General features: G+C 72.2%; 53 protein-coding genes and 1 pseudogene (2 of these 54 running past the window's edge). 23 read left to right on the top strand and 31 right to left on the bottom strand.

Annotated features, from left to right (window positions below; all coding sequences use genetic code 11):
• The 3 genes from ACFZP7_RS04570 to ACFZP7_RS04560 all read right to left on the bottom strand — a co-directional run.
• Positions 1-407: the 5' portion of a D-alanyl-D-alanine carboxypeptidase family protein gene (locus ACFZP7_RS04570; protein ID WP_385633909.1), read on the bottom strand. 568 nt of this gene lie to the left of the window's left edge; only the first 407 of its 975 coding nucleotides appear in the window; the start codon lies at positions 405-407; the stop codon falls past the left edge of the window.
• Between the two features lie 338 nt (positions 408-745).
• Positions 746-1,903, bottom strand: coding sequence for a transcription termination factor Rho (gene rho / locus ACFZP7_RS04565; RefSeq protein ID WP_385633908.1), 1,158 nt, complete (start codon positions 1,901-1,903; stop codon positions 746-748).
• Positions 1,904-2,290: 387 nt separating this feature from the next.
• Positions 2,291-2,701 (bottom strand): nuclear transport factor 2 family protein, encoded by a 411-nt coding sequence (locus tag ACFZP7_RS04560; protein WP_385633907.1) that lies wholly within the window; start codon positions 2,699-2,701, stop codon positions 2,291-2,293.
• Positions 2,702-2,793: 92 nt separating this feature from the next.
• Here ACFZP7_RS04560 and ACFZP7_RS04555 point away from each other — a divergent pair, with 92 nt between their 5' ends.
• Positions 2,794-3,381 (top strand): PadR family transcriptional regulator, encoded by a 588-nt coding sequence (locus tag ACFZP7_RS04555; RefSeq protein WP_109203469.1) that lies wholly within the window; start codon positions 2,794-2,796, stop codon positions 3,379-3,381.
• 4 nt (positions 3,382-3,385) lie between these two features.
• Positions 3,386-4,111 carry a class I SAM-dependent methyltransferase gene (locus tag ACFZP7_RS04550; RefSeq protein ID WP_164285564.1) on the top strand — a complete coding sequence of 242 codons (726 nt, stop codon included), beginning with the start codon at positions 3,386-3,388 and terminating at the stop codon, positions 4,109-4,111.
• A gap of 18 nt (positions 4,112-4,129) precedes the next feature.
• Here ACFZP7_RS04550 and ACFZP7_RS04545 read toward each other — a convergent pair whose 3' ends face one another.
• From ACFZP7_RS04545 to ACFZP7_RS04520, 6 genes are all read right to left on the bottom strand, one after another.
• Positions 4,130-4,873, bottom strand: a complete 744-nt coding sequence (locus tag ACFZP7_RS04545) for a GntR family transcriptional regulator (protein WP_385633906.1) — start codon at positions 4,871-4,873, stop codon at positions 4,130-4,132.
• A gap of 178 nt (positions 4,874-5,051) precedes the next feature.
• Entirely contained in the window at positions 5,052-6,020 is a 969-nt protein-coding gene (locus ACFZP7_RS04540; protein ID WP_385633905.1) for an acetylxylan esterase, read from the bottom strand.
• Positions 6,021-6,217: 197 nt separating this feature from the next.
• Positions 6,218-6,802, bottom strand: coding sequence for a hypothetical protein (locus ACFZP7_RS04535; protein WP_046248245.1), 585 nt, complete (start codon positions 6,800-6,802; stop codon positions 6,218-6,220).
• Positions 6,803-6,916: 114 nt separating this feature from the next.
• Positions 6,917-7,693, bottom strand: coding sequence for a ferredoxin reductase (locus ACFZP7_RS04530; protein ID WP_031020705.1), 777 nt, complete (start codon positions 7,691-7,693; stop codon positions 6,917-6,919).
• Positions 7,686-8,291: a sulfite oxidase-like oxidoreductase gene (locus ACFZP7_RS04525; protein WP_220672213.1), complete on the bottom strand. Its 606-nt coding sequence runs from the start codon at positions 8,289-8,291 to the stop codon at positions 7,686-7,688. The genes ACFZP7_RS04530 and ACFZP7_RS04525 overlap by 8 nt, the downstream gene beginning before the upstream one ends.
• Before the next feature lie 49 nt (positions 8,292-8,340).
• Positions 8,341-8,790, bottom strand: a complete 450-nt coding sequence (locus tag ACFZP7_RS04520) for a MarR family winged helix-turn-helix transcriptional regulator (protein WP_175438170.1) — start codon at positions 8,788-8,790, stop codon at positions 8,341-8,343.
• Positions 8,791-8,996: 206 nt separating this feature from the next.
• On the opposite strand from ACFZP7_RS04520, the gene ACFZP7_RS04515 reads away from it, so the two are divergent.
• Entirely contained in the window at positions 8,997-10,085 is a 1,089-nt protein-coding gene (locus ACFZP7_RS04515; RefSeq protein WP_385633904.1) for a hypothetical protein, read from the top strand.
• A gap of 172 nt (positions 10,086-10,257) precedes the next feature.
• Positions 10,258-11,085, top strand: a complete 828-nt coding sequence (locus tag ACFZP7_RS04510; protein ID WP_385633903.1) for a putative protein N(5)-glutamine methyltransferase — start codon at positions 10,258-10,260, stop codon at positions 11,083-11,085.
• On the opposite strand, the gene ACFZP7_RS04505 is transcribed toward ACFZP7_RS04510, so the two are convergent.
• Positions 11,075-13,177 carry a SpoIIE family protein phosphatase gene (locus ACFZP7_RS04505; RefSeq protein ID WP_385633902.1) on the bottom strand — a complete coding sequence of 701 codons (2,103 nt, stop codon included), beginning with the start codon at positions 13,175-13,177 and terminating at the stop codon, positions 11,075-11,077. The two genes, ACFZP7_RS04510 and ACFZP7_RS04505, sit on opposite strands and share 11 nt — an antisense overlap.
• 287 nt (positions 13,178-13,464) lie before the next feature.
• Between ACFZP7_RS04505 and ACFZP7_RS04500 the strand changes: the two genes are divergently transcribed.
• From ACFZP7_RS04500 to ACFZP7_RS04485, 4 genes are all read left to right on the top strand, one after another.
• Entirely contained in the window at positions 13,465-14,352 is an 888-nt protein-coding gene (locus ACFZP7_RS04500; RefSeq protein WP_385633901.1) for a hypothetical protein, read from the top strand.
• 70 nt (positions 14,353-14,422) lie between these two features.
• Positions 14,423-14,791, top strand: coding sequence for a hypothetical protein (locus ACFZP7_RS04495; RefSeq protein WP_019327181.1), 369 nt, complete (start codon positions 14,423-14,425; stop codon positions 14,789-14,791).
• Between the two features lie 113 nt (positions 14,792-14,904).
• Positions 14,905-16,920, top strand: a complete 2,016-nt coding sequence (locus ACFZP7_RS04490) for an FAD-dependent oxidoreductase (protein WP_385633900.1) — start codon at positions 14,905-14,907, stop codon at positions 16,918-16,920.
• A gap of 31 nt (positions 16,921-16,951) precedes the next feature.
• A complete protein-coding gene (locus ACFZP7_RS04485) occupies positions 16,952-17,506 on the top strand; it encodes a PadR family transcriptional regulator (protein WP_385633899.1) in 555 nt (184 codons plus the stop codon).
• Between the two features lie 46 nt (positions 17,507-17,552).
• Here the strand turns inward: ACFZP7_RS04485 and ACFZP7_RS04480 are convergent, their stop codons facing one another.
• Together ACFZP7_RS04480 and ACFZP7_RS04475 are read right to left on the bottom strand one after the other, a co-directional pair.
• On the bottom strand, positions 17,553-18,110 hold the full coding sequence (locus tag ACFZP7_RS04480; protein ID WP_019327184.1) for a hypothetical protein: 558 nt from the start codon (positions 18,108-18,110) through the stop codon (positions 17,553-17,555).
• A 196-nt stretch (positions 18,111-18,306) separates the two neighbouring features.
• Positions 18,307-19,320, bottom strand: coding sequence for a fibronectin type III domain-containing protein (locus ACFZP7_RS04475; RefSeq protein WP_385633898.1), 1,014 nt, complete (start codon positions 19,318-19,320; stop codon positions 18,307-18,309).
• 433 nt (positions 19,321-19,753) lie between these two features.
• On the opposite strand from ACFZP7_RS04475, the gene ACFZP7_RS04470 reads away from it, so the two are divergent.
• Positions 19,754-20,605 (top strand): glycoside hydrolase family 75 protein, encoded by an 852-nt coding sequence (locus ACFZP7_RS04470; protein WP_385633897.1) that lies wholly within the window; start codon positions 19,754-19,756, stop codon positions 20,603-20,605.
• Positions 20,606-20,629: 24 nt separating this feature from the next.
• Here the strand turns inward: ACFZP7_RS04470 and ACFZP7_RS04465 are convergent, their stop codons facing one another.
• Positions 20,630-21,391 (bottom strand): SDR family NAD(P)-dependent oxidoreductase, encoded by a 762-nt coding sequence (locus ACFZP7_RS04465; protein WP_031020727.1) that lies wholly within the window; start codon positions 21,389-21,391, stop codon positions 20,630-20,632.
• Between the two features lie 145 nt (positions 21,392-21,536).
• On the opposite strand from ACFZP7_RS04465, the gene ACFZP7_RS04460 reads away from it, so the two are divergent.
• A complete protein-coding gene (locus ACFZP7_RS04460) occupies positions 21,537-22,184 on the top strand; it encodes a TetR/AcrR family transcriptional regulator (protein ID WP_385633896.1) in 648 nt (215 codons plus the stop codon).
• Positions 22,185-22,323: 139 nt separating this feature from the next.
• Here the strand turns inward: ACFZP7_RS04460 and ACFZP7_RS04455 are convergent, their stop codons facing one another.
• The 5 genes from ACFZP7_RS04455 to ACFZP7_RS04435 all read right to left on the bottom strand — a co-directional run bounded on the left by ACFZP7_RS04455 (position 22,324) and on the right by ACFZP7_RS04435 (position 26,553).
• The gene (locus ACFZP7_RS04455) at positions 22,324-22,734 is read right to left on the bottom strand and encodes a PTS-dependent dihydroxyacetone kinase phosphotransferase subunit DhaM (protein WP_031020731.1); all 411 of its coding nucleotides are present in this window, start codon (positions 22,732-22,734) and stop codon (positions 22,324-22,326) included.
• Positions 22,727-23,326, bottom strand: coding sequence for a dihydroxyacetone kinase subunit DhaL (dhaL, locus tag ACFZP7_RS04450; RefSeq protein WP_019327190.1), 600 nt, complete (start codon positions 23,324-23,326; stop codon positions 22,727-22,729). Before dhaL ends, ACFZP7_RS04455 begins: the two co-directional genes overlap by 8 nt.
• Before the next feature lie 49 nt (positions 23,327-23,375).
• Entirely contained in the window at positions 23,376-24,368 is a 993-nt protein-coding gene (gene dhaK, locus ACFZP7_RS04445) for a dihydroxyacetone kinase subunit DhaK (protein ID WP_030976401.1), read from the bottom strand.
• Between the two features lie 429 nt (positions 24,369-24,797).
• Complete coding sequence (locus tag ACFZP7_RS04440; protein WP_385633895.1) at positions 24,798-25,136, bottom strand: hypothetical protein; 339 nt, start codon at positions 25,134-25,136, stop codon at positions 24,798-24,800.
• Positions 25,137-25,656: 520 nt separating this feature from the next.
• Positions 25,657-26,553, bottom strand: coding sequence for a helix-turn-helix domain-containing protein (locus tag ACFZP7_RS04435; protein ID WP_385627461.1), 897 nt, complete (start codon positions 26,551-26,553; stop codon positions 25,657-25,659).
• A 97-nt stretch (positions 26,554-26,650) separates the two neighbouring features.
• On the opposite strand from ACFZP7_RS04435, the gene ACFZP7_RS04430 reads away from it, so the two are divergent.
• The 4 genes from ACFZP7_RS04430 to ACFZP7_RS04415 all read left to right on the top strand — a co-directional run bounded on the left by ACFZP7_RS04430 (position 26,651) and on the right by ACFZP7_RS04415 (position 29,424).
• The gene (locus tag ACFZP7_RS04430; protein WP_062135628.1) at positions 26,651-27,241 is read left to right on the top strand and encodes a non-oxidative hydroxyarylic acid decarboxylases subunit B; all 591 of its coding nucleotides are present in this window, start codon (positions 26,651-26,653) and stop codon (positions 27,239-27,241) included.
• Positions 27,242-27,312: 71 nt separating this feature from the next.
• Positions 27,313-28,743, top strand: coding sequence for a non-oxidative hydroxyarylic acid decarboxylases subunit C (locus ACFZP7_RS04425; RefSeq protein ID WP_046249754.1), 1,431 nt, complete (start codon positions 27,313-27,315; stop codon positions 28,741-28,743).
• A 56-nt stretch (positions 28,744-28,799) separates the two neighbouring features.
• Complete coding sequence (locus tag ACFZP7_RS04420; protein WP_385633894.1) at positions 28,800-29,066, top strand: non-oxidative hydroxyarylic acid decarboxylases subunit D; 267 nt, start codon at positions 28,800-28,802, stop codon at positions 29,064-29,066.
• A 136-nt stretch (positions 29,067-29,202) separates the two neighbouring features.
• Complete coding sequence (locus ACFZP7_RS04415) at positions 29,203-29,424, top strand: hypothetical protein (RefSeq protein WP_225619582.1); 222 nt, start codon at positions 29,203-29,205, stop codon at positions 29,422-29,424.
• 90 nt (positions 29,425-29,514) lie between these two features.
• Here the strand turns inward: ACFZP7_RS04415 and ACFZP7_RS04410 are convergent, their stop codons facing one another.
• The 4 genes from ACFZP7_RS04410 to manD form a co-directional block, all read right to left on the bottom strand.
• Positions 29,515-30,549, bottom strand: coding sequence for an L-idonate 5-dehydrogenase (locus tag ACFZP7_RS04410; protein ID WP_385633893.1), 1,035 nt, complete (start codon positions 30,547-30,549; stop codon positions 29,515-29,517).
• Positions 30,550-30,596: 47 nt separating this feature from the next.
• Positions 30,597-31,991, bottom strand: a complete 1,395-nt coding sequence (locus ACFZP7_RS04405; protein ID WP_385633892.1) for an MFS transporter — start codon at positions 31,989-31,991, stop codon at positions 30,597-30,599.
• A 76-nt stretch (positions 31,992-32,067) separates the two neighbouring features.
• Positions 32,068-33,519: a mannitol dehydrogenase family protein gene (locus tag ACFZP7_RS04400; RefSeq protein WP_385633891.1), complete on the bottom strand. Its 1,452-nt coding sequence runs from the start codon at positions 33,517-33,519 to the stop codon at positions 32,068-32,070.
• The gene (gene manD, locus ACFZP7_RS04395) at positions 33,516-34,724 is read right to left on the bottom strand and encodes a D-mannonate dehydratase ManD (RefSeq protein WP_046249749.1); all 1,209 of its coding nucleotides are present in this window, start codon (positions 34,722-34,724) and stop codon (positions 33,516-33,518) included. Before manD ends, ACFZP7_RS04400 begins: the two co-directional genes overlap by 4 nt.
• Before the next feature lie 90 nt (positions 34,725-34,814).
• Between manD and ACFZP7_RS04390 the strand changes: the two genes are divergently transcribed.
• A complete protein-coding gene (locus ACFZP7_RS04390; RefSeq protein WP_127432861.1) occupies positions 34,815-35,525 on the top strand; it encodes a GntR family transcriptional regulator in 711 nt (236 codons plus the stop codon).
• Between the two features lie 2 nt (positions 35,526-35,527).
• On the opposite strand, the gene ACFZP7_RS04385 is transcribed toward ACFZP7_RS04390, so the two are convergent.
• Positions 35,528-35,791: a hypothetical protein gene (locus tag ACFZP7_RS04385; RefSeq protein ID WP_385633890.1), complete on the bottom strand. Its 264-nt coding sequence runs from the start codon at positions 35,789-35,791 to the stop codon at positions 35,528-35,530.
• A 331-nt stretch (positions 35,792-36,122) separates the two neighbouring features.
• Here ACFZP7_RS04385 and ACFZP7_RS04380 point away from each other — a divergent pair.
• Together ACFZP7_RS04380 and ACFZP7_RS04375 are read left to right on the top strand one after the other, a co-directional pair.
• Positions 36,123-36,672: pseudogene (locus ACFZP7_RS04380) on the top strand (YciI family protein).
• A 25-nt stretch (positions 36,673-36,697) separates the two neighbouring features.
• A complete protein-coding gene (locus ACFZP7_RS04375; protein WP_385633889.1) occupies positions 36,698-37,882 on the top strand; it encodes a GDSL-type esterase/lipase family protein in 1,185 nt (394 codons plus the stop codon).
• Between the two features lie 224 nt (positions 37,883-38,106).
• On the opposite strand, the gene ACFZP7_RS04370 is transcribed toward ACFZP7_RS04375, so the two are convergent.
• Positions 38,107-38,958: an enoyl-CoA hydratase/isomerase family protein gene (locus ACFZP7_RS04370; protein WP_220670365.1), complete on the bottom strand. Its 852-nt coding sequence runs from the start codon at positions 38,956-38,958 to the stop codon at positions 38,107-38,109.
• 42 nt (positions 38,959-39,000) lie between these two features.
• Between ACFZP7_RS04370 and ACFZP7_RS04365 the strand changes: the two genes are divergently transcribed.
• Entirely contained in the window at positions 39,001-39,405 is a 405-nt protein-coding gene (locus ACFZP7_RS04365; protein WP_078855328.1) for a helix-turn-helix domain-containing protein, read from the top strand.
• Between the two features lie 139 nt (positions 39,406-39,544).
• Here ACFZP7_RS04365 and ppk2 read toward each other — a convergent pair whose 3' ends face one another.
• The gene (ppk2, locus tag ACFZP7_RS04360; RefSeq protein WP_030976403.1) at positions 39,545-40,537 is read right to left on the bottom strand and encodes a polyphosphate kinase 2; all 993 of its coding nucleotides are present in this window, start codon (positions 40,535-40,537) and stop codon (positions 39,545-39,547) included.
• 341 nt (positions 40,538-40,878) lie between these two features.
• Here ppk2 and ACFZP7_RS04355 point away from each other — a divergent pair, with 341 nt between their 5' ends.
• Positions 40,879-41,322: an Rrf2 family transcriptional regulator gene (locus ACFZP7_RS04355; protein ID WP_019327240.1), complete on the top strand. Its 444-nt coding sequence runs from the start codon at positions 40,879-40,881 to the stop codon at positions 41,320-41,322.
• Between the two features lie 89 nt (positions 41,323-41,411).
• The gene (locus ACFZP7_RS04350; protein WP_385633888.1) at positions 41,412-42,680 is read left to right on the top strand and encodes an amidohydrolase family protein; all 1,269 of its coding nucleotides are present in this window, start codon (positions 41,412-41,414) and stop codon (positions 42,678-42,680) included.
• Between the two features lie 116 nt (positions 42,681-42,796).
• Here ACFZP7_RS04350 and ACFZP7_RS04345 read toward each other — a convergent pair whose 3' ends face one another.
• The 5 genes from ACFZP7_RS04345 to ACFZP7_RS04325 form a co-directional block, all read right to left on the bottom strand.
• Positions 42,797-44,680, bottom strand: coding sequence for a hypothetical protein (locus ACFZP7_RS04345; protein WP_385633887.1), 1,884 nt, complete (start codon positions 44,678-44,680; stop codon positions 42,797-42,799).
• A gap of 181 nt (positions 44,681-44,861) precedes the next feature.
• Entirely contained in the window at positions 44,862-46,325 is a 1,464-nt protein-coding gene (locus ACFZP7_RS04340; protein ID WP_385633886.1) for a protein kinase domain-containing protein, read from the bottom strand.
• Between the two features lie 210 nt (positions 46,326-46,535).
• On the bottom strand, positions 46,536-49,436 hold the full coding sequence (locus ACFZP7_RS04335) for an NUDIX domain-containing protein (protein ID WP_385633885.1): 2,901 nt from the start codon (positions 49,434-49,436) through the stop codon (positions 46,536-46,538).
• A 370-nt stretch (positions 49,437-49,806) separates the two neighbouring features.
• Positions 49,807-51,411 (bottom strand): amidase, encoded by a 1,605-nt coding sequence (locus tag ACFZP7_RS04330; RefSeq protein ID WP_385633884.1) that lies wholly within the window; start codon positions 51,409-51,411, stop codon positions 49,807-49,809.
• Between the two features lie 67 nt (positions 51,412-51,478).
• The gene (locus ACFZP7_RS04325; protein WP_385633883.1) at positions 51,479-51,925 is read right to left on the bottom strand and encodes a DoxX family protein; all 447 of its coding nucleotides are present in this window, start codon (positions 51,923-51,925) and stop codon (positions 51,479-51,481) included.
• A 174-nt stretch (positions 51,926-52,099) separates the two neighbouring features.
• Here ACFZP7_RS04325 and ACFZP7_RS04320 point away from each other — a divergent pair, with 174 nt between their 5' ends.
• The 3 genes from ACFZP7_RS04320 (at position 52,100) to ACFZP7_RS04310 (ending at position 54,324) form a co-directional block, all read left to right on the top strand.
• The gene (locus ACFZP7_RS04320; protein WP_385633882.1) at positions 52,100-52,813 is read left to right on the top strand and encodes a lytic polysaccharide monooxygenase; all 714 of its coding nucleotides are present in this window, start codon (positions 52,100-52,102) and stop codon (positions 52,811-52,813) included.
• A 238-nt stretch (positions 52,814-53,051) separates the two neighbouring features.
• Complete coding sequence (locus ACFZP7_RS04315) at positions 53,052-53,993, top strand: TerC family protein (RefSeq protein WP_019327251.1); 942 nt, start codon at positions 53,052-53,054, stop codon at positions 53,991-53,993.
• A 91-nt stretch (positions 53,994-54,084) separates the two neighbouring features.
• On the top strand, positions 54,085-54,324 hold the full coding sequence (locus ACFZP7_RS04310; RefSeq protein WP_037823131.1) for a hypothetical protein: 240 nt from the start codon (positions 54,085-54,087) through the stop codon (positions 54,322-54,324).
• Positions 54,325-54,337: 13 nt separating this feature from the next.
• Here the strand turns inward: ACFZP7_RS04310 and ACFZP7_RS04305 are convergent, their stop codons facing one another.
• Positions 54,338-54,891, bottom strand: the 3' portion of a protein-coding gene (locus ACFZP7_RS04305) for a DUF3152 domain-containing protein (RefSeq protein ID WP_385633881.1). The gene runs 373 nt beyond the window's last position; the window shows 554 of its 927 coding nt (coding positions 374-927); its start codon lies off the right edge, out of view — the gene reads right to left on this strand; it ends in the stop codon at positions 54,338-54,340.

Below are 54,891 nucleotides of genomic sequence, written 5' to 3'. Positions count from 1 at the left end.
GGCGCGTCGTAGCCGTCGGGCGAGCGCACATGGGTGTCGAAGGCGCCCAGCGCGCGGGCCTCGGCCTGCATCCGGGCGGCCGTCGCGCGCCAGCCTCCGGTGAGCGAGGCCAGGACGTGCACGGCGTCGTTGCCGGAGTTGAGGAAGACACCGTTCCACAGGTCGGAGACCCGGTACGTGCCGCCCTCGACGACGCCGACCAGGCTGCTGCCGGGGCCGATGCCGGACAGTTCGCCGGCGCTCACCTCGTGGCGGATGCCGCCCGGCAGGACGGGCAGCACCGTGAGCGCGAACAGCGTCTTCAGGGTGCTCGCCGGAGGCAGCTTGCGATGCGCGTCGTGCGCGGCCAGGACGTCGCCGGTGCCGGCGTCGGCCACGACCCAGGACAGCGCGGAGACATCGGGCACCCCGGGCGCCCCGGGGCGGGGCCGGACCTGGGTACCGGAGCGGTACAGCACCGCCCGCTGCGGCGAGGCGGCCTGCGCCCCACCGGGCGGGCGGGGGGTCCGGCCGTTCCGCGCGGGCGGCCGCGGCGGCGGGCATGAGCGTGAGCAGCCCGGCCGCGCAGAGCACACAGGTGGAACGAACCGCCCGGGATGAGAATCCGATAGTCATACCGCAAACGTAGGAACGGACCCCGGGAGCGCCACGCTTCCCGGGCCGAGTCGCGTACGCGAGCACCCGGATGCCGTAGAGGACGCGGGCCCGGGGCGGGCCGGCCGGCGCTCCCCGGGCCCGCGTCCCGTCAGCCGGCGGCGGGCAGGGTCGGCTGGACGGCGCGCAGGAACGACGCGTTGTCCGGGGTGTGGCACATCCGCTCCAGCAGCGTCTCCAGGCCGGACCGCCCGTCCCGGGTCTGTCCGTCCCGGCCCTGCAGGACCCGCCGCAGCCCGGTCACGGCGGCCGACTCCGCGGGGGAGAGCAGGAGTTCCTCGCGGCGGGTGCCCGAGCCGGTCACGTCGACGGCGGGGAAGACCCGGCGGGCGGCGAGTTCACGGCTGAGCCGCAGCTCCATGTTGCCCGTGCTCTTCAGCTCCTCGAAGTAGAAGTCGTCGGCCCGTGAGCCGGTCTCCACCAGGGCGGTGGCGAGGACGGTGAGGGAGCCGCCCTCCTCGGCCTGCCGGGCGGCGCCGAAGAAGCGCTTGGGTCCGATCAGGGCCCCGGCGTCGACACCCCCGCTCAGGGTGCGGCCGCCGGAGGCGGCGGCGTTGTTGTGCGCCCGGCACAGCCGGGTGAGGGAGTCCAGCAGGATGACGACGTCCTCGCCGGCCTCGACCAGCCGCTTGGCCCGCTCGATCACGAGTTCGGCGAGCGCGATGTGCTGCCGGGCGCCGCGGTCGAAGGTCGACGCGTACACCTCCCCCCGGACCGCCCGCCGCATGTCGGTGACCTCCTCGGGGCGCTCGTCGAGCAGCACCACCATCAGGCGGGCCTCGGGGTGGTTCCCGGCGACCGCGGCGGCGATCTGCTGAAGCAGGACGGTCTTGCCGGTCTTCGGCGGGGCCACGATCAGCCCGCGCTGCCCCTTGCCCACCGGTGCGAGCAGGTCGACGAGGCGCCCGGTCACTCCGGCCGCCGGGTGTTCGAGGCGCAGCCGCGTGTGCGGGTGCAGCGGGGTCAGCTCGCCGAAGCTACGCCGGGTGCCCTGCCGGTCGAGCGTGCGGCCGCCCACCCGGACGACGCCGGTGAGGGCGCGGCGGTCTCCGCTCACGCCCTCGACCAGGTCGCCCTTGCGCAGGCCGTGGCGGCGGATCAGCGCGGGGGAGACGGCGAGGTCGGTCGGCTCGGGCTGGAGGTGCTCGCCCCGCAGGTGGCCCCTCCCGCCCGCGTCGATGTCGAGGACACCGCGCACGGTCTCGGACGGGGCCTGGCGTACGAGGGGGTGTTCGAGTGTGGTGGTCATGGTGGTCGGTCCTTTCGAGGACACGGGCACGGAACATGCGGAAGAAGGGGGGAAGAGGCCGTACGAGGGGTCTCACGACACACCCGCGACGGCGGGAACAGCGCCTCGGAGACGGCAGGGGGGTGTCCCTGCTCGCGAGGTCGTGCTGGGAAGTCGACGCGCCGGTCGGCTGGACGGGCGGGTCGGCGAACCGAAGGGAGAACAGCACCGGCGCCCGGAAAGAAGGGGCGTACACGAGTGCTTCTCGCACCGTACCACGGAATGGCCGCCGGAAGGGCCGTGGGGGCGGAGAGGCGGGAGCCCGGAGCGGCTCCCGCCCTTCTCGACGCCGAGGGTGCGACGGATGTTCCGTCTTCTCGTCTTCCGTGTCCGCGGGGGCGGGCCGGGTCAGCCGTCCGAGACGGCCCCCGCCTCCTGGGCCTCGCGGGCGATGTTCTCGAACTGCGCGCTCATCGCCGCCTGCAGGGCCTGCGCGCCCGACAGCGGTCGCACCATCACCGTCAGCTCGTCGATGCGGCCGTCCGCGTCGAGGTGGAGGAAGTCGCAGCCGCCGATCTCGCGGTCACCCACCCGTGCCGAGAAGAGCAGCGCGTGGTCCCGGCCGGCCGGGTCGCCGATGGCGCGCTCGTAGCGGAAGTCCTCGAAGACGCGGGCGACCGCGCGCAGGATCGCCGCCGTGATCGCCTTGCCGCGGTAGGGCTTGAACACGACGGGGCTGGTGAAGACCACGTCCTCGGCCAACAGCGCTTCGACGGCGTCGAGGTCGTCGGCCTCGACCGCCGCGCGGAATGCCTGCATGGCAGCTCCTGAAGTCGGGGAGGAAGTCCAGTGATACTGAACTTTTTGAATAGGTGCGGAGCAGACTAGTTCCTCCTTGCTAGCGTGTCGACATGTCTCTCAAGTACGCCGTCCTGGCCGCCCTGCTGGAGGGCGAGGCCTCGGGCTACGAGCTGTCCAAGGTGTTCGACGTCTCGCTCGCCAACTTCTGGCCGGCCACCCCGCAGCAGCTCTACCGTGAGCTGGAGCGCCTCGCGGACGAGGGACTCATCGAGGCGCGGACGGTGCCGCAGGAGCGCCGTCCCACCAAGCGGCTCTTCTCGCTCACGGAGGCCGGCCGGGATCGGCTGAGCGCCTTCGCCGCCGAGCCGACCCGGCGCCCGACCGCCGTCCGGGACGAGTTCCTGATCAAGATGCAGGCCATGGACGGCATCGATCCGGAGCGGGTCCGCGCCCTGGTGGAGGAGCGCCGGACCTGGGCGCTCGGCAAACTCGCCCGCTACGAACGGGTCCGCGAACGCCTCCTGGACGGCCGCACGGAGGAGGAGCACCTGCGGGAGGCCGGCCGCGTCGGCCCCTATCTCACGCTGCTCGCCGGCATCTCCTTCGAGCGGGAGAACGCCCGCTGGTGCGAGCGCGTCCTCACGGTGCTGGGCGAACGGCGTGCCCCCACCGACCCCACCGGCCAGGCCCTAGGCTGACCCGATGTTCAGCCCCGAAGGCCCCACGCTGCGCGAACTCGCCGTCCAGGCACTGTCGTCGGTCGAGCACGGCTACGACCTGCTCGCGCCCAAGTTCGACCACACCCCGTACCGGACGCCGGAGCGGGTGCTCGACGCCGTCGCCTCGGCGCTGGCGGATCTGGGCCCCTTCGGTGCCGGCCTCGACCTGTGCTGCGGCACCGGGGCGGGAGTGGACGTGCTGTCCCGCGTGTGCCGGGACCGGGTGACCGGCGTCGACTTCAGCGCGGGCATGCTCGCGGTCGCCCGGCAGCGCGCCGTGCCCGAGGGGCCCGCCGTCTCCTGGGTGCGGGCCGACGCCCGCGCCCTGCCCTTCGGCCCCGCCTTCGACCTCGTCGTCAGCTTCGGCGCCTTCGGGCACTTCCTGCCCCGCGAACTGCCGGGCCTGTTCGGACAGGTGCGGTCCGTGCTGCGGCCGGGCGGCTGCTTCGCCTTCCCCGTCGTCGCGCCGCCCCGCCCCGGCTCCCTCGGCTACTGGACCCTGCTCGGCTTCGACGCCGCGATGCGGGTGCGCAACGCGCTGTGGCGGCCGCCGTTCGTCATGTACTACCGCACGTTCCGGCTCGGCGACGTGGGCCGGGAGCTGACCCGTGCCGGGTTCCGCGCCGAACTGCGGGCGCTGCCCGAGTTCGGCCGCCGGCCCGACGGCAGTCCGCGCGCCCGGCTGCTCGTGGCCCGGCGCCTGTCGTGAACGCGGGCGCCGGAGGGGTCAGCCGGCCGCCGGCAGCGTGAACTCGTAGACCAGCGCGTCCTGTCCGGCGTCCACGAGGAGGTCGGTGATCTCCAGGGGGCGCGCGTACTGGTCGTGCACCAGCCGGACGACCCGTACCGCCTGCGTGTCCGCGAGCCGGGTGATGGTGTCGCGGTGGTGCAGGGTCAGGCCCGCCCCGCGCATCCAGTCGTAGGCCCGCCACAACTGCGCCGAGGCCGACCCGTCGGCGCGGCCTCGGTACCGGGCCAGTTCCCCGACCTCGGCCAGGGCCACCGCCGAGAACGAGGTCACGGCCGTCCGCCGTCCGCCGCCGTCGGCGGTCGAGGACGTGTAGCGGTGCACCAGGGTCGGCCGGTCCGGTGCCAGTCCCAGGGCCTCGGCGTGCTCCCGGGACGGCGGCTCCCAGGAGACGATGGCCCGGTCGCCGGCGCACGGCCGGGCCGCCCGCGCGCCGACCGGGAAGGCCAGCGACGCCGGGCTCTGGGGGGCCGGCCCCGGCAGGGCGACGTGGCTGCCCCGCCGGTCGGTGGCGAGCAGCCCGTCCCGGCGCAGCACCTCAAGGGCCTGCCGCACGGTCTCCCGGCTCACCTCGAAGTGCTCGGCCAGCCGGCGCTCGCCGGGCAGCCGTCCACCCGGCGGGAAGGTGCCGTCGTGCAGCTCGCCGCGCAGGCGTGCGGCCACCCGCCGGTACAGCGGTGAGGCGTCGGCGGGGGAGTGGTCCGGCGAAGCGGTGCGGGCCATGCCGCGCCCTCCTGTGGGTGACGTACGGTAGCCGTGCGGGCTCGGTGCGCCACCAGAAGTATCATTGGTCTAAACCAGTAGGGAAGGGCCGCCCGCCGGTTCGGCCGAAACCTCACCCGCGCGTCGCCCGTCCGTCACCCCGCCACAAGGCGCGGTACAGGACGCCGCAGGCTCGCGGTCACAGGCGCGAACGCAGCCAGCGCACCTTGGCGGCCTGCTGGAAGGGGCCGCCGCCCTCGTGGTCGTTGAAGTCGTACACCTCGATCTCCTTGTCGTCGTGGGCCCAGGCGTTGAAGGCCGCGAAGACGGTCGACGGCGGGCAGGTCTGGTCCTCCAGGGCCGCCGAGAAGAGCGCCGGCGCCCGGCCGCGGGCCGCGAAGTGCACCCCGTCGAAGTACGACAGCGTCCGCAGCGCGTCCTCGGTGCGACCGCGGTGCGTCTTGAGGTACAGCCCGATCTCCCGGTAGGGGTGCCGGTCGGTGAGGGTCGTCGCGCGCGGGAAGTCGCAGAGGAAGGGCACGTCCGGGGCGACCGCCGTCAGGTCCGGCACCAGGCCGCCGACGGCGATCGCGATGCCGCCGCCCTGGCTCCCGCCGAGGACCACCGTGCGCCCCGCGTCGGCCAGCGGGTGGGAGCGGGCCGCCTCCACCGCGCGCACGGCGTCGGTGAAGACCCGGCGGTAGTAGTAGTTCTCCGGGGCGTCCAGGCCGCGGGTCATGAAGCCCGGGTACGCGGGGCCGCCGCCGACCGGGTCCGGGGTCGCGCCACCGCCGCCCCACGCGCTGCCCTGCCCGCGGGTGTCCATGACGAAGTGGGCCCGCCCGGTGGACGCCCACAGCAGGTGCTCGTGGGGCAGCCCGCGCCCGCCCCCGTACCCGACGAACTCCACGACCAGCGGCAGCGGTTCCTCGGCCGCGGCCGGCAGCGTCAGCCATCCCTTGACGGGGTGGCCGCCGAAGCCGGAGAAGGTGACGTCGTGCACCCGCACCGTGGACAGCCCGGTGTCCACCGGCTCGAAGGCGACGGCCGGCTCGTGCTCACGGGCCTCGGCCAGCGTCCGGTCCCAGAAGGCATCGAAGTCCTCGGGCTCGGCCGACGCGCTGCGGTAGGCGCGGAGTTCGTCGAGCGGAAGGTCGAACAGGGCCATCGAGAACCGCCTTTGCTGGAAGTCGCCGCCGGACCGTGCGGATGATCACACCGTACGTGAGCGATCACGGGGCCCGCCAGATCCCGATCAACGGCTCCCCGGGGGTGTTCGATCGGTCGAACCGCAGGTCAGGGGTGTGCGGGGCGGGAAGAGGCGAGCCGACGCCCCCCGCCGCGGGGCGGGGCGGCGCCGCCGGGTCAGGCCCGGCGGTGTGTCCACTGCGGTTCGATCAGGGCCCACTCCCGGTCCCACTCGGCCAGCCGGCGCCGCATGGCCACCTTGCGCACGGCGCCGTGCGCGAGGAGCACCGCCAGCACCGTCCCGATCGCCGTGCAGGCGCCGACGGTCACGCTGTGCTGGAGGACCGCGGAGTCGTCGGTCGGCGCCGGTACGCTCCGGCCGCGCGAGTCCAGCCACACGTGCACCGCGTCACCGTTCCCGGTACCGGCCGGGACCCGTGCCGAGGTCGTCCGCTCGGTGCCGTCCGGGCCGGTCCAGCGGACCGTCGCCCGGTAGGAGTGCTGCCCGCCCGCCTGCACCGACGGGAGGGTGTCCGGGGTCCGGCCCTCCACCGTGGCCCGCACCCGGTGCCGTTCGGCCCGCTGCTCCGCCGCGACCTCCTGGGCCCCGTCGTGACTCCACCGGGCGGTCGCCGCTCCGAGCAGCGGCGCGCCCACGACCAGCAGGACGGCGACGAGCACCGCCGTCCACCTCTCGACGACGTCCGAACGGCGTCGCAGCGGATTGTGCCGCGGGCGCCGGCCGCGCACCCCGGTTCGCATGTCGACCTCCGCCCCTCGTCCGCGCGTCCCCGCACAGGTCTGGTACCCCGTACGGCCCGGCTCGCTCACCCGTTCTCACCCCGGAGGCGGACGGATCCGAGGGGGCGCGTCGGATCAGCCGAAGCGTTCGATCCGGATGCGGTCCACCGGCTGGCCGGCCGCCACCAGCAGCCGTGAGGCGTGCTCGGCGAAGGAGTTGGAACCGCACACGTACGCCTCCCAGCCGCCGGCGGGCGGCTCGGAGAGCAGCGGTGCCAGGTGCGCGGCCGCCAGCCGGCCCACCGGCGTTCCGGCGGGCGCGGTCCGCGTGAACACCGGCGTCGTCTCCGGTCCCAGCTCACGCGCGTAGATCAAGTCCTCGGGGCCGCGCGCGGACACCAGCATCCGCAGCGGCACCGAAAGCCGCCGCGCCCGGTGGTGCCGGACCATCGACATCAGCGGCACCACCCCGGAACCCGCGCCCAGCAGCAGGGCGGGCCGGTCGCCGGGCCAGGCGAAGAAGCCGCTCAGCGGGCCGCGCACCTCGACGCGGTCACCGGGCCGGGCGACCCGGTGGAACCAGCCGGACACCTCGCCGTCCGCCACGTGGTCCAGGGTCAGCTCCACGTGTCCCGAGTCGTCCGGCGCGGACGCCAGCGAGTAGTGCCGCTGGGCCGTGTACCCGTCCTCGGCCGTCAGCCGCAGCATCAGATGCTGGCCGGGCAGATGGCCCGCCCACCCGGGCACCGCGAGGCGGAAGGTGGACGCGCGGGGCGTCTCCCGGCGGATCTCCGTGAGGGTGGCCGGCTGCCAGCGCGCGGCCACCTCGCCCGCCACCTCGATGCGCCCGGGCACGGCGAACCGCGTCGGGGGAGTGAAGGCCGTCGTCGTGTGCGTCGCCGTCTCAGTCACCGGAGTACCGCTGCTCCTCGAAGGGGTTGCCGCGCGGGTGGTAGCCGTTGCGCTCCCAGAAACCCGGCTCGTCGTGGTCGAGCAGTTCCAGGCCGGCGACCCACTTGACGCTCTTCCAGAAGTACAGGTGCGGCACCACCAGCCGTGCCGGTCCGCCGTGCTCGGGGGTGAGCGGCCGCCCGTCGTACTCCCACACGATCCAGGCGCGCCCGCCGGTCAGGTCCGCGAGCGGCAGGTTGGCGGTGTAGCCGGTGTGCGCGTAGGCGACGGCGTGCGTGGCGGACGGCAGCGGACCGGCCGCCGCCAGGAAGGCGTCCAGGGAAACGCCGGCGAACCGCACCCCGAACTTCGACCAGCCGGTCACACAGTGGATGTCGCCCTCGTACGCCGACGCCGGCAGGCGGTGGGCGTCCGCCCAGTCCCAGGTGCGCGGCTCGGCGACCAGTCCGCCGACGCGGAACGTCCAGTCGGCGGGTGTCAGATCGGGCGTGACCTCGGCGGACAGCACGGGCCAGTCGTCGCCGGCGTCGTACTGGCCGGGCGGCAGCCCCGGCCGGGCGGTGCGCGCGCGCCCGGTGAAGCCTCGGGTGGTGTTCATGCGGAGGGGCCTTTCGGACCGGCGCGAAGGGCGAGCCGCGCCGGCGTGATCAGTGCGTACCGGTCCACCGTACGTGCCCGGGGCCCGGATCTCGGTCCCGGTCCCCGTCGGCCGGGGCGTCCGGCCACGCGTTGTACCGCTCCAGATACGCCGAGAAGCGGGCGAGGTCCTCCTCGGACCAGTCCGCCAGCCGTTCCCGGACGGCGGCCCGGCGGCTCTCGGTCACCTGGGCCAGGATGCGCCGCCCGGCCTCGGTCAGGTGCAGGACCTGGACGCGGTGGTCGTCCGGGTCGACGCGCCGCTCGACGAGGCCGGTGCGCTCCAGGGCGGACACCTGGCGGCTGACGGTGGACTTGTCCAGGGCGTAGTGGGCCGCCAGGTCGGTGGCCCGGCAGCCGTCCCGCTCTTCGAGGTGGCCCAGGAGGGTGTACGACACCAGCGACAGCTCCGGGTGCATGCGCCCGGCCGAGGCGCGGGCCCGGCGGGCGAAGGCCGTCATCTCCCGCTGGATGGTCTCCACGGACGCGTCCGCGGTGCGTCCTCCAGGGGTGACAGTCGTCTCATCGGGCGTCCCGGCCGTCGTCACAGGTCCTCCTCCAGCTCGCTAGTTGTACAGTACAACTTGAAGAGAGGGTTGTATAAGCCAACCATCTTCCGGCCGCCGTCCGGCCGCCGTTCCCCGCCGACCTCTGGAGGATGTGCGCGATGAAGTCGCACGCCCTGCGCCACGTGCTGACGCACCTGATCACCCCCCTGCTGATGTGCGTCGGTATGGGGCTCGCGTACATGGGGGCCTTCGTCACCCCCGAGCCGAACCACCTCCCGGTGGCCGTCGTCGGCTCCGCCCCCGAGGCGAAGGTGCTCGCCCAGTCGGTCAAGGACGCGGCCGGTGACGCGGTCGACGTACGGACCGTCACGAGCCGCGCCGACGCCGTCGATCTCCTCCGGGCCCGCGAGATCACCGGCGCCTACGTCCCGGGCGGCGAGGCGCCCGAGGTCGTGGTGGCCACCGCCGCCTCCGACATGGGCGCCATGGCCGCGGAGAAGGTCTTCGCCCCGGTCGCCGAGCGCCAGGGTGCCCCGCTGAAGGTGACCGACGTGGCCACCCCGGTCGACGACGACCCCACCGGGCAGGGGCTGTTCTTCCTGCTGATCGCGATCAGCATCGGCTCCTACGCCTCCGTCGCCGCCCTCGGCGCGGCGGGCGGCGCCCTGCCGATGCGGGTGCGGGCCCTGCTCACGCTCGGCGTCTCCGTCGTCGTCAGCGGCATCGGCGCCCTGCTCGCCGGGCCGGTCTTCCGTCTCGCCCACCACGACCTCGCCGGCGTGTGGGGCATGGCCTGGCTGTACGCCGCGGGCATCCTCTTCGTCGGCGTGGGCCTGCACACCTTCCTCAAGCGGTGGACCACCCTGGCCATGATGGTGCTGTTCGTGATGCTCAACTTCACCAGCTCCGGCGGTCTGTTCCGGCCCGAGCTGCAGAACGGCTTCTTCGGCGCACTGCACGCCTTCTGGAACGGCGCCGGGTTCGTCGAGGGCGCCCGCGCCCTGCTCTACTTCGACGGCGACGGACTGGGCCGCAACGTGGGGACGCTGGTCGCCTGGCTGCTGCTCGGACTCGCGGTGACCGCCCTCGCCGCCCTGCGCGAGCGGCACGGCACGGCACCCGTCCCGGCCCCCGGCCAGCCGAAGCACGCCCGGCCCGACGGGCGCGGAAGCGGGTCCCCGGCCCCGGAAGCGGACCGGGCGGAGACCGAGGCGGACGAGGAGGCGGAGGAGACCGTCGGCGTCTGATCATTGGGGTAATGTGACCGTCGGCCGCGGACAGCCCCGGCCGACGGACGCCAGGGAGGTGAGACCCATTACCGCTGTGTCGGCACGGGTGCTCTCACCTCACGGCAGTACGGTCACCGGCAACGGGTGACCGCGAGAGCGCCCTTCGGTTCGCGAAAGGCTCTCCGCTTCCATGCCCCCACTGTCCCCACCGTCTCCCCCTTCCCCTCCCGCGCCCTTCTCCGCCGCGCTTCCGTCCCCTGACGCCGTCGTGGCGGCCCTGCGCGCCGCGGGCTGCGTCTTCGCCGAGGACGAGGCCGAGCTGATCCTGGCCGGCGCCCGCACCGCCGGCGAACTCGCCGACCTCGTGGACCGCCGCGTCCGTGGCCTCCCGTTGGAACTCGTCCTCGGCTGGGCCGGGTTCCGCGGCCTGCGCATCGCCGTCGGGCCCGGGGTCTTCGTGCCCCGCCGCCGCACCGAGTTCCTGGTGGCCCGGGCGCTGGCCCACGCGCCGGACGCCGCCGTCGTCGTGGACCTGTGCTGCGGCTCCGGCGCGGTCGGCGCCGCGCTGGCCGCCGCCCTGGACCGGCCCGAGGTGCACGCCGCCGACGTCGACCCCGTCGCCGTGGAGTGCGCCCGGGGCAACCTCGCCGCCGTCGGCGGGCAGGTCCACGCCGGAGACCTCTTCGACGCGCTCCCCGACGAGCTGCGCGGCCGGGTGGACATCCTCGCGGCCAACGTGCCCTACGTCCCCACCGGCGAGGTCCCGCTGCTCCCCGCCGAAGCACGCGAGCACGAGCCGCTGGTCGCCCTCGACGGCGGCGCCGACGGCCTCGACGTGCTGCGCAGGGTCGCCGCCGGGGCCCCGGCCTGGCTCGCGCCCGGCGGCTGCCTGCTGGCCGAGACGAGCGAACGCCAGGCGCCGGCCGCGGTCGACGCCTTCGCCCGGGCCGGCCTGGTGACCCGCCTCGCGGTCTGCGAGGAGCTGTACGCCCACGTGGTGATCGGCGTCAGGGGCTGACCGCGCCCCCCGGCTCGGCCGGCGGCGTGGCTCGGGCGATCAGCAGGGCCACGTCGTCGGAGTTCTCCGGCTCGTGCAGCGTGCGCAGCAGCAGGTCGCACACCTCCTCCAGCGGCCGGTCCGGGCCGTCCAGCAGGGCGAGGAGCGCGTCCAGCCGCTCGTCCAGCGACTGCCGCCGCGTCTCGACGAGACCGTCGGTGTAGAGCACCAGCCGGTCACCGGGCTCGAGGTCCACGGTGGTGGTGGAGAAGGGCACGCCGCCCACCCCGAGCGGCACCCCGGTGGGCAGGTCCAGCAGCTCCGGCGGACGTCCCGCCCGCAGCCGCACCGGCGGCAGGTGACCCGCGTTGGCGATCCGGCACTGCCGCAGGTGCGGGTCGTGGACCGCGTAGACGCAGGTGGCGATGGACTGGTCCAGGCCGACCGTGGCCCGGTCGAGGTGTTCGAGCAGGAACGCCGGATCGACGTCGAGGGCGGCCAGCGTGTTCGTCGCCGTGCGCAGCCGCCCCATGGAGGCCGCCGCCGCGATGCCGCTGCCCATCACGTCGCCGACCACCAGCGCGGTCTTGCAGCCCTCCAGTTCGATCACGTCGAACCAGTCGCCGCCGACCTCGCTGGCGGCGCCGGCCGGCCGGTAGCGGGAGGCGACCTCCAGTCCGCCCGTCACCGGGGGATGACGCGGCAGCAGGCTGCGCTGCAGGGTGAGGGCGGCGTCGCGGGCGTTCTGGTACCAGCGGGCGTTGTCGATCTGGAGTGCCGCCCGGACCGCCAGCTCGCGGGCGAGCAGCAGATCGTCCTCGCCGAACGGCAGCGGGTTGCCGGTCCGCTTGAGGTCCAGGGCGCCGAGCACCTCGCCCCGCGCGATCAGCGGCACGGCCAGATAGGAGTGCACGCCCGCCCGGCGCAGCAGTTCGGCCGCCTCGGGCGAGCGGGCGATCCGCGGCAGGTCCGCGTCCGTCACCCGCTCCACCCTGACCGGCCGCCCCGAGCGCACGCACTCGGTGACCAGGCGGTCCGGCCCGTACCGGGCGACCTGGCCGGGCGGGTCGGCCGCCCGCAGCGCCTCGGGCGCGTCGTCGGCGTGCACGGCCAGGGCGCGGATCACGGCCGCCTCGGTCGGACGCAGGGTGCTGCGCCGCCCCTTGACCACGGACTCCAGCAGATCCACCGCCGCGACGTCGGCGAGGCCGGGCACCGCCACAGCGGCCAGTTCGTGCGCGGTGCGCTCCAGCTCCAGCGTGGTGCCGATCCGGGTGGAGGCGTCCGCGACCGCGGCCAGCCGGCGCCGCGCGGCCTCGGCCTCGACACCCGCCCGGTGCTGCTCGGTGACGTCCACGACCGACACGGCGACGCCCATCACCGCGCCGACGGCGTCCTCCAGCCGGTACAGCGAGAGCGACCAGGCGTGCTCCTCGTCCGGGTCGGCCGGGGTCCGCCCGGTCGCCGCCAGGTCGACCACCGGCCGCCCCGTCTCCAGTACCCGGCGCGCCGCCTCCTCCAGGGGGCCGGCGTCCACCAGCGGCAGTACCTCGCGGACCGTCCGGCCGAGGTGTTCCTCGGCCGGCAGTCCGTTCATCCGGGCCAGGGACGGGTTGACCGAGACGTACCGCAGCTCCGTGTCCATGACGGCGAGCCCGATCGGGGACTGCCGGATCACCCGGGTGGACAGCGCCACGTCCTGCTCCAGCCGGCGCACCGTCGACCGGTCGACCGCGAGCCCCAGCGCGTAGACGTCCCCCCGGTCGTCCAGGAGGCGCATGTTGCGGAACTCCACCAGCAGCGTGCCGCCGTCCTTGCGGCGCACGGGGAAGGCCCCGGCCCAGCTCCGGCCGGTCCTCATGACGTCGGCGAACAGCTTCACGACCAGGTCGAGGTGGCGTTCGTGGACCATGATGCGGGCGGCGTACTGTCCCAGCGCCTCCGGTGCCGAGTAGCCGAACAGCTCCTCCGCCTGCGGGCTCCACAGCACGATCCGGCCCTCGGTGTCCAGCACCACCGAGGCCACGTTCAGCACGTCGAGGAGACCGCTGGGACGCACCGGTCCGCGCGACGCGGCGTCCCCGTCGAATGCGGCAGACCCGGCTCCACTCATCCCACGCCCCGCCTTCGCCGTTCCACGCGGCGTCCTGTCGATGCCGGCCTTCTTGTTCTACCGCGTTCCACCGCGCGCGGGGCCGATGCGCCGAGGCCGTCGCCGTCTGCCTTCCAGCATCACCCGGCGGGGGACCGAGCGCCGTACCGAGCCGGGAGCCATGGGTGAGGGGAGCATCCGGTCCGCGCGGTGACTCGGGCCGGAGTTGGTCTGTACATGACCCTCGGGCCGGGCCAGACTGTCCGCCGAGTGCGTACCGCCCGCCCCCCACCGAGGAGCGCCCGCCCATGCCCCTGCGTGCCCGGCAACGTTGTCACGCCGTTCTCACCGGCCTCACCGCCCTGGTTCTCCCCCTCGCCGTCACCGCCGCGTCCGCCCAGGCCGCCCCCGCCCCCGCCGCCGACGCCTGGACCGAGGTGGGCTCCGACCGCGCCGACCCGCTGACCGAGAGCCAGGGCCTGGCCTCCGTCGAGGTCCCGGCCGGCAGCCCCAACCGCTACACCGGCATCGGCACCATCCCCCTCGGCCTCAGCGCCCGCGGCTGGAACCACGTCGGCGACCCCGACGCCTCCTACGACGGTCACTACGTCGAGCCGTACCAGCGGGACGACGGGAACACGAAGATGTTCCGCGTGCAGGCGCCCGACGGCCGGTGGTCGGAGTACGTGCACACGCTGAGCCCCGGCGAGGCGCGGAACAACTCCTGGTCCGCGATCACGCCCGACGGCCAGTGGATGCTGTCCGGCGAGTGGGGCACCATGAACCGGCTCCTCGTCTTCCCGACCCCCGGCGTCAACCCGGCCACCTCGCCCTCGGCGAACCTGCCGCAGGCGGCCACCGTCCACCTGGACCACGCCGTGCGGGACGTCCAGGGCTGCGACTTCCTCGACGCGACGACCCTGCTGTGCTCCTCCGACGACCCGGAGGGCGCCCTCTTCGGCGTCACCAAGCCGCTGCTGCGCATCGACCTGTCCGCCGCACCGGACGGCACCGCGGACGTCACCGGCCAGGTCACCGCCCTGCGGCAGCTGCCCCTGCGCAGTGGCTGCTCCGGCTCCTTCGAGGCGGAGGGCGTCGACTACGACCGCCGCACCGGCACCCTGCGCGTGATCGTCGTGTCGCCGGGCTTCTGCGTGCTGACCGACAGCAAGACGTACCGCTTCACCCGGAGCTGACCCGCGCCGGTAGTGCTCCGCCCCCGGTGGTGCTTTTCTGGGGATATGGGCCACGAGAGGAGCGATCACGATGGACGGTGAGCGACTGCATCCGGAGTCCGTCTCCGTGGAGCTGAGCGGGTGCAGCAAGGAGGACGCCCGGACCGTGTTCGACGCCCTGTGCGCGTGCTTCTCGTCCGACCGGCGCTCGGACGAGGTGCCCCGGGACTACCACGAGGTGCGCCCCACCGTGTGGCTCGGCACGTTCGACGTGGCCGACGCCCACGGCGGATGCGACCCCGCCCGGCTCACGGCGTCCGTGGAGGCCGACGTGCAGGGCGGCTACTGGGCGATCGAGCGCTTCCGCACCACCCTGGACTCCCTGTTCACCGTGCACGACCTGAGCACGGCCTCCGGGGACCAGGAGCGGGAGCTTCACGTGCGGCTGGAGAGTCACTGACGGGAGCCCGCCGGCGCGGCGGTGTGGTGTGCGCCGCCTCTTTGTGCAACTAGTTGCACAAAGAGGCGGCGGTCCTCTACAACGGAGGCACCACACCGCGCACGGAGGGCCCGATGAGCCGTTACCCCCACCTGCTGAGCCCGCTGGACCTGGGCTTCACCACACTGCCCAACCGGGTCCTGATGGGTTCGATGCACGTCGGTCTGGAGGAGGCCGAGCGCGGTTTCGAGCGCATGGCCGCCTTCTACGCCGCCCGGGCCCGCGGCGGTGTCGGCCTGATCGTCACCGGCGGCATCGCCCCCAACGACGAGGGCCGCCCCTACCCCGGCGGTGCCAAGCTCACTACCGAGGAGGAGGCCGAGCGGCACCGGACCGTCACCGACGCCGTGCACCGCGAGGGCGGCAGGATCGCCCTGCAGATCCTGCACTTCGGTCGGTACGCCTACCACCCGGACCTGGTCGCCCCGAGCCCGCTCCAGGCGCCGATCAGCCCGCACATGCCCCGTGAGCTGACCGACGCCGAGGTCGAACGCACCATCGACGACTATGTGCGCACCGCCCGCCTCGCCCGCGAGGCCGGGTACGACGGCGTCGAGATCATGGGCTCCGAGGGCTACCTGATCAACGAGTTCATCGCCGCGCGCACCAACCACCGCACCGACCGCTGGGGCGGCTCGTACGAGATCCGCATGCGCTTCCCCGTCGAGATCGTCCGCCGGGTGCGCGAGGCGGTCGGCGCGGACTTCATCCTGATCTACCGGCTCTCCATGCTCGACCTGGTGCCCGACGGCTCCACCCTCGACGAGGTGATCACCCTCGCCCGGGCCGTCGAGGCCGCCGGAGCCACCCTCATCAACACCGGTATCGGCTGGCACGAGGCCCGCATCCCCACCATCGCCACCTCCGTGCCGCGCGGCGCCTACACCTGGGTCACCGAGCGCCTGATGGGCGAGGTGTCGGTGCCGCTGGTCACCACCAACCGCATCAACACCCCCGAGGTCGCCGAGCGGCTGCTCGCCGAGGGCGCCGCCGACATGGTGTCGATGGCCCGCCCGATGCTCGCCGACCCCGACTTCGTCGCCAAGGCCGCGGCCGGCCGCCCGGAGGCGATCAACACCTGCATCGGCTGCAACCAGGCCTGCCTGGACCACACCTTCAGCGGGCAGATCACCTCCTGCCTGGTCAACCCGCGCGCCTGCCACGAGACCGAGCTGGTGCTCACCCCGACCCGTCGGCGCAAGCGCGTCGCGGTCGTCGGCGCCGGACCCGCCGGACTGGCCTGCGCGGTCAGCGCCGCCGAACGCGGCCACGAGGTCACCCTGTACGACGCCGCGAGCGAGATCGGCGGCCAGCTCAACGTCGCCCGCAAGGTCCCCGGCAAGCAGGAGTTCGACGAGACCCTGCGCTACTTCCGCACCCAGCTGGCGGCGCACGGCGTCGACGTACGCCTGAACACCCGGGTCGGCGCGGACGACCTCGACGGCCACGACGAGGTCGTCGTCGCCACCGGGGTCACCCCGCGCACCCCCGACATCCCCGGCGTCGACCACCCGAGCGTCGTCGGCTACCTCGACGTCCTGCGCGACGGCGCCCCCGTCGGCGACCGCGTCGCGATCCTCGGTGCCGGCGGCATCGGCTTCGACGTCGCCGAGTACCTCACCGACGGCGGCGACAAGGCCCACGAGGACCCGGAGACGTACTTCCGCCTCTGGGGCGTCGACATGGACTACCGCGCGCCCGGCGGGCTCGCCGCGCCCGAGCGCCCCGCGCCGCCGCGCACCGTCCACCTGCTCCAGCGCAAGACCAGCAAGGTCGGCGCGGGTCTCGGCAGGACCACCGGCTGGATCCACCGCACCGAGCTGAAGCACCGCGGCGTCACCATGGTCCCGGGCGTGCGCTACGACCGGATCGACGACGCCGGACTCCACGTCACCGTCGACGGCGAGTCCACGGTGCTGGAGGTCGACACGATCGTCCTGTGCACGGGCCAGGAGCCGAGCCGGGGCCTGTACGACGAACTGGTCGCCGCCGGCCGCAGCGTCCACCTCGTCGGCGGCGCCGACGTGGCCGCCGAACTGGACGCCAAGCGCGCCGTCAAGCAGGGCACCGAGCTGGCGGCGGCGCTGTAGGAGGTGCGTGGGCCGTCCCTAGGATGAGCCCATGTCACTCCCGCACGCGATCCTCACCGCCCTGGTCGAAAAGCCCTCGTCGGGGCTGGAGCTGACCCGCCGGTTCGACAAGTCGATCGGCTACTTCTGGTCCGCGACGCACCAGCAGATCTACCGCGAGCTGGGAAAGCTGGAGGCCGACGGCCTGATCCGCGCCCTGCCCGGCGGACAGCCGGCCCGCGGGCAGAAGAAGTCCTACGAGGTGCTGCCGGCGGGCCGCGACGAGCTGGCCCGCTGGACCGCCGCCCCGCAGGACCCCAAGCCCCTGCGGGACGCGATGCTGCTGCGGTTGCGGGCCGCGGCCGTGGTCGGCACCTCCGGCATCGAGGCGGACCTGCGCCGCCATCTGGAGCTGCACGAGCGGCAGTTGGCCGAGTACGAGGAGATCGAGGAGCGGGACTTCCCGCCCGGCAGGGACGGCACCGAGGACCGGCTGCGGCATCTGGTGCTGCGGGCCGGCATCGATCTGGAGACCTTCTGGACCCAGTGGCTGCGGCACGCGCTGGCGCAGTTCGGCGAACTCCCGGACGAGGGCGGCCGGACCTGAGGAGGACCACGGTCCGGACCCCGTACGGCCGGAGGACGGGCCCGGCTCAGAACCGGTACGGCTTGGAACGCCGGCGCAGGAACCAGGCCGCCGCGATCACACCGGTGCCGACCAGCGCGCCGCCCGCGACCAGGGTGGCCGTGCCGTAGTCCTGGACGGCCCCGCCGAGGCCGCCCAGCACGCCGCGCGAGGCGGAGGGTGAGGGCGCCGGGGAGGCGGAACGGCTGGGCGAAGGGGAGGGCGAGGGCGCCGGGGAGACGATGACGGTCTGGGACCCGGCGGTGCTGTTGTTGGAGCACATGACGATCACGGTGTACGTGCCAGGGCTGATCCCCGACCAGCTGGCGCCCTGCCCGGTGCTGTTCCCGGTCAGGGCCACCTGCCGCCCCTGGGCGAAGTCCCCCTGGCCTCCGGTGATCAGCGAGGCGGTGCCCCAGCTGCCGTTGAGCTGGGCGCAGGCGGTGGTGGTGACCGACACCGTGGTGCCGGTGGTGCTCACCGAGATGCCCGGACCGGCGGTGGCCGGCCCGGCGGTGAGGGCGACGGGCAGCGCGGCGGCTGCCACGGTCAGGCCGGAGCGGAGGAGTGGCGAAGAGATGCGCATGTGGACTGCCCTCCGGCGGCACGGTCGGCGGTACGTCCCATGCGCCGCCGAGATCGGAAACGCCCGTGCTGCCTCACGGGAAGCCAACAGGGCGGCGACCCGGCCCGCATGCGGAGCGCGACCGCGCAGGTGACGGGCGGCCACCGGGCGCCTCGGCCCGTCGTCGCCCGGGGGCCGGCGCACGGCCGGCCCGGTGTCACCCTCCCGTGCCCGTCGTCACCTTCCGCTCCGCCGAGAAGCCGCCCCAGGTGCCGTCCGACAGCCGCGCCCGGACCCGCACCCGGTGCGTGACACCGGCCTGGCTCCCGGCGTAGAAGCTGTACTCGGCCCGCTCGCGCGGCGCTTCGTCGCCGTACACGAGCGATGTCGCCGCACGGCCGTCCAGCTCGATCTGATACTCCGTGATCACCCCGTCCCCGCGCGGCGGGACCCAGCTCAGATCGATGTAGTAGGCCCCGTCGGCCCGGTGCGAGGACGCGCGCAGGGCGGTGGGAGCGGTGGCCGCGGCGTCGTCGGAGCCGGGAGCGGTGAGCCGCACGGCGGCGCCGGCCGGTGAGACGTTGTCGGCGGCGTCCCGCGCCCGGACGGTGAAGGTGTAGCGGGTGCCCGGGCGCAGACCGGTGACCTGGGCCGAGGTGCGATCGCCGCCCACGCTGTGGACCTTCGTGCCGCCCTGGTGGATGTCGTACGACACCACCCCTCGGTCGTCGGTCGAGGCCGCCCAGGTCAGCCGGACCGCCCGGGCGCCCGCCGCCCGGCCTCGGGTGTCGCCCGGACGGGTCGGCGGCGTGTCGTCGGTGACGGCGGCGGGCGTGGTCGCCCGCACCTCGCGGCTGCGCGGTCCGAGCCGCCCGTCGGCGTCGCGGGCCCGCACGGTGAACGCGTAGGCGGTCGAGGGGCGCAGCCGGGTGACGTCCACCATGCGGTCGGCGGCGGGCACCTCGTCGACCCGCGTGCCGCCGCGGTACACCTCGTACGCCTCGGCGCCCTCGACCGCGTTCCACATCACGTGCACGGTCGTCGCGCTGCCCGCCTCGGCGGTGACACCCGTCGGCGCTCCGGGGAGCGGTCGGCTGCTCGTACCGTCGTCCCCGGTGCCCCAGCCGCAGGAGGAGACGAGCGCGAGGGCGGCGCACAGCAGGGCGCTACGGCGCAGGGCGCGTGGGACGCGGGTGGGGGAGGGGGTGGCGGGGGCGGGGACGTCTCGCACGGCGCGGCCTCCGGGCGGCGTGGGGGTGGCTCCGGCAGGTCTTCGGTGGGGCCTCGACCTGGCGGCAATGGTCCGGACCAATATGGGCCAGTGACGCGATCACATCAAGAGGGCGTCGTGGGGGTTCGCTCGGTCCGGTTGCGTATGCTGAAGCTCCTCGCGGCCGAAACCCTCCGCACGGACGGGGAGTTCGGGAGGTGGCGCGGACCGCTGTCGTCGCTGTCGCCGCGCCGACGCGGGCGGTGGGCGGGCCGGCGCCGAGGGCCTGGCCCGCCCGCCTCCGGTCGCGGGCCCGGAGCGCGGCCGGGGGCGGGGAACGGGGGCGCGGGGGCGCGGGGTGTCCACCGTCTGGCCCACAAAAGGTGGCCGCGTGGGCGATTCGGGGACAGATGTGGCCGAGTGACCGTCCATGTCCCCCAGGAGAGGCCACAACGTGCGTGTCCAGTCGCTGACACTGGTCGCGGCCAGTGCCGCCCTGCTCGCCCCCACGACGTTCCCCGACGCTCCGCCCCCGCCCCTGCCCGGCCCCCAGGCGCACCTCCGCTCCGGCCTCCCGCACGAGGGCGGGCCGGACCGCGCGGACCGCTCCGCTCCCCGGATCGGGCCCGTGCTCCCGCTGTCGCGGCCCGGGCCGGTACCGACCTCCGGGGCCGCATCGCGGCCCGCGGCGCGCCCCGGGGCCGGGGACAGCCGGAGCGCCGGGCCGGTCAGCGCCGCCGACCTGCTCGCCCGGGTCCGCGACTGCGACCCCGTCTCGAAGGGCCGCTACCGCACCGACGCGGGGAGGCCGGCCGACGTCCCGGTCTGCGGTACGGACGAGGCCGTGTACTGGAAGGCGGACCTGGACGTCGACTGCGACGGACGGCCCGGCGACCGCTGCAACAGCCGCACCGACCCGCACTTCACGCCCGCCACCGCCTACACCCAGTCGGACGGCCGCGCCCTGGACGCCGAGCGCCTGCCCTACGTCGTGGTGCCCGAGCCCGGCGAGATCTGGGACCACCGCGCGGACGACGTCCACGGAGGCTCGGTCGCCGCCCTGGTCCACGGCGACCGGGTGCGGTACGCCGTCGTCGGCGACGTCGGCCCGCGCGACCTCATCGGCGAGGCGTCCTACGCCGCCGCCGAATCCCTCGGCATCCCGGCCGACCCGCAGGGCGGCGGGGTCGCCTCCGGCGTGACGTACATCGTCTTCAAGGGCAGCGAGGTCGAGCCGATCGAGGACGAGGACGCCGCCGAGAAGGCGGGGGAGCGGCTCGCGCGGGAGTTCGTGGACGGCCGGTGAGGCGGGCCTCCCGCGACGAGCACGTCAGACGGCGGACCAGCCGTCGTCGACGGGGAGGACGGCGCCGTTGATGTTGCTCGCCGCCTCCGAGGCGAGGAACAGGATCGCCGCCGCCTGCTCCTCGGGCTGCGACACCCGGCCGAGATTGGCGAAGTGCGCCCCGAGCGTGGCCGGTCCGTGGGCGCCCTGCTCGGCCTCCACGGTGATGGCGGTCCGGGTGCCGCCCGGGCAGATCGCGTTGGCGCGGATGCCCCGCCCCCGGTACATCACCGCGAGGCTCTTGGTCAGCCCCACCACGCCGTGCTTGGACGCCGTGTAGGCGGCGCCCGCCGCGCTGCCGCGCAGGGCCGCCTCCGAGGCGGTGTTGACGATGGCGCCCCGGCCCGCCGCCAGCATGTGCGGCAGGACCGCCCGGGTCAGCAGGAAGGGCGCGGTCAGGTTCACCCTGAGGACCCGCTCCCACTCCGCGTCGCTCACATCGGCCAGTGCCGACATCCGGTCCATGATCCCGGCGTTGTTCACCAGGACGTCGACCCCGCCGAACCGCTCCACCGCCGTGGCCGTCACCCGGTCGACGACGGCCTGCTCGCTCAGGTCGCCCGTCACCGCCACCGCGGTGCCGCCGGCCCGCTCGATCTCCTGGACGGCCGCTTCGACGCCCTCCGCGTTGAGGTCCGCCAGCACGACCCGGTCGCCCTGTGCGGCGAAGCCCAGGGCGGCGGCCCGCCCGATGCCCGATCCCGCCCCGGTGACGACGACACTGCGCCCGTCCGGTCGCTCGGCCATGTGGTGCTCCTTGTCATGAGGTGGCGGGACGGGCGCGGAGCCCGTCGGTCCGCTCACCCTACGACTTAATGTCGGTCAGTGACAAAAAATGCGGACGGGCAGTGGTGGAGAATTCGGGAGCACAGCACCGGCGCCGGAGGAGCAGATGGCCGCAGCCAGCGGACGCACAGGACGACCGCCCCTGACCGAGGAACGCAGGGCCGAGATCCGCTTGGAGATCGCCCGCGCCGCCTTGGACCTCTTCGTCGCCCAGGGGGTCGCTGCGACCACGGGCGAGCAGATCGGCCGGGCGGTCGGCATCTCCGCACGCACCGTGTGGCGCTACTTCCCGACCAAGGAGAGCTGCGTACGCCCCCTGCTGACCGCCGGCGCCGGACTGGTCGCCGAGACGCTGCGCCAGTGGCGGCCGGGACAACCCCTCGACGAGGCGTTCGACTTCGAGCGGCGGGCGGCGGAGGACGACCGCCTCCTCGCCGCACCCGCCCACGCGACCGTCGGGGCCCTGGTGCGCCTGACCCGCACCGAACCGGGCCTGCGGGCCGTATGGCTGCAGACCTACGACGAGGCCGAACCGGCGTTCGCCCGCGCCCTCGCCGAACGGGCCGGCCTGCCCGCCGACGACCTGCGCCCGGCGATCCAGGCCGCCATGTTCAACGCGGCACTGCGCGCGGCGGTGGAACACCACGCCTGGCACGCGGCCGACGACACCCGCACGGACGCCGCCACCGCCCGGGCGGACCTGGCCCGGGTCCTGCGCACGGCCCTGACGACCGTGGCGGCCGGCCTCTCCTGACACACCGCGGCGACCGGGCCGGCCACGCGAGGGAGGACCGGGGAGGGGAGGAGCGCCCTCCCTTCAGGCGGGGGGGTGCCCTCCCGCCTGGAAGGGAGCGCCCTCCCGCCTCCTCCCGGTCCGCGGGACGACCCGGCGGTCAGGTCTTCCGGTACGAGTACGCCTCCGCGGCGGCCGCCTCCACGGCCGCGAGGTCGGCGCCCGTCGCGGCCGTGACGACCGCGGCCACCGCGCCCTCGACGAAGGGGGCGTCCACCAGCCGGGTGTTCTCCGGCAGCTCGTCGCCCTCGGCGAGCAGCGCCTTCACGGTGAGCACCGCGCTGCCGAGGTCGGTGAGGACGGCCACCCCCGCCCCCCGGTCCACGGACGCGGCGGCCGCCGAGACCAGCTCCGAGCTGGTGCCGAACTCCCCGGACGCGGTCCCGCCCGCCGGGGCGACGGGCACGTCGACCCCGCCGCCCGACAGGGCCTTCGCCAGGTCCGCCACCGACGCGGCGACCTGGGCGCTGTGCGACACCAGAACGATTCCGACCAGCTTCCCGTCACTCACCGGCCGCCTCCTCCAGCGCGGCGAACAGCAGCGCGGCCGAGGTGGCGCCGGGGTCCTGGTGCCCGATGCTGCGCTCGCCCAGATAACTCGCCCTGCCCTTGCGGGCCTGCAAGGGGGTGGTCGCCCGGGCACCCTCGTCGGCGGCGGTACGGGCCGCGGCGAACGACTCCGCGAGGGCGTCCACCGCGGGCACCAGGGCGTCGACCATGGTCTTGTCGCCCGGCTGCGCGCCACCGAGGGCACGCACCGCGTCCACGCCCGTGCGCAGGGCCTCGGCCAACTGCTCCGCACTCACCTCGGCGGCGTCTCCGAGCGCCTTGCCGGTGCGGCGCAGCAGCGTCCCGTACAACGGCCCCGAGGCTCCGCCGACCGTCGAGATCAGCTGCCGTCCCGCGAGGGTGAGGACCGCCCCGGGAGTGCCGGGCGCCTCCTTCTCCAGCGTGGCCGCCACGGCCGTGAAGCCGCGCTGGAGGTTGCTGCCGTGGTCGGCGTCGCCGATGGGCGAGTCGAGGGCGGTGAGCCGTTCCGCCTCACGGTCGACCAGGGCGGTGGCCGCCGTCATCCAACGGCGGAAGAAATCGGCGTCGAGCACAGGATCTCCTTGCCTGGTAGGTACGTGACGATGCATTCCCCGTCCACCGTCACATGCCCCACCTCAGGCCCGGCGTCCGCACCGGCGCGTCCCACAGCCCCAGCAGTTCCTCGTCGATCTCGCACAGGGTGACCGAGGCCCCCGCCATGTCCAGGGAGGTGACGTAGTTGCCGACGAGGGTGCGGGCGACGGCTGTCCCGCGCTCGCCGAGCACCCGCTGCACCTCGGCGTTGAAGCCGTACAGCTCCAGCAGCGGTGTGGCACCCATGCCGTTGACCAGCACCAGCACGGGGTTGCGCGGGTTCAGGTCCGTCAGTACCGCGTCCACGGCGGCCTCGGCGATCTCACCCGAGGTCATCATCGGGCGCCGCTCCCGGCCGGGCTCACCGTGGATGCCGATGCCCAGCTCCAGCTCACCGGCGGGCAGGTCGAAGGTGGGGCTGCCCTTGGCGGGCGTGGTGCAGGCACTGAGCGCGACCCCGAAGCTGCGGGAAGCCTCGTTCACCCGGCGGGCGATCGCCTCCACCTGCTCCAGCGGCCGGCCCTCGTCCGCCGCCGCCCCGGCGATCTTCTCCACGAACAGCGTCGCCCCCGTGCCCCGGCGCCCGGCCGTGTAGAGACTGTCCGTCACCGCCACGTCGTCGTCGACCAGCACCTTGGCGACCTGGATGCCCTCGTCCTCGGCCAGCTCGGCGGCCATGTCGAAGTTGAGCACGTCGCCGGTGTAGTTCTTGACGACGAACAACACCCCCGCCCCGCTGTCCACGGCCGCCGCGGCCCGCACCATCTGGTCCGGCACCGGAGAGGTGAACACCTCACCCGGACAGGCCGCCGACAGCATGCCGGGCCCCACGAACCCGCCGTGCAGCGGCTCGTGCCCGGACCCGCCGCCGGACACCAGGGCCACCTTGCCCGCTACGGGCGCGTCGCTCCGCACGATCACCCGGTTCTCGACGTCGACCGTCAGCTCGGGGTGCGCCGCCGCCATACCGCGCAGCGCGTCCGCGACCACGGTCTCGGGGACGTTGATGAGCATCTTCACGGGTACCTCCTGGGAGCCCGGCAGGCCAGTCAGTGACCTGCTTCTTTGCTGTTCAGAGTGGGTGAGGGCGGTTCTCGGTCTCGGGGTTCCGTGACGGCTCGGAGCGGGTTCCGGCGGTACTGACGCTGACTCGATGCTGACTTCGGTGACGCCCGTCAGCCCCGTCGGGCGCGGCTCGGTCGGGATCCCCGCTGTCGCAGTATCGGCCTTGCGGCAGCGAAGGTCACGCGCAAGAACGGCATGGGCGCGCCCAGGTCAGAAACGGGCTGTACCGGATGACGGCGTTTTGTGGGCCGTGGCAGCTGATCGCTGGTTGAGCAGGTCACCCCTGGTGAATCGTTCAAGCGGCCAGCGGGTCCTCCGGCCGGACGCTGGGGTACGCCATCACGCGCGTGCCGATCGGGCACCGGGCGTTCCCCTGCTCTGCGTTCACCGCTGCCCTTCCTCGGCGAGCGCCTGGTTCGCGGTGCTCAGGCGGCCGGCGTTCCGGCGGGCGGCCCGCTCCACCGCGCTGAAGCCCTTCAGCAACGACTCCAACTGGTGCACGGTCGCGTTCTCGCCGCCGCCCGGTTCTTGGACGGCGAGTTGGTGGATCAGACTGATCATGTAGCCGACGCTGGTGTTCTCCTTGCTGTAGAGAAACACCCGGCGCGTGCTGTCGGTCGGGAGCCCGGTCGGCAGGTGACCGATGTTGTGCTCGGCCGGCTTCTGCTCGATGCGCTCGATGACGCGAGAGCCGGCCTTCTGCGCTCCGATGAGGCGTACCAACTGTTCGACGTCCTGGGTGGCGTACCCGTCGATGTACTTGAGGGTGGCCGCCAGGCGGGCATGGTTCCCTCTGACGTCTCGTCATCAGTAGCAGCAGTCCCCGCCGATGCAGGACGGCGGTCGACTACCTTCATGGCGCCGTCGACCACCTGAGTAAGGACCAGCTGGACCTCCGGGACCCAATTACGCCGTACTGTGCCTTCAGGCAGCAGCTGAAGTGCTCCACAAGGGCCCGCCTCAGCGGCAGCATTGGCCCCTCATCTTCAAGAACCCCGGGCTGGCCACCCTCGGCTCGACGGCCCCGGTTCTGCGGCGTGTGCTGTCCGTGGCCACACGGGACGCGTGCAACGGGGGCCGGCAGCCGATCGGGAAGGGGGCGCACAGGTGTAGGTGAACGAGCCGCGGGCCTCGGAGCGTCACCGACGAAACCTCCTCGCCCATGTGCTTCGCGTCCGTCGCCCGGGTGTGGGCCCGCCTGGCCGACGACGTCCCCGGGTAACCGGAGGAGGACCGGCGTGGGTCAGGCGCCGCGGGCCGTCCTGCGGAAACCCGTCGGTGTCGTGCCCGTTCGCTGCCGGAAGAACTTGGTGAAGTCGCTCGCGTCGGCGAACCCGAGCCGTGCGGCGACGGCGGCGACGGTCGACGGACCGTGAGCCAGTTCCCGTTTGGCCTCCAGCGCTACGCGTTCGTCGATATAGCGCTTCGCCGACATGCCGGTCACGGCCTCCGTGGCACGGGTGAGGGTGCGACGGTTGTAACCCAGCGCTGCCGCGTAGTCCTCCACCCTTCGGGTCGCCGGGAAGTCGCGCTCTACCGCGGCGCGGAAGCGGCGGAACGTCTCGTTGGTGGTAGGCCTTCCGTGCTCGGATCCGTACGCCCTGGCCAGTCGCACCACCAGAACCGCCAGCAGATGCCGCAGGACCTGCACGTGGGACTCCAGGGGCAGCTCCGCCATGGCCTCGTACTCGTACCGCAAGTGCTCCAGTGCCCGGGACAGGCCTTCCGCGTGCGGGGCGCCGGGGGTGAGGGGTCGAAGGGAGGCCACGTCGGCGACTGAGGAGGCGGCGGTCTCCGTGTCGGGGAAACCGGCCGGGAACGCGACCAGAAGACCCTGGGCACCCGGCAAGTCCGTGCCCCAGCGCTGCACCTGTCCGGGGTGGATCCACAGCCAGGCACCGTCGGACAGCTCGTACCGGGTGAAGTCCACGGAGACGGTCGCACGGCTGCCCGGCCGCACGTGGACGAGTTGGTGGAACGCGGGGCGCAGCGAGGCGTACGGGTCATTGCCGTGCCGGCGGGCGCGCTCGGCCAGCCCCGCGAGCTGCACGAGTTCCAGACCCGGCGGTGAACCGGCCGTACGCCGGAGGGTGAGGTCCCGGATGACCGACCGCTGCGCATCCTGTCCGTTTTTCCCCATGGTGAGTCCCAAGTGTACCGCCGTCGCCCTCGACCGGTCTTCTAGCGTGATGACGTCGGCGCAGCTCAGTGCCAGTGCATGAGGAAGGAAGATCCGGATGAGACTGATCGTGGGCATGACCGGGGCCACCGGTGCCGTGTTCGGTGTCCGGTTCCTCCAGGTGACGGCCCAGTTGCAGGACGTCGAGACGCATCTGGTCCTGAGCCGGTGGGCGCGGGCGACGATCGAGCTCGAAACGGGCATGACCGCGGATCAGGTCGGCGACCTGGCCGATGTCGTGCACCGTCCGGAGGACCAGGGCGCCACCATCTCCTCGGGGTCGTTCCGCACCGACGGCATGGTGATCGTGCCGTGCTCGATGAAGACCCTCGCGGGCATCCGCGCCGGATACGCCGACGGTCTGGTCGGGCGCGCCGCCGACGTGGTGGTCAAGGAGCGCCGCCGGCTCGTCCTCGTACCGCGCGAGACACCGCTGAGCGAGATCCATCTGGAGAACATGCTCGCGCTGTCCCGCATGGGCGTGCAGTTGGTGCCGCCCATGCCCGCCTTCTACAACCACCCACGGTCCGTGGACGACATCGTCGACCACGTCGTGGCCCGGCTCCTCGACCAGTTCGACCTGCCCGCGCCCGCCGCCAAGAGGTGGGAGGGCATGCGCGCCGCACGTCAGCCGCGCCCGGCTTCCTGACCCGCGTTCCGGGGACACCGGTGCGCCCCGACGCCTTTCCACCCCTTCCCTTCGGCTTCCACGGAGCACCCATGGCTTACGACGACCTGCGCGAATTCCTCAGCACGCTGGAGAAGGAGGGCCAGCTGCTGCGCATCACCGAACCGGTCCTCCCCGAACCCGACCTGGCCGCCGCAGCCAACGCCGCCGGGCGCATCGGCGACGGCGCCCCCGCCCTGTGGTTCGACGACGTCAAGGGCTTCACCGACGCCCGGGTCGCCCTCAACGTCCACGGCTCCTGGGCCAACCACGCCCTCGCCCTCGGTCTGCCCAAGCACACTCCGGTCAAGGAACAGGTCGAGGAGTTCGCCCGTCGCTGGGACGCCTTCCCGGTCGCCCCGGAGCGACGCGAGGACGCCCCGTGGCGGGAGCACACGCAGGAAGGCGACGATGTCGACCTCTTCTCCGTGCTCCCCTTGTTCCGCCTCAACGACGGCGACGGCGGCTTCTACCTCGACAAGGCCGCCGTCGTCTCCCGCGACCCCGAGGACCCCGGCCATTTCGGCAAGCAGAACGTCGGGACCTACCGCCTCCAGGTCGTCGACAGGAACCGGCTGGCGATTCAGCCCGTCCCCGTGCACGACATCGCCCTCCATCTGCGCAAGGCCGAAGAGAAGGGCGAGGACCTTCCCGTCGCCATCACCCTCGGCAACGACCCCGTGATGGCCATCGTGGCCGGGATGCCCATGGGGTACGACCAGAGCGAGTACGAGATGGCCGGCGCCCTGCGAGGCGCCCCTGCGCCGATCGCCACAGCACCCCTGACCGGTTTCGACGTGCCATGGGGTTCCGAGGTCGTCATCGAGGGGGTCATCGAGAGCCGCAAACGGCAGATCGAGGGGCCCTTCGGCGAGTTCACCGGGCACTACTCCGGTGGCCGCCGCATGCCCGTCATCCGCATCGACCGCGTCTCCCACCGCACGAACCCGGTCTTCGAATCGCTCTATCTGGGAATGCCCTGGACGGAGTGCGACTACCTCGTGGGCCCCAACACCTGTGTCCCGCTGCTGAAGCAGCTGCGCGCCGAATTCCCCGAGGTGCAGGCCGTCAACGCCATGTACACGCACGGACTGCTGGCCGTCATCTCCACCCGGAAGCGGTACGGCGGATTCGCCAAGGCCGTGGCCATGCGCGCCATGACCACCCCGCACGGACTCGGTTACGTCAGCACGGTCATCATGGTCGACGAGGACGTGGACCCGTTCGACCTGCCGCAGGTGATGTGGGCGATGTCGTCCAAGGTCAACGCGGCCGGTGACGTGATGATCCTGCCCAACCTGCCCGTGGTGGAACTGGCCCCAGCCGCCCAGCCGGCGGGCCTGACCAGCAAGATGATCATCGATGCCACCACGCCCGTGCATCCCGACCAGCGCGGCAACTTCTCCACGCCCACCAAGGACCTGCCCGAGGCGAAGGACTGGGCGGCCAAGCTCCAGCGCCTGCTGTCCGAAACCCGCGGCTGACGCCCTCACACACCGGCCGTCCGGCCGCCCACCCCGTTGCGAAGGAAGACACCCCGATGACCGACTGCTGCCCCCGCTGCGCCCACGAGAGCGTCAGGACCCTGCACTCCTCGCCCCTGCCCGGCGTCTGGGACGTCCTGCAGTGCGGACGCTGCCTCTACACCTGGCGAACCAGCGAGCCGGCCCGGCGTACGCGCCGCGACGCCTACCCGGAGGCGTTCCGGCTGAGCTCCGACGACATGGCGAACGCCGCAGAGGTGCCGACCGTCCCGCCCTTGCGCTCCAGCGGCCCCGGCCAGAAGACCGGCCTGACGGACGGCTGACGGCGTACCCGCATTTCCGGCCTTCGTCGCGGAGGCGAGGAGACGGCGCCGGGGAACGGGCAGACGAAGCGTCATGAGGGACACAGAGCTTCGGTACGACGGACGCGACAGGCAGGAAGCCCGTGCCCGGGGAACCATGGCGATCTGGCGGTGGGCCAGGTGGGCGGCGCTCTTCCTCGCTGCCGGCTGGGCGCTGAACTCGGTCGTCGGGCTGGTGGAGGGCGCGCGGGTACAGGAGTTGTGGTGGCCTCTGCTCAGTACCGCCATCTGGGTGGCGGTGACCGTGAACGGCTTCGTGACCTACCGCCGGATCAGGACCACGACTCTGCCGGCCATCACGGGACGGCCATCCACCTGACTGCTTCTCCCCGGCCACGAGGTCCATCCTCACCGTACGAGGAACTTCACTCCTTCATGTGACGGGGCGCAGCCTCCTCACCGATCCGTGTCACGAATCGGTGGTGAGACGCAGCATGACCTTGCTGCTCCCGCTTTCCGGGTCGGCGGCGACGGCGAGTGCCTCCTCTGCTCGGTCCAGCGGGAAGCGATGGGTGATCAGGGGGGACACGTCCAGACCGTCCGCCAGTGCGCGCAGCGCGTCGTCGATCTCATCGACGAAACGGTACGAGCCGATCCAAGTGATCTCCCGGGTCACCAGGTCGCCGAGCGTGGTGGCCGCGGGGGTGCCGGGCAGGTTGCCCACCTGGACGAGCGTGCCTCCTCGGGCGGTGGCGCGCAGCACCGGTCCGAGCGCGGCCGGGGCACCGGATGCCTCGAAGGCTACGTCCACGTCCTCGGGCAATCCGTCACCGACGGAGATGTCGTACGTTTCGTCGGCGCCCATGGCGCGGGCGACGGCGAGGGAGGACGAAGCCAGATCGGCGGCGACGACCCGGCCTGCCCCGCGGTACAGTGCGGCGGCGACCACCAGGGAGCCGATCGGGCCGCAGCCGTTGACCAGGACTGTACGGCCGCGCAGGTCGGGAACTCGGCCGACGGCGTGCAGCGCGACGGCCAACGGTTCGGCCAGAGCACCCTGTTCGGTGCTGACGCCGTCCGGCAGCGGACGGATCTGGGCCGCGGGGACCGCCCGGTACTCGCTGAACCCGCCGTCGGTGTGCGGGACGAAGGCCGCCGACCCGAAGTAGCGGACGTGCGGGTAGAGGTTGGTGCGTCCGGCGATCCGTTCGGGAAGGACACCGTCGCCCATCAGTCGGGCCGGGTGCACGGTGACGGGTTGGCCTTCGCGGAGGCCGGTGACATCGCTGCCGAGCGCAGCGACCCGGCCCGCGAATTCGTGGCCGAGCACGAGAGGGTGTGTGAGCGAAGCCGTGCCGGACGCGCCCTTCTTCCAGTAGGAGATGTCGGAGCCGCAGATGCCGCCCCATTCCAGGGCCAGCAGTACCTCGCCCGCCTCCGGCACCGGCCGGGCACGTTCCTCGATGCGCACGTCGCCGGGGCCGTGTACCACGACTGCCCTCATCTGGTTCTCTCCGGCGATTGCGGGCGAGGGGTTTTCGGTGGTCGTCCTCATACGGCGTCCTCCAGCCGGACCAGGTCGCGTCCGCGAGTCTCGGGTGCGAGGTACGCGCTGACGAAGGTGATGAGCGAGTAGACGATCAGCATCGCCGCGATGGGCCACCAACTGCCGGTGACAGCCGTAAGAGTGGCCGCCAGGACCGGGCCGATCGCGGTGGCGAGGATGCCGCCGAGTTCCTTGGCGAGCGCGAGCTGCGTGAAGCGGGTGCGGGAGCCGAAGAGTTCGGCCATCGTGACGCTTTCGAGTGAGAACAGGCCGAGGACGCCGACGTTGAGCCCGAGGGCCATACCGATCATCACGCCCGGGGTCGAGCCGGAGGTGATGAGGAGCATCATCGGAAAGGCGAGGACGGTGGTCAGGGACGAGAGGGTGAGGTAGACGGCTCGGCGTCCGAAGCGGTCGCCGAGCAGGCCGATCACCGGCACGGTGGCGAATCCCGCCAGCGAGCCGTACACGATCGCGTCCGTCGGGACCGACCGGCCGACCGCCAGGTTGGTGGCGAGGTAGCCGACCAGGAACGTCTGGATCAGACCGGAGTTGCCCGCCTGGCCGAAGCGCAGCCCCAGTGCGAGGAAGAACGCCCTGCCCTTGCGCTGGCGGATGCCGGCCGCCAGGACACTGCCCTCGTGGCTGTCGGCCGTGGCGATCGCGGACTCGACCTCGTCGCGGGCAAGCGCCACGCCGTCCACGACGTCGGGGCGTTGCTCGAAGACCGGGCTTTCCTTCAGACTCCGGCGCAGCCACACGGCGAAGATCATCAACGCGAAGCTGAGCAGGAAGGGCAGCCGCCAGCCCCAGGAGAGCAGCTGGTCCTCGCTGAGCACGGCGAGCAGAACGGCCCACAGGGCGGAGGCGGCGAGTGTCCCCGAGTTCGTGCCGAGCGATACCAGCGAGGAGATGAGGCCGCGCCTCCGCACGGGCGCGTACTCGGTCAGCATCACGGTGGCCCCGGCGATCTCGGCTCCTGCGCCGAAGCCCTGCACCAGGCGCAGTACGACGAGAAGCACCGGTGCGAGGATGCCGATCGTGGCGTAGGTGGGAAGGACCCCGATGAGGGTGGTGGATGCGCCCATCAGCAGGATCGTGAGGTAGAGGACCTTCTTGCGGCCGATCCGGTCGCCCATCCGCCCGAAGTAGACGGCGCCGGCGAGCCGGGCGACGTACCCGACCCCGTAGGTGGCCATCGCGGCGATCAGTCCGATGGCTGGGCTGACGTCCGGGAAGAAGATCTTGTTGAAGACGATCGCGGCAGCCAGCGAGTAGAGCTGGAAATCCATGAACTCCATGGCGGTGCCGAGCCAGCCCGAGACAGCGGCCCGGGTGAGATCGCGTGTGGTGCGCTGTGCGGATGGCGTCTGCTGAGCGGCTATGACGCTGTCCTTCATCGTGAACTCCGTTGTTCGGGATATCGAAGTGAGGCTCAGATGCGGCGGACTGAGGAGGGCGGCGGTCACCGAGGGGTCAGAACTCGACGACTCCGGTACGCAGGGCGGGGAGCCGGTTCGCCACGGCGGCGGTGAGCCCGTCGTCGTCGGCCAGGTCCGCCGCGCCGAGCACGCGCAGCAGCGCGCGTACGGTGGTGGCGGGGCGGGTCGCGGGCCGCCAGCAGGCGGCGAGCGCCTCGGTGGCGGGATCGGCGGGTGCGTCGGCCGTGCTGGTGCTGTGCGCCCAGGCGGCGAGGGCCAGTTCGAGGACCGGGGTGCTCGTGCCGCGTGCCCGCAGTTCGCGCAGGGCGGGTAGCCAGCGTTCCGTGATCTTCAGCGATCCGTCGGAGGCGATCTGCCGCAGCCGGTGGTGCATGGACGGGTTGCGGAAGCGTACGACGAGGTCGTCGGCGTACGCGGCCGGATCGGGGCCGCCGGCCGGGAGGGTCGGGGCGATCTCCGCGCACAGCGCCCGTACGAGGCGCTCACCCCATCCGGCCGCCATGGTCTCGGCGATGGTGGTGAGTCCCGCGGCCGTACCGAGGTAGGCGAGCGCCGAGTGGGAGCCGTTGAGCAGCCGCAGCTTGGTGAGCTGGTAGGGCGTGACGTCCGGGACGAACAGGGCACCGTCCAGTTCCCAGCGTGGCCGGGGTGCGACGAAGGAGTCCTCCAGCACCCACTGCCGGTACGGCTCACCGGTCACGGGGAGGGCGTCGCGCACCCCGAGCGCGGCGTCGGCCGCCGCCCGCCCGGCCTCGCTCGTCGCGGGAACGATCCGGTCCACGACCGTCGCGGGGAAGGAGACGGACTCCGTCAGCCGGTCCAAAATCCGCGCGCGGTCCGGCCAGGCCGAGGCACGGACGAAATCGTGGACCACACGGCCCAGGACCGCCCCGTTGTCCGCCATGTTGTCGCAGGACACGACGCTGACCGGGGGCGCGCCCGCGCGCATCCGCGCGGCCAACGCGGCGGCCAGTCGTCCGACCACAGTCGTGAGCCGTCCGTCGGAGGACGCGGCGAGGTCGGCGGCGACCGGCCCGGCCAGGGTGTCGAGTCCGCCCGTCGACGGGCAGCGGTGGTAGCCCTTCTCGGTGACCGTCAGGGTCACCACCGTCACCTCGGGGTCGGTGAGCAGAGCGTCGACGGCAGCGGCCTCGGGTCCCATGGCGAGTGCGCCGACGACGGCACCGACGACGCGTGTGCGGTCTCCGTCCGGGTGGTGTTCGGTGAGTGAGTACAGGCAGTCCTGGCTCCGCAGTTCGCGTACGGTTCCGGTCGACCGGGGGGCTACCGCGGTGATGCCCCAGGGCTCGCCGGAGCGGGCGGCAGCGTGCTCGGTGAACACGGCCTGGTGCGCCCGGTGGAAGGCGCCGAGACCGAAGTGAACGATGCGGGTGCGCAGTTCGGCGGGAGCGACCACGGGTCGCAGCTCGGGTGCGAGCCGGGGGAGTACCGCGCGGTCCAGCCGGGGGAGGGTGTCGGTGCTCACCAGTCGTGCACCGACCCGTCGAGACGACGGGCCACAGGGAGGTAACGCCGTTGATAGGGGAAGCGTTCCGCGGCCTTCTCGTCGTACTCGACGCCGAGGCCCGGTTCGTCGGAGGGGTGCAGCATGCCGTTGGCGAAGGTCACCCCCGTGCGGAACACCTCGGCGGTCTCGTCGGGATGGCCCATGTATTCCTGGATGCCGAAGTTCGGCACGGCGATGTCGACGTGGACGGCGGCCGCCATGCTGACGGGGGAGAGGTCGGTCGCCCCGTGTGACCCGGTCCGCACCTGGTAGAGCGCGGCGAGGTCGAAGATCCGTCGCAGATGGGTGATGCCGCCCGCGTGAACGACGGTGGTGCGGACGTAGTCGATGAGCTGTTCCGTGATCAGGTGCTGGACGTCCCAGACCGAGTTCATCACCTCGCCGACCGCGACCGGTGTCGTGGTGTGCCGGCGGATGAGCCGGAACGACTCCTGGTTCTCGGCCGGGGTCGGGTCCTCCATCCAGAACAGCCGGCAGCCCTCGACGCTCTTTCCGAACCGGGCAGCCTCGATCGGGGTCAGCCGGTGGTGCACGTCGTGCAGGAGGTGGAAGCCGAAGCCGAAGCGTTCCCGCACTGCCTCCAGGTAGGTGGGCGCGAACCCCAGGTAGGCCTCGGTGTCCCAGGGCTGTTCGTCGGGCAGTTCGGTCGCGGCCGGCTCGTAGACCTTGCCCTTGCGCACCCCGTACGTGCCGCCGACATCGGGTACGGCGGCCTGGGCCCGTACAGCCTTGTAACCCAGCTCCAGACAGCGCTCGACGTCGTCCAGCAGCGAGGGGATGTCGGTGCCGCTGGCGTGCGAATAGACCAGCACGCCGTCACGGGACCGGCCGCCGAGGAGCTGGTAGACGGGCAGCCCTGCTGTTTTGCCCTTGATGTCCCACAATGCGGTGTCGACGGCAGCGATCGCGGTCATGGTGACCGGCCCGCGCCGCCAGTAGGCACCCTTGTAGAGGTACTGCCACATGTCCTCGATCCGGGCGGGGTCCCTGCCGATCAGCAGTGGTGCCACGTGGTCGCGCAGGTAGCTCGCGACCGCCAGCTCACGACCGTTGAGGGTGGCGTCACCGAGCCCTGTCGCTCCGTCCGAGGTGGTGATACGCAGGGTGACGAAGGTACGGCCGGGCGAGGCCACGAACACTTCGACGCGTTCGATCTTGCTCACAGGTGCTCCTTGGTCGCGAAGTGCTTGTATACAAGCACCTGTCGCCGAGTGTGGCAATACTTGTGCCGTCGTCCTACGTACGATGTGCACATGCCTCAGAAGAACGGGCGGACGAGTCGGCGCGACATCTACCAGAAGTTGCGCCAGATGGTCCTGACCCTCGAACTCGCTCCGGGCGCGGCCCTCTCGGAGAACGAACTCGCCGCGTCACTGGGCGTCAGCCGCACGCCCGTGCGGGAGAGTCTGATCCTGCTGGCCCAGGAGGGCCTCGTACAGGTCTTTCCGAAGATCGGGTCGTTCGTGTCGCGGGTGGATCCCGCGCAGGTCGCCGACGCGCAGTTCCTCCGGGAGGCGGTGGAACTCGCCTCGCTCCACGCCCTTCCCGAGCATCTCGACCCCGCGATCGTCGAGGACCTGCGAGTCAACCTGGACCGCCAGAAGCGCGCGGACCTTGACCTCGAGGAGTTCTTCGAACTCGACGAGGCGTTCCACCAGAACCTGATGCGGCTGAGCGGACACGGCAACGTCTGGACCACCGTCGCCGCAGCCAAGGGCCACCTCGACCGAGCCCGGCGCCTGGGCCTGCACGAGAACGCGTCCCCGGCCGCTTTCGCCGCCCAGCACCACGAGATCTTCGAGGCGATCGTCGGCGGCGACGTCCCGCTCGCCCACACGGCAATGCGTACTCACCTGCGGGCCGTCTTCAGCGACATCGAACGCATCCGTGCGCACTCGCCCGAACTCTTCGCCGCCGACGCGTCGACGGTGCCCGTGCGACGCAACATCGTGGTGTGGGAGTGACTTCACCGGTCGACGACTGAACCTTCCTCCGACGCCCGCAGGGACGGTTCCTCTCGGTCAGGACCGTGCAACTGGCCGGCCAAGGGATCCTTCTTGCACGCGCGATCCAGGCGCGGGGCCTGCCGAACCGGCCCCTCGAGCGGGTCAGCCGGCGGCGTGGTAGCCGAGCCCGCGGTGGGCGAGGTGGTGAGGGTGTCACGCGACTGCTCCTCCTCGGCTTCATCGTGGTCGCGGGTGAAGAGCAGGTAGCAGGTTCGTTCGCCCATCCAGGCTAGGGCCTCCAGCCGGGAGCGGTCCTGCGCGGGATCACCCCCGAAGGGACGGGCGGGATGCGCGACGCGGCCGCCGCCGGGGGTCGGGGGCGCTCAGCGGTTGCGCGTCGACCGGAGCCTCCGCGCGTGCCGCCGTCGTGCGGCGATGACGTCAGGCGGGGGACGTCGGCGGGGGGAGAGCGGGGCGGGCACGGTGCCAGCGGGCGGGATGTCGCCACCGGCCGGAGGCGTCGCGGGCGACATCGACGCCGACTTCCACCATCAGTTGTCAACGTTGCCGAAAGCGAGTTGAGTCGGTGCCTTTGATGGGAAAGGGTCTGTGGTCATGGAGTTCTTCTGCTACCACCGTGACCGGCCCGGCTCCCTCGCGTTACGCGAGGAGTCGGTGGAGGAGCACTGGTCCTACATGGACCGGTACGCGAAGGAGCTGATCGCTCGCGGCCCGACCTTCGCCGATGACTGTCAAACAACCACCGGCAGCGTGCACATCGTCGATCTGCCCGATCCCGCCTCCGCCCGCGCGTTCGCCTTCGAGGAGCCCGACTACCAGGCCGGCGCGTACCGGGATGTGCTGCTGCGCCGGTGGCGCAACGTGCTGGGGCGCACCATGTGGGATTTCCCCGGTGGCCGGACCGATGGCAACCGGTACCTGGTGCTCGGCCTCGGCGAGGGGCCCGGCCGCCGACCTTGTCCCGCCGCTCGACCGGGAGGAGCTGGTCGCGTACGGGCCGCTGCTGTCCGACGACGGCAACACCTGGCTGGGTACGGCGGTGCTGCTCAGGGTCCCGGAACCGGACACGGCACGAGCCGTCCTGACTGCGGACCGGTACGCGGACATCGAGGTCCACGACCGGGAGTTCGGCGGGCGTCGATGAGCCACGAAGACGTCGGGTCGATGACATGCCCGAACCACGTCGACCCGGGACGGCGGCGGTGACGGCGGCGCTGCGGGCGGTTCCGCTGGTGGGCGGGCCGGTGGAGATACGGGGTGCGTTGGACCTGGAGACCACACAGGCCGGGGTGATGCCGCGCCGGTTGCCCGCGTGGACCAAGGAGCAGTACCAGGACCCGTCGGTCTACGGGGTGACCGTGATGCCTTCGGGGGTGCGGCTGGTGTTCCGCACCGATGCGCGCACATTGGAGTTCGAGGTACTCACCTCCACCGGCCAGCTCGCCTCCGACCCCCAGCCTCGCCCGACTGGGATGCTGGAGCTGCTGGTGGACGGCGACTTGTCCGGGCGTCAGCAGGCGCCGGTGGGCAACGTGCTGCGGATGGGGGCCCCCGGAACCGTACAGCGACTCATCCCGGGCGAGCCAGGGACTGTACGGTTCGCCGGGCTGCCGGCCGGCATGAAGGGCATCGAGTTGTGGCTGCCCCAGCAGACCCCGACGGAACTGGTGGCCCTGCGCGCTGACGGTGACGTGCTGGCACCGCTGCCGGACGGGCGGCGCCGCTGGGTGCACCACGGCAGTTCCATCAGTCACTGCATCGAGGCTGACGGCCCGACCGGGACCTGGCCGGTGGTGGCAGCTGGGCTCGGAAGGGTGGAGGTGATCAACCTCAGCCAGGCGGGTAACGCGCTGCTGGATCCCTATGTCGCCCGGACGATCCGCGATACGCCCGCCGACCTGATCAGTCTCAAGGTGGGCATCAACATCGTGAGTCTGTCCGCCTTCCGACTGCGGACGTTCGGCCCGGCGGTACACGGCTTCCTGGACACGATCCGGGATGGACACCCGGACACCCCGCTGCTGTTGATCTCTCCGGTGAGCTGCCCGGCCCTGGAGGAGACTCCCGGCCCCACCACGACCGGCCCTGACGGGAGGCTCGCCGCCCTGGGCGACCCGGCCGATGTGGCCGGCGGGGCGTTGTCGCTGGCGGTGGTCCGTGCCGAGCTTGCCCGGATCGCTGTGGCACGACAGGCGTCCGATCCCCACCTCCACTATCTCGACGGACGCGAGCTGCTCGGCCCGGACGAGGCAGACGACCTGGCAGACGGTCTTCATCCCACCGCCACCGCTTACCGTCGAATGGGCAAGCGTTTTGCAGCTCACGCCTTCGCGACCGACGGTCCCTTCCGCTGAATGAGCTGGCTCCCCCTCGGGGGGCGCCGTTCACCCCGTGGCGCGGACGTCCGGCACCTGGATCACTCTGCCGCCGCCGGATCCGATCGCCAAGGCCTCACACCGAACTCATCCCGAAACAATCAGCTTCACAGAGTTTGAGGTGGCCCGTACGGTCGTTCGACCCGAATTGCCAAACGGACCGTACGGACACCTTCTGCACTCCACCCGAGCAGCGTGATGCGTTACGGATGGCGGACGAGGTTCGCGCGCAGCACCTTTTCGAGGTTCAGCTCCACCTCGCGCGTGTGAACCCCGGCCGCGAGCGCTGCCCGGGCAAGCTCCCCAGACGCGGGAGTGAACGTTTCGCCGAGCAGGCGGTTCTCCGCGCGCAGTGCCTCCTCGAGCGTGCCGTCGGCCGCGTCGATCGCCTCGGCAGCCGCGGCGCGGACACCGTCGGGCAGAGACGCGATGGCCCGTGCGACCCACTCAACATATTCATCCAGTTCTGCGGCGGGCAGGGCTCGGTTCACCCAACCCCACCGCTCGGCAGTGGCCGCGTCGACGAGCCCGCCTGTCAGCACGATCTCGAGAGCGCGAGCGCGACCCACGAGGCGGGGCAGGTGGGCAGTTGCACCGGCTCCAGGGACGATGCCGATCAGTGCCTCGAACTGGCCGAGCGCCGCAGTCTCGAGGGCCGCGAATCGCAGATCCAGGCTGGAGACCAGCTCGGCTCCACCGCCACGGGCGAGTCCCGCGACCTTGGCGATGGTGGTCTGAGGCAGACGCCGCCAGCGTTCATGAAGCCGCATCATCGGGCCCGTCCCGACAAGCGTCTCCTCCGCGACCGGGAGGGCGGCGTAGGTCGCGGGGTCCTCCACGAATGACAGGTCGCCGTGCGCCAGGAAGAACTCCGGATTAGCGCTCTGGACCACGATGACGTGCAGATCGGGATCCTTCTCGGCCGATGCGGCGACGGCGTCCAGGTCGAGCATGAGCTGCGCCGTCATCAGGTTGACGGGCGGAACATCAATCGAGACCCACAGCACTCCGTCCTGGCGCTTGAGATCGAGGCTGGGCAGGGACTGTTCGGTCATGAGATTCCTTCGAGTTGCCGGTATCCCTGGTATACCTGGTACATGGAAGGTACTTCAAAGAAACCTGGTATCCGTGAGGATCGGGCCGGTCACGAGACCATCGTCGGCCCGCAGCGCGAGCTCCTGGATCAGCTGCTGGACAAGTGGGGCCATCTGCTGCTGGCCGCGTTGTGCCGGCAACCGCGACGCTTCAACGAGCTCAAGAGAGAGCTCGATGGGGTCACTCAGAAATCGCTGACGCAGGCACTGCGACGGTTGGAACGCAACGGCCTCGTCGAGCGCCGGGTACTGATGCAACGCCCCGTTGCTGTGGAGTACCGGATCACACCGCTGGGCCGCACGCTTGAGGAACCCTTCTCGATCCTGCGCTCCTGGACCGCCGACCACCTCCCCGAAGTCGAACGGCACAGGGAGGCATTCGACAAAGGCGCGGACACCCTTCACTGATTTTTTCGGGATGACTTCGGTGTGAGGGTTTGGCGATCGGATTCAGTGGCGGCAGACCGGTACCAGATCTCGGATGATCTTGTGCCTGATGACCTTTGGACGCGTCTGCCCCGGGTGCCCCCACCCGGCGCTCAGCGCATCAGCTCTGGCGGCCTGGATGGCTGCCGGGGCCGTCGCCGTTCCCGGTCAGCGGGGTGGGTGAGAGGTCGGCGGGCTCCTCGCCGGCCTCCAGCAGGGTGTCGGCGGCGCCGACGATCAGCGGGTCGGGCCTGCCCACGGCGGAGCCGTCCTTGGCGGGATAGTCGCAACGGTCGAGCAGGCTCCGCATCGCCTCCAGCCGGCCGCGCCGCTTGTCGTTGGTCTTCACCACCGTCCACGGCGCGTGCTCGGTGTCGGTGGCGCGGAACATCTCGACCTTGGCCGCCGTGTACTCGTCCCAGCGGTCGAGCGACGCGAGGTCGGTCGGCGACAGTTTCCAGCGGCGGACCGGGTCGATCTGGCGGATGGCGAAACGGGTGCGCTGTTCGGCGCGCGAGACGGAGAACCAGAACTTCACCAGCATGATGCCGTCGTCGGTCAGGAGCCGCTCGAACATCGGCGCCTGGCTGAGGAACTCACGGTGTTCCTCGTCCGTGCAAAAGCCCATCACCCGCTCCACGCCCGCACGGTTGTACCAGGAGCGGTCGAAGAAGACGATCTCCCCGCGAGCGGGGAGGTGAGTGACGTAGCGCTGGAAGTACCACTGGCCCGCCTCCCGTTCGGTCGGCTTCTCCAGGGCCACCACGCGGGCTCCGCGCGGGTTGAGACGCTCGGTGAACCGCTGGATCGTGCCGCCCTTTCCGGCGGCGTCCCTGCCCTCGCACAGCACAACGATCCGCTGGCCGGTGTCCTTCACCCAGCGCTGCATCTTGAGCAGTTCGATCTGCAGGACGCGTTTGTGACGCTCGTACTCGGCCCGGCGCACCTTGCGGTCGTACGGGTAGTTCTCCCGCCAGGTCTCGATGTGACTGCCGTCGGCGTTGAGCAGAACCGGCCTCTCCGGTCGCCGCTCGTTGACGACCAGTCCGTCGAGCAGTTCCTGCCCACCCGCGTCGCCATCCGCGGACGGCTCGTCGTGGCGCTCGTGCACCATCTCGCTTCCCACCTCTCCTCAGACCGGCAGGGGTCGCCGTGTCGGCCGCCTGCCGGCGGAGCGGCCGGGCCTCGCGGCCGGGGGACGGGACCCGAACGGCTCGCCTGGCGGGCCAGGAACCTCGGAACCGGCTCGGGACGCCGGATGCGGGGTGTGCCGAGGACCGTTCTGTTCGGCGGTACACGGCCCTGCCTCCCGCCCGCTTGCCCGCTCCGGCCTGGAACAATCCACCGGCGGCCTGCCTCCCACCTGCTCAGGCTGCCCTCGGGCGGCTCGGTTGACCGGCGAATCAACTGCAACTACCTTGGTTGCAGTTTATCGGCGGTGGCGAGGAGCCGGAGATGGCGGGGCTCAGCAGTAGGAGCGCGGTCGCGATTCACGCGCTCGCGATGCTGGCGCACCGGCGTGGAGGCTCGTTGACGTCCGCGGAGATCGCGGACAGCCTCGACAGCAACCCGGTCCTCGTGCGACGCGTCCTCGGCCGCCTGCGAGACGCTCAGCTGGTGCGGTCCACCGATGGGCGGGGCGGCGGCTGGTCCCTCGCCCGCACCCCGCGGGACATCACCCTCCACGACGCGTACGCCGCCGTAGAGGGTGGGCGTGTCTTCTCGAGGCACCCCCATCCGCCCAGTGGGGCGTGTGTGATCGGCCGCAACATCGGCGCTCTGCTCGACGCCGAGTTCCGGAGCGCGGAGCGGGCTCTGGAGGAACAGCTCGGCCGGACGACGATCGCCGCCCTGCTGCAGCAGATTCTGGCCTGCGACAGCGAAGCGCAGGACGGCTGATTCCCCGGTGACGCACCCGCGACCCGTGTCATGACGCACGCCCCAACCGCAACCAATGTGGTTGCGGTTTCTTCTCAGGAGTGAGAGCGATGCACCAGGAAGCCGAAGCGACCGCGAGCGCCGGGGCTCGTGGCCCCGCGACCTACGACCTCGTCATCCGCCGCGCACATGTCTTCGACGGCCGCCAGAAACTCACCGGTCTGTACGACGTCGCCGTCGACGGCGCGGAGATCGCTTCCGCATCGGCCGAACCGCTCGCGGGCAGACAGGAGATCGATGCGGCCGGAGCATGGGTCATGCCGGGACTGATCGACACCCATGTCCACTTCTACGACGTGCGCGCGGTCTCCGATTCCGACTCGATGCGGGCCTTCGAGGAGAACGAACTCCCGGGGCGGCTCGGGCTGTTCCTGGAGCACGGGGTCACCACCATCAAGTCGGTGGGCGATCCGACGGGCGGGATCCTGGACACCCGGGCCGGAATCGCCGAAGGCACACTGCGTGGCCCGCGACTGCTGGCAACCGGTTGCGGCATCACCGGACGCGACGGGCATCCCGCCGCCACGGTCTTCGGCGACAACCCCTGGGCGCGCGAGCGCTTCACGGGAGAGGTCGACAGCGTGCAGGAGATCCGCGACCTGGTGCACCACCTCGCCGACCGCAAGGTGGACGCGATCAAACTCCTGTCGGAGGGTGCGTGCGCACACTCCGGCGGGCCGGGATACCTGTGGCGGAACCCCGCCTTTCCGGACGGCGTCGAACTGCAGCGGCTGCCCCGCGCACTCCTTCGGGCGGGTGTCGAGGCCGGGCACGAGCGGGGACTTCGGGTCACCGTCCACACCACCCAGCAAGTCGCGGCACGCGAGGCGATCGAGGCCGGGGCGGACGGCCTGGAGCACGGTGTCACCGTCGAGCCCCTCACCGACCGCTCGCTCATCGACCTGATGCTCGAACACGACATCACCTACACGCCCACGCTCTGGATCGACGACGCCCACCCGGACGCGCGTGGCAATCTCCAGAAGGTCTCCCGGGCCGGCGTGCACATCGCGCTGGGCAGCGACACCTTCAGCGGCCGGGGCCTGTTCGGAGCCAACACCGTGGAAGAGGCCGAGCTCATGGTGGCAGCGGGGATGACGCCCACCCAGGTACTGGCCGCAGGCACCAGCGGGGCGTCGCGGCAGTGCGCCCGCCCCGACCTCGGCACGGTGGCCCGAGGCAAGCGCGCCGACCTGCTCGTACTGGACGCCGATCCCACCGCGGACATCGGGAACCTCCGCCGTCTCCGCATGGTCATCCTGAACGGCGAACTCGCCGTCGACAAGCGCCGGACGGCTTCGTCCGGATCACCGCGCTGACCACAGGAAGACGCCCGCGATGCGAGGCCTGCCAGGTCAGGCGGTGAGCACGGAGACCACCGCCCGCGGGCTCCCCGGCCGGGGCGCCCACTCAGTCACCCCCGGGTCATGCGTGTTCAGCTCAGCAGCTGTCTGATCGCCGTCACCACTGCCTCGCCCGTCTGCTGGACGGCCGTGCCGGCGACCAGGGCGGGAAGGGAACGGACCGCTGTACGCAGGACGGGGCGAAAACCGTCGCTCTCCGGGTCCGTCAGGGCGCCCGCCAGCACCGTCGTCTGGTCCCGCAACGCGTCCGGGTCGCCCAGCTGGGCAGCGTGACGGTCGATGTCCGCGCGGAAGGCGGCCAGGAGGGCGGTGAGGGATTCGAGGGCGTCGGACGGGACACCGCCCTGGCCGGTGCCGGTCTGTGTGACGTGCGTCAGACGACGGCCGACGGCGTTCTGCGCGGTGCCGGTGTTGTCACCGCCGATGCTGATGCCGGACCCGGGGGTCCCGGCGGGCTCGGGCGACGGGTCCCTGCGCGGAAATCCCGGGCTCATGGGCACTCCTTCGGTCGGGGCGGCGGTGGATGCCGCGGGCGTCGTCTGCGCCACCTGGGTCAGCGTCACGCCCCCTGCCAGCTGGATTCCCGCGTTGTTGTCGCCCAGCACTTGGATGCTGTTGATCACTGTGCGCCGGTCGGAGAACGCCTCCGTCGCGAAACCATGGCGTGCGAGCAGCGCCTCCACCGCGTTGAGGACGGCGGCCTGCATCAGTTCGACGTGGCGTTCGGCGTCGCCCTTCTGGTGCAGATCGGAGACCTCGGGCAGGGACAGGGCGTCGCGCACACTCAACGGGCCGTCGCGCTCGGCCGGTTCCGGATCCCGCTCCGGCGTCTTGCGGAGCTGCCGCCACAGCGCCAGCCACAGCTCCGCCGCACCCCGCAAGCCCTCCAGCGCGGCGGGACCGGCCGGTGCGGGCAGGGGCAGCAGGGGCGCCAGTACCTGGGGCCGCAGCGTGACGCGCAGTTCACCGGCCTGGAGGGCCGCGTGCACGAAGAGGCTCACCACCAGCTGCCCCTGCCAGCTGACACACTGGGCCCGCAGATACGGCCGCTCCGGCCGGCCCAGGCCGCCCGCCGTCCGCGGTGTTCCGGTCCCGCTCCGGCTGCGCTCCAGCCACAGGCCGGCCGGCAGGGCCAGGACCCGGGCCACCGAGAAGCCGGGCAGTGGGGCGGTCTCCTCGGTGCTTCCGGGGCCGGACTCACCGTGGCCGGTGGCGGCCAGTGCGGCTCCGATGCTGTCCAGCAGCTCCGTCTCGCGCAGGGGCACCACCGGGCGCTCGGGCGTCCCCGGCCGCAACGGCACGCGCATCTCCGCTGCCCCCCGGGCTTCCCTGCCCGCGCCGATGAAACGACCCGCTCCGTCGTACGGCAACTCGGTGGCGTTCTGCCGGGTGCGGATCTGTTCCACAGGGCCGCGGGTTCGCGGGCCGACCGAGGGCGGTCGTTCCCGGGCACCGGCGTCCCGGCTCACCCGGCTCCTCGCGGACCTGGCGAGCATCCCGTCGACGACGTACACCAGAGTCACGGCCGAGGCCAGTACGACGGGTAACTGGGCGCTGCGCACCCACAGTTCGTGGAAGTCGTCCTGCTTCTGCGTCGCGACCAGCGTGAAGACCCAGAAGCCGATCAGCGGGGTCATCGCCCAACTCGCTCCGGACGAGCCCAGCGTCCAGGCGAAGCCCAGCACACCCAGCCACGCCAGAGCCGCGGCCGGCGCCCAGACCACGACGGCCCCGAGCACCGCCACCACCACGATCCGGCGAAGCAGCCGCCACCGACGGACGCGTACTCCGTGCAGCAGCACCGGAACCAGATCGAAACCGTACGAGGGGACCGCGCGCGCAGGGTCGCGCAGCACGTCCTTGACCAGCTGGGGCAACAGGGCCTCGCTCCACGGCCTGGGACCGCCGACGCGGGCCGGGCGCGCGTAGAGCGCCGTGCAGAGCAGCCGTGTCACGTCGGAACCCGCCGCCTGCGGCAGTGGCTCGCCCGCCGGTAACTCTCTGGTCCGCATCCTCGATGGCCCCCCGGTCCGGCGCAAACGGTGCCTGGAGGCATTTTCGCCTCACCGGCCCCGTTCACGCCATACCCGCACACGGCCCGGCGGAGCCGGTGCGTCGACCCGAGCGCTCCTGGCTTCAGCGTTTCGCGGGCGACGGCTTGGCAGGGTCGTGCGCGCCCTTGCCGCCGGCCCTCTCCGTCTTCTTCGCCTGACCTGGTGCGTGGTTCGGGCCTTCGCCTGCCGTGCCGTCCTCCGTCGCGGCAGGACGCTGCTCCGTGGAACTGGGTGTGATCCGGTCCGTGGTCGACGGTGCGGAGTCGCGCGTGGCAGCGCCGGTGCCGGACGCACGTTCCGTGCCGTGGGAGGAGGAGGGGGCGGGACGTCCGGTGCCCTCATCGGAGAGGGAACCTGCAGAGGCGCCGGGGTCGGTGGACGGCCGCCCTGCGTCGGCAGACGGCGCGGCTGCCCCCTTCTCTTGCGCGGTGAGCGGAGGAGCGGCCTCGTCAGTGGGGGCCCCGGCGACCTCGGCCGCGCTCCGGTCGTCGCCCGGTGAGGCTGCATCGTCGGTCACGCTGAGGGCGGTCGCCATGACGGCGGTAAGGGTGACGGTCGCGCCCGCGAGGAGTGCGCGCCTGCGCGGACGCGTGGCGCGGGGAGCGTTCGGAAGCCCGACCGCCGGCGGTTTCGGACGCGTGCGGTCGCCAGGCCGCGACGCCACGTCGCGCGGGACGAGGCTCACGGCGGGCGCCGAGGGGGCGAGCCCGGGCGGGACCGTGTCGGCGACTTCCGCCAGGGTGCGGGCGCAGTCACGGGCGGTCGGGCGGTTCCGCGCGTCCAGGGCCGTCATGTGCCGGAGCAGGTCCGCCCATTGCTCCGGCAGATGGTCGGGGAGGACGGGTGGGCGGTGCAGTCGAGCGATCGCGGCTTCGAGGGGCCCACCGTCGTACTCGACCCTGCCCGTGAGGCATTCGAGGAGGACGAGACCGAGGGCGTACACGTCGGCGGCCCGGCCGACGGGATGCCCGAGAACCTGCTCGGGGGAGAGATAGGCGGCGGTGCCGACGAGGGTACCGGTGGCGGTGCGGGTGGTGGCGTCCAGCCGACGGGAGATGCCGAAGTCCGTGAGATACGTACGGTGCGAGGCGTCGAGGAGGATATTGGACGGCTTGACGTCCCGGTGCACGATTCCCGCCGCGTGTGCGTGCGCCAGCGCCTGGGCGAGGCCGACACCGACCGCGGCCGTCGCCGCGAGTGACAAGGGGGCCCGGGCGATGCGCTTCTTCAGCGTCTCGCCTTCGATCAGTTGCATGACCAGGAAGCCACGGCCGTTGTGCTGTCCGGCGTCGTACGCGGTGACGAGACCGGGGTGATCCAACCGCGCCAGGATCACCGCTTCGTCGTTCGAGACCTCTTCGACGTCGAAGCCGGTGTCGGGCCTGAACACCTTGACCGCCACCGGCCGCTTCAACCGCAGATCGAAACCCCGATGGACGTCCGCGGCGCCGCCCGAACCGATGAGGCCGTCGAGTCGGTAGCGGCCGCACAGCACCTCGGCGGAGCACCGGGCAGCCATGACCCGGGCCGACTCACGAAGTCCCATTCCCTCTCCCCCTGCATCGAGGCACGGACGCGGCCCGCCTCCGGCATGCCGCCGCACCCGGCTACCCGTAGACAGGCTTCCGACACCCGACCGCCTCACCCGCACCTCCGAAACCCTCCGCATTACGTCGAGGCGACGATCCTCCTCACGGTGATACGGCCGGCCGCTGTCGTGGCGGGCGCAGGGGGTGTGTGTCGCTCGGGGGGCGGGTCATGCGGGCCAGCCCGTCTCGCTGTACGGCTCGCCGTTCTGGATCTTCGTGATGGCCAGGCGGGTATAGGGGACGAGGTCGTCGGGAAGGGCGGCGGGATCCCAGAACTTCCACTGGGTGCACTTGTCCGGCTCGCGCAGCACCGGCTCGCCGCCCCAGGTACGGGCGCGGAAGAACAGGGCCATGCGGGGCGGGTTCCTGGGCTGACCGATGTGGTGGACGACATGGACGAGTTCCACGTCCTGGCGCTCGATGCGCAGCCCGGCTTCCTCCCTCGCCTCCCTGATCAGGCAGTCGATGGCGTTCTCCTGCTCGCAGTGGCCGGCCAGGACGTGCCAGGTGGACGGCGCGAACGCGGAGTCGGGGTGGCGCAGCCCGAGCAGCACCGTCCCGTCGGGGCGTTCCAGGTAGAGGTGGACGCCGATGATGTGGGGGACCGTGCCGTGCGGTGACGGTGGACGATGTTCCGCGGGTGCGGGTGCGGGTGCGGGTGCGGGTGCGGGTGCGGGTCCGGGTCCGGGCTCGGGTCCGCTCCGGATCGGCGGGAGGCCGGCGGCGTGGCGTCGTACGAGGGCGCTGGTCGTGTCCGCGATGCGCAGGCGGTGAAGGTCGTCGGGAGTGAACCAGGCGAGCATCACCCCCTCGGTCAAGCGGAGTTCGCGCGGGTCGCCGTTCCAGCGGCCGGCGTAGACGGCGATGGGTACGGTCGTGCCGTCGTCGTGGGAGGCGTACTCGGTGGCGAACGGGGACAGGTCGGCGAGATCGAGGCCGGCTTCCTCGGCCAGTTCGCGCCGCACGGTGTCTTCCAGGGTGGCGTCCTGGGGCTCTCGGCCGCCGCCGAGCAGGGACCACATGCCCGGCTCCCAGATCTGTCCGGGGAAGTAGTCGCGGAGATGGAGCAGGTACTCGCCGCGGTCGTTGTAGATCAGGGCCGAGGCGTTGGCCGCCTCCGGCTCGACCTGGAGAGCGTCGCCGCTCATCCGGCGTTGCAGCTCCCACAGGGACCGGAACAGCCCCGGCTGCCGCGTGAGTTGGGCGTAGGTGCCCTCCTGGACGATCCGCCCTTGGTCCAGGACCACGATCCGGTCGGCGACGGCCACGTTGGTGAGGCGGTGCGTGATCAGCAGGATGGCGCGGTCCTTGGCCAGTTCGCGCAGGCCGGCGAAGATCCGGTGCTCGGCGCGGGCGTCGAGGGCGGCCGTGGGTTCGTCCATCACCAGCAGCGCCGCCCGCCGATGGAACGCGCGGGTGAGGACCAGGCGCTGCCACTGCCCGCCGGAGAGCTGCTGTCCTCCGAACCACTCGCTGGTCAGCAGGGTGTTCAGGCCCGAGCGGAGCTTGGGAAGCATCTCCGCGGCGCCGGACGCCTCGCACGCGGCGAGCAGGGCGGCGTCGCTGGTGTCGCCCTGCCCGAAGGTGATGTTGTCGCGCATCGTCAGCGGCAGGTAGGTGAACTTCTGCGGCACCAGCGCGACGTGCTCCCACGCCCCCCACGGGTCCAGGTCCGCGGTGGAGGCGTGGTCCCAGGCCACGTCGCCCTCGGTGGGCAGCAGCAACCCGCACAGCAGACGTGAGAGGGTCGTCTTCCCGGAGCCGTTCTCCCCGACCAGCGCCACGATCTCGCCGCGCTTCACATGGAGGGAGACGTTGCTCAGGCTGTCCTTGGGGGCGCCGTCGTAGCGGTAGGTGACGTCACGGACCTCGAAGCGCTCCGGGGCCGCGGGGAGTGACGCGGTGCCGCGTGAGTCGATCATGGCCTGGCCGTGAGCGTTGTCGAGGAAGTTCTGCCAGTCCTGTACGTACCAGCCGGTGCGTACCAGGCGGGCCCCGCCGTTGATGATGCCGCGCACCGAGCCGGTGGCGGTCTGCAGGGCGAAGACGGCGCCGCCACCGGCCGCCAGGCTCATCCGCCCGGAGGCCAGGAGCCACAACAGCGCCGCCCACACCGCGGCCGAGGCGATCCCGCCGGCCACGGCTCCGGCCAGCCCCATCCACGCACCGGTGTTCGCGGCCTTGCGCTCGGCGGCGTTGACCGAGTCGGCCAGCCGCCGGTACCGCCCGATCAGGAAGGGGCCGGCGAGGCAGGCACGCATCTCCTCACTGGACTCCTGATAGGCCATGTGCCAGCGGAGCTTGTTCAGCATCCGGCGCCGCCCGGAGGTCTCCAGCCCGGCGAGGTAGAGCACGCGTGCGGAGCGCACGTACGCGGCGGCCTGCGGCAGGCACGCGAGGAAGAGCAGGGGGAGGAGCAGGGGGTGCAGGACGGTCAGGACGGTGGCGCCGGCCGCCAGCGTGGCGGTGGCCGCCAGCACGTCCTGCGCCTCTTCGACGAGGTCGGGGGTGACCTGGGCGCCGCGGTCGGCGATGTCGTAGGCGTCGTTGTAGCCGGGCTTGTTGTTGGCGGCCAGTTCCGCGCCGAGCGCGGCCTCGATCATCGTCAGCTCCGCCGCCCGGCCGAGCACCGGACGCAGACGCCCGGTGAGCCAGACGACGGCGATGCCCATCAGCGCGCGCAGGCCGGCGGCGGCGGCGATCACGGCGAGCTGCGGGGCGGCGTCCCACAGCCGCTCGGTGATGTCGCCCGAGGAGACCAGCGCGGTGATCGTGCCCGTGACGGCCAGGAGGCCGAGGGCCGCGAGGACACCCGTTCCGATCTGGCACATCAACAGGCCGACGGTCGCGCCGCGGTCCACGCGCCAGGCCATCCGCACCGAACGCCGCACCAGCGAGGGCAGGCGCCGCGCCATGGTGCGGGAGGTCAACAGGGACCCGGCCCGGAGCCTCGACTCGTCGCGGTAGAGGTATTCCTCTTCTCGAACACCGGCATCCTGCTGTTCGCCGTCCGGCGCGGTCCCCTCGGGTGGTTGTGGTGGCGGGTCCTGAGTAACGGCCGAGGTCATCGTTCCCCCTGAGACGGTCGCTGCGGCAAGGTCGTGAGGTCTAACGACGCGGGCGCGATATCGAACACACGTCATTCGGTCGTGCTGGAAAGCCCGTGATTCCCCGCGTCCGTGGAACCCGGGGGCGCCACATCCCTGGTCCGGCCTGGAGCGGCTGCGGGCAGGAAATGGCCGAAACGCCGACGCGGCAGCACCGCGGCACCGCAGCATCGCGTGGGCAGTACGCCCGGGCAGTGCAGGTGTTCATTCCTCAACCGGTGGGGAAACGGGGCGACTTCCACTCCTCAATGACCTGCTGCCTGCGAGGCCGGCGCTCTCGCGGAGCGCCGGCCTCGCACGACGCCGGCCGGCCGGTGCCGACCGCGGGGGCTCAGCGGGCGGTGTCCGGCAGGGTCGGCAGGTAGCGGGGTGCGCGCCAGGCGTCCAGCCGGCGCTCCACCGCGGCGCCCAGTGCGAGCAGTTCGGCGTCCTGGCGGTCACCGGCCATGAGCAGCAGCCCGACCGGCAGTTCGCCCACCGCACCGGCGGGGACGGAGAGGGACGGGTAGCCGGCGACGGCGGCCGGGGTGGAGGACGGGATCACGTCGTTGTCGCCCCGCGCGCAGTCGGTGGTCCACGCGGGCGGGTTCGTCGGGGAGGCGATGGCGTCCAGGCGGTGTGCGGCCATGGTCTCGTCGATGGACCGACGGGAGAGATCGGTCAACTCCGCGCGCATGGCCCGGTACTCGGGGTCGGTGGTCGGCGGCGCGGCCAGTGCCTGCTCGAACAGTTCCTGGCCGGCGAAGCAGGTCCGCTCGCCGGGGTGCGTGCGGTTGAACTCGATCAGCTCGGCGAGGTCCCGGGGCCCGTGGCGGGTGGCGAGGTAGGCGTCGATGTCCCGGTGGAACTCGCTCAGCAGGGCCGGGAACTCCAGCTCGGCCAGCCGCTCCTGGTACGGCATGCGCACCTCGACGACCTCGGCCCCCGCGGCCCTCAGCCGTGCCGCCGTACGGGTCATCAGGGCGTCCACCTCGGGGCCGAGCGACGGCAGCCGCCACAGGCCGATCCGCTTGCCGCGCAGGCCGCCGGGGCGGGTGAGCGCGTCCGTGGCGTCCCGCCGGCCGTCGTCGCGGACGGTGTCGTGACCGCTGAGCACGGCGAGGGTGAGCGCGGTGTCGATCACGTTGCGGGCCATGGGGCCCGCCGTGTCCTGTTCGGCGGAGATCGGCACGATCCCCGACTGGCTGACCAGCCCGAGACTCGGTTTGTGGCCGACCACCCCGTTCATCCCGGCCGGGCACACGATGGAGCCGTCCGTCTCGGTGCCGATCGCCACCTGCGCCAGCGACGCGGCCAGCGCCGCGGCCGAACCGGAGGACGAGCCACAGGGGTTGCGGTCCAGCACGTACGGGTTGTTCGTCTGTCCGCCCACCGCCGACCATCCCGAGGTCGGCCGCGCCGCGCGGAAGTTGGCCCACTCGGACATGTTGGCCTTGCCGAGGATCACCGCGCCCGCCGCCCGCAACCTCTTGACCAGGTCGGCGTCCGTGTCGGGCGCGCTGCCCGTCAGCGCCAGGGACCCGGCGGTCGTCGGCATGTCGCGGGTGTCGACGTTGTCCTTGAGGAGGACCGGGATGCCGTCGAGCGGGCCGCGGGTCCTGCCGAGCCGGTGCCTGAGATCGCTGGCGGCCGCCTGGCGCAGGGCCGTCGGGCTGGTGTGCAGCACCGCGTTGAGCTTGGGGTCGACGGTCTCGATCCGCCTCAGGTACGCGCGGGTCAGCGCGGTCGAGGACAACGCGCCGCGGTTCATGCGGGCCTGTAACTCGGGAATGGTCACGGTGTCGAGGTCCACTCCGTGGACGAGCGCCGACTCGGCGGGTCGCGCCGCATCGCCGGGCCCGGGGGCAGCGGCCTGCGCCCGCTGTCCGGGGGCCGCCGTCATGAGAGGGGCGATGACCAGGGTCGCGGTCAGGGCGGCCATGCTTCTCTTCTTCATGGCGGACAGCCCACTACGCCGGGCCGTCGGGCACAAGAGGCCCTGGGGCCCGGCGGGTGGCGCGCGCTCAGTGCCGGGGCACGGTGTCGTGGACGCCGCCGGCGTCGGCACTCCGTCGCACCGGACGGCGGAGCAGGGACGCCACGGCCCAGCGGCCCGGACCGGTGGCGGCGATCAGCAGGAAGGACCAGCAGAACAGGACGGCCGGTTCGCCGCCGTTCACGAGGGGGAACAGCGCGTCGGGCTGGTGCTCGACGAAGTAGGCGTACGCCATCGAGCCGGAGCACACCACGGCCGCGGCGCGGGTGGCGATGCCGCACAGCACCGCGGCGCCCCCGGCCAGTTGCACGGCGGCGGCCCACCAGCCGGGCCAGTCGGCGAAGCCGGGGCCCGGGCCGTGCGGACCGCCCAGCACGTCGAAGAGCGTGGCGGCACCGTGGCAGGCGAACAACAGTCCCACGACGATGCGGAAGAGTCCGATCACGTGGTCCCTGCCTCTGTCCAGTACGTCCATCGAGGGGGCTCCTCTCTCGCGGGCGATTCCCCGAAGGCCGGCCACCGCCCGGCGGTTCACCGCGCCGGAACCCTTGACCGTGCCCTCTCTCCGGCTATGGTCTAGACCTAGTGCCGCTAGGTCTAGACCTATACCGGCCTCCGTTCTCGGGCATATCCGGCGAAAGGGCATGGCATGGACATGAAAAGACGGGTGGGTCTCGTGGTCGGGGCGCTGGTCGCCCCGCTGCTCGCCGTCAGCCTCCCGGCGAGTACGGCCAACGCCCACGGGTGGGTCACCTCGCCCGGCAGCCGGCAGGACCAGTGCGCCGCGGGCATCGTCGACTGCGGGCAGATCAAGTACGAGCCGCAGAGCGTCGAGGGGCCCAAGGGCCTGCGCAGCTGCAGCGGCGGGAACAGTCAGTTCGCCGAACTCGACGACGACAGCAAGCCCTGGCGCGTCACGCCGGTCGGCTCGACGCACACCTTCACCTGGCACCACACGGCGCGGCACGCCACGGCCAACTGGCAGTACTTCGTCGGCGACCGCAAGATCGCGGAATTCGACGGCAACGGCGCCCAGCCCGCCCCGGACGTCAGCCACCGGGTGGACTTCGGCGGGCTCACCGGCCGGCAGAAGGTCCTTGCTGTCTGGAACGTGGCCGACACCGGGAACGCCTTCTACTCCTGCATCGACGTCAACATCGGCGGAACCGGTGGCGGCGACGGCGGCGGCGACGGCGAGCCCGGCGACTGCGCCGCCCCGGTGTGGAGCGCCGGCACCGTCTACAACGGCGGCGACACCGTCTCCCACGGCGGCCACACCTGGCGCGCCAAGTGGTGGGTGACCGGCGAGGAGCCCGGCACCACCGGCCAGTGGGGGGTCTGGGAGGACCTCGGAGCCTGCTAGACCGCGTGGACGGCTGGACGGCTGGACGGCTGGACGGCTGGACGGCTGGACGGCTGGACGGCTGGACGGCTGGACGGCTGGACGGCTGGACGGCTGGTCGGTTGGGCGGACGGTCCCGAGTGGGGCGGAGCGGCGCGCGCTCGGCGGGGCGCGCGCCGCTCCGGCGTCGGCGCCGAATGGTTCGGTCGTCCGGAAGCAGGTAGAACGGGAGGTACCTCCCGGCTCCTGTGAGGCCTCCATGTTCGATGTGCCGTTCTGGCTCTGGGCGGTCTTCGCCGCCACCGTCGTGATCTCGCTCGTCATCGATCTGGTGGCCCACCGCGGCGCCCATGTCATCGGATTCCGGGAAGCGGCGGCCTGGAGCGGACTGTGGGTGGGACTCGCCCTGATCTTCGGCGGGGTCGTCTTCCTCGTCCTCGGCGGGACGGCGGGGACGGAGTACACGACCGCCTGGCTGCTGGAGAAGAGCCTCTCGGTCGACAACCTGTTCGTCTTCGCCCTGATCTTCGCCTACTTCAAGGTGCCCCGCGCCTACCAGCACCGGGTCCTGTTCTTCGGAGTGATCGGCGCCCTGGTGTTCCGCGGCCTCTTCCTGGCCGCCGGCGTCGCCGTGGTCAGCCGGTTCACGGCCGTCCTCTTCGTCTTCGCGGCGATCCTCTTCTACAGCGTCTACAAGATCCTCAAGGGCGAGGAGGAGAGCTTCGATCCGGGCCGCAGCTTCGCCGTCCGCCTGCTGCGCCGCTTCGTTCCCGTGCGGGACGAGTACGCGGGCCAGCGGTTCTTCGTCAAGGAGGCGGGGAAGCGGGTGGCCACGCCCCTGCTGGCCGTCGTCGCCGCCATCGAGGCGGCCGACCTGATCTTCGCCGTGGACAGCGTGCCCGCGGTGCTCGCGGTCAGCGACGACACCTTCATCGTCTACACCAGCAACGCGTTCGCGATCCTCGGTCTCAGGGCCCTCTACTTCATGCTGTCCGGGCTGCTGGACCGCTTCCACTACCTGAGTACGGGCCTGGCGGTCATCCTCGGTTTCATCGCCGTCAAACTCATCCTCCAGGCGAGCCACAAGCTGATCAGTCCCGCCGTGCCGGAGATCCCGTCCCCGGTCAGTCTGGCGGTCATCGTGGTGGTGCTCGCCGTATCGGTGATCATGAGCCTGCGACGCCCGCGGAGTCCCTCATGACGGCTGAACACCGTCCACTGTCGTTATCGCCCGTACGAACGTAAAGTGGACGTAAAGGATTTTCGGACTCTCGCTGGTGTTGGTGAGAACCATGGCCCGTCACGCGCAGCACACCACGTCGCAGCAGACCAAGACACGACCGCCCGGAGAAGAGCGGACCGGTACCGGGCGGGCGGGAGCGGCGCTCGACTACACCTGCCCCTCCTGCGGCCACCACGTGCCCGCCGAGGTCACCCGCCACAAGACCCTCGGCATCTACGTCCCCGTGTGGCGCCGGGGCACCTGCCACAACCCGGACTGCTCCGCGGCCGGACCGGAGCGGCAGCGGTAGCGCCGACGCCGCGTCAGCCGACGGCGGGACCGGTGATCTGCCGGCCCTCGCCGTCGTACGGCCAGACGTTGGTGCGGCAGCCGTGCAGGCCCTTGATCTGCTGCATCATCACCGGCGCGGGACGCCCCGCCCCCGGGCACCCCACGTGGCCGTGGCCGAGGAAGTGCCCGACCTCGTGGTTGATGATCAGCGCCCGGTAGGACGTCACGTCGTCGGCGTAGTACTGCGTGGCCAGCAGCCACCGCTTGAGGTTCACCATGACGTCCTGGCCGACGTTGCAGTTGACCTCGCCCCCGGTGTCCAGACCGTAGCGGCCGCAGATGTCGTCCACCGTCCCGGCCGTCGCCAGCCGCACCCGGAAGTCGGCCGTGCCGCCGGACACCCGCCGGAACCCGGTCTCGCCGTCGGCCGTCCAGCCGCGCTCGTCGGCGAGTATCTGCTCCACCTCGGCCGCCACGTCCGCCGCCGCGATCCCGATGCCGTCCTCCACCTGGACGACATAGGTCAGGGTCCGCCCGCTCGGGCCGACCCGTGCACCGCCGCCCGACGCCGTGGCGAACGTACCGG

It is taken from the genome of Streptomyces sp. SudanB5_2050 (genome assembly GCF_964272335.1).
Taxonomy (GTDB): domain Bacteria; phylum Actinomycetota; class Actinomycetes; order Streptomycetales; family Streptomycetaceae; genus Streptomyces; species Streptomyces rochei.
Note: the sequence above shows the minus strand (reverse complement) of the source record. Positions and strands in the feature narration are given on the sequence as shown.

Excerpts from the sequence above, each read along its gene's own strand:
- ACFZP7_RS04320 (WP_385633882.1), top strand. The coding sequence starts at position 52,100 with ATGGACATGAAAAGACGGGTGGGTCTCGTGGTCGGGGCGCTGGTCGCC.
- rho (WP_385633908.1), bottom strand. The coding sequence starts at position 1,903 with ATGACCACCACACTCGAACACCCCCTCGTACGCCAGGCCCCGTCCGAG.
- ACFZP7_RS04420 (WP_385633894.1), top strand. The coding sequence starts at position 28,800 with ATGACCGACTGCTGCCCCCGCTGCGCCCACGAGAGCGTCAGGACCCTG.
- ACFZP7_RS04490 (WP_385633900.1), top strand. The coding sequence starts at position 14,905 with ATGAGCCGTTACCCCCACCTGCTGAGCCCGCTGGACCTGGGCTTCACC.
- ACFZP7_RS04430 (WP_062135628.1), top strand. The coding sequence starts at position 26,651 with ATGAGACTGATCGTGGGCATGACCGGGGCCACCGGTGCCGTGTTCGGT.
- ACFZP7_RS04410 (WP_385633893.1), bottom strand. The coding sequence starts at position 30,549 with ATGAGGGCAGTCGTGGTACACGGCCCCGGCGACGTGCGCATCGAGGAA.
- ACFZP7_RS04310 (WP_037823131.1), top strand. The coding sequence starts at position 54,085 with ATGGCCCGTCACGCGCAGCACACCACGTCGCAGCAGACCAAGACACGA.
- ACFZP7_RS04505 (WP_385633902.1), bottom strand. The coding sequence starts at position 13,177 with ATGAGTGGAGCCGGGTCTGCCGCATTCGACGGGGACGCCGCGTCGCGC.
- ACFZP7_RS04510 (WP_385633903.1), top strand. The coding sequence starts at position 10,258 with ATGCCCCCACTGTCCCCACCGTCTCCCCCTTCCCCTCCCGCGCCCTTC.
- ACFZP7_RS04525 (WP_220672213.1), bottom strand. The coding sequence starts at position 8,291 with ATGAACACCACCCGAGGCTTCACCGGGCGCGCGCGCACCGCCCGGCCG.
- ACFZP7_RS04350 (WP_385633888.1), top strand. The coding sequence starts at position 41,412 with ATGCACCAGGAAGCCGAAGCGACCGCGAGCGCCGGGGCTCGTGGCCCC.
- ACFZP7_RS04555 (WP_109203469.1), top strand. The coding sequence starts at position 2,794 with ATGTCTCTCAAGTACGCCGTCCTGGCCGCCCTGCTGGAGGGCGAGGCC.
- ACFZP7_RS04500 (WP_385633901.1), top strand. The coding sequence starts at position 13,465 with ATGCCCCTGCGTGCCCGGCAACGTTGTCACGCCGTTCTCACCGGCCTC.
- ACFZP7_RS04385 (WP_385633890.1), bottom strand. The coding sequence starts at position 35,791 with ATGGGCGAACGAACCTGCTACCTGCTCTTCACCCGCGACCACGATGAA.
- ACFZP7_RS04335 (WP_385633885.1), bottom strand. The coding sequence starts at position 49,436 with ATGACCTCGGCCGTTACTCAGGACCCGCCACCACAACCACCCGAGGGG.
- ACFZP7_RS04515 (WP_385633904.1), top strand. The coding sequence starts at position 8,997 with ATGAAGTCGCACGCCCTGCGCCACGTGCTGACGCACCTGATCACCCCC.
- ACFZP7_RS04460 (WP_385633896.1), top strand. The coding sequence starts at position 21,537 with ATGGCCGCAGCCAGCGGACGCACAGGACGACCGCCCCTGACCGAGGAA.
- ACFZP7_RS04435 (WP_385627461.1), bottom strand. The coding sequence starts at position 26,553 with ATGGGGAAAAACGGACAGGATGCGCAGCGGTCGGTCATCCGGGACCTC.
- ACFZP7_RS04425 (WP_046249754.1), top strand. The coding sequence starts at position 27,313 with ATGGCTTACGACGACCTGCGCGAATTCCTCAGCACGCTGGAGAAGGAG.
- ACFZP7_RS04495 (WP_019327181.1), top strand. The coding sequence starts at position 14,423 with ATGGACGGTGAGCGACTGCATCCGGAGTCCGTCTCCGTGGAGCTGAGC.
- ACFZP7_RS04355 (WP_019327240.1), top strand. The coding sequence starts at position 40,879 with ATGGCGGGGCTCAGCAGTAGGAGCGCGGTCGCGATTCACGCGCTCGCG.
- ACFZP7_RS04480 (WP_019327184.1), bottom strand. The coding sequence starts at position 18,110 with ATGCGCATCTCTTCGCCACTCCTCCGCTCCGGCCTGACCGTGGCAGCC.
- ACFZP7_RS04415 (WP_225619582.1), top strand. The coding sequence starts at position 29,203 with ATGGCGATCTGGCGGTGGGCCAGGTGGGCGGCGCTCTTCCTCGCTGCC.
- ACFZP7_RS04535 (WP_046248245.1), bottom strand. The coding sequence starts at position 6,802 with ATGCGAACCGGGGTGCGCGGCCGGCGCCCGCGGCACAATCCGCTGCGA.
- ACFZP7_RS04550 (WP_164285564.1), top strand. The coding sequence starts at position 3,386 with ATGTTCAGCCCCGAAGGCCCCACGCTGCGCGAACTCGCCGTCCAGGCA.
- ACFZP7_RS04315 (WP_019327251.1), top strand. The coding sequence starts at position 53,052 with ATGTTCGATGTGCCGTTCTGGCTCTGGGCGGTCTTCGCCGCCACCGTC.
- ACFZP7_RS04485 (WP_385633899.1), top strand. The coding sequence starts at position 16,952 with ATGTCACTCCCGCACGCGATCCTCACCGCCCTGGTCGAAAAGCCCTCG.
- ACFZP7_RS04325 (WP_385633883.1), bottom strand. The coding sequence starts at position 51,925 with ATGGACGTACTGGACAGAGGCAGGGACCACGTGATCGGACTCTTCCGC.
- ACFZP7_RS04390 (WP_127432861.1), top strand. The coding sequence starts at position 34,815 with ATGCCTCAGAAGAACGGGCGGACGAGTCGGCGCGACATCTACCAGAAG.
- ACFZP7_RS04520 (WP_175438170.1), bottom strand. The coding sequence starts at position 8,790 with ATGACGGCCTTCGCCCGCCGGGCCCGCGCCTCGGCCGGGCGCATGCAC.
- ACFZP7_RS04330 (WP_385633884.1), bottom strand. The coding sequence starts at position 51,411 with ATGAAGAAGAGAAGCATGGCCGCCCTGACCGCGACCCTGGTCATCGCC.
- ACFZP7_RS04545 (WP_385633906.1), bottom strand. The coding sequence starts at position 4,873 with ATGGCCCGCACCGCTTCGCCGGACCACTCCCCCGCCGACGCCTCACCG.
- ACFZP7_RS04340 (WP_385633886.1), bottom strand. The coding sequence starts at position 46,325 with ATGGGACTTCGTGAGTCGGCCCGGGTCATGGCTGCCCGGTGCTCCGCC.
- ACFZP7_RS04405 (WP_385633892.1), bottom strand. The coding sequence starts at position 31,991 with ATGAAGGACAGCGTCATAGCCGCTCAGCAGACGCCATCCGCACAGCGC.
- ACFZP7_RS04365 (WP_078855328.1), top strand. The coding sequence starts at position 39,001 with ATGGAAGGTACTTCAAAGAAACCTGGTATCCGTGAGGATCGGGCCGGT.
- ACFZP7_RS04560 (WP_385633907.1), bottom strand. The coding sequence starts at position 2,701 with ATGCAGGCATTCCGCGCGGCGGTCGAGGCCGACGACCTCGACGCCGTC.
- ACFZP7_RS04465 (WP_031020727.1), bottom strand. The coding sequence starts at position 21,391 with ATGGCCGAGCGACCGGACGGGCGCAGTGTCGTCGTCACCGGGGCGGGA.
- ACFZP7_RS04540 (WP_385633905.1), bottom strand. The coding sequence starts at position 6,020 with ATGGCCCTGTTCGACCTTCCGCTCGACGAACTCCGCGCCTACCGCAGC.
- ppk2 (WP_030976403.1), bottom strand. The coding sequence starts at position 40,537 with ATGGTGCACGAGCGCCACGACGAGCCGTCCGCGGATGGCGACGCGGGT.
- ACFZP7_RS04375 (WP_385633889.1), top strand. The coding sequence starts at position 36,698 with ATGCCCGAACCACGTCGACCCGGGACGGCGGCGGTGACGGCGGCGCTG.
- ACFZP7_RS04370 (WP_220670365.1), bottom strand. The coding sequence starts at position 38,958 with ATGACCGAACAGTCCCTGCCCAGCCTCGATCTCAAGCGCCAGGACGGA.